Below are 55,499 nucleotides of genomic sequence, written 5' to 3'. Positions count from 1 at the left end.
CGGGGTGAATGTGTGGCGATCAGCGGTGGCCTGGCAGGTGACCCTGTTCATGGTGTTGCAGGCCATGATGTCGTTCAGCGTGTTCGCGTGGATGGCGCCTATCCTGCGCGACCGGGGGATCGACGGGAGCACGGCCGGGTTGATCGTCTCGGTGTCGATTGTGCTTCAGATGCTGGGCTCACTGTTTGCCCCTGCGCTGGCCACGCGATTCAAGGACCAGAGGATCATCAACATGGTGGTGGCGCTGATGACCGGAGGCGGTTTCGCGCTCACGATCTTTGGCCCCACGGAGCTCATCTGGGTGTGGACCGGGCTCAACGGCCTGGGGCAGGGATCGCTCACCGCGGTGGCCCTGACAATGATCATGGTCCGCACACGCGACGCCCACACTGCCGCGCACTTGTCCGGGATGATGCAGGGCGTCGGCTACGGGGTGGGTTCGCTGGGCACCTTGATGGTAGGGCAGCTGCACCAAGCCACGGGCGGTTTCGCAGCGGCTGGAGTCCTGTTTTTGGTGGTCGGTTCGCTGGCGGCGTTCTTCGGATACCGGGCAGGCCGCGACCGCTTCGTTTAACCCAAGTAGGTCGCAGCAGTGCGCGTTTTGAGCGTTCAAAACGGCATCTGCTGCGACCTAGTTGGGGCAGGAGAGGCTAGACGGTGAGGTCTTTGCCCTTGGTCTCCGGGATGGAGAAGGCGAACGCGATGCCTACCAGCAGCAGGATCACTGCGTACACATTGAACAGTTGAGCTTGCCCGATGGTGCCGAGCCAGGTTTGCAGGTACGGGGCCGTGCCACCGAACACAGCTACGCAGATGGAGTATGGAACGCCGACGCCGATGGTGCGGATGTGGGTGGGGAACAGTTCGGCGTAGACGGCCGGGACGATCGCGGCGCTGCCGGCGATGAAGAAGAGCATCACGGACATGGACACGGCGAGCTGCCACGGCGAGTCCTTGAGCAGCCACGTCATGGGGAAGTGCAGCAGGGCGGCGCCTGCGGCTGACACGATGATCACAGGTTTGCGGCCGATGCGGTCCGACAGTTTGCCCCAGAACGGCAGGGCGGCGATGAACACCACGTTGGCCACCACACCTGCCCAGAGTGCCTCACCGCGGTCCATTTTCAGCGAGGTAGCGGCGTAGCTCGGAGCCACGACACCCCAGATGTAATACACAACGGTCAGGCCAACAGTGAGGCCGATAACCTGCAGTGCCTGCTTGCGGTACTTCACAATCTGCGGCCAGATGGGCAGGCGCTTCTCGTTGGGTGCCTCGGCCTCAAAAGCTTCGGTTTCCTTCATCTTGGCCCGCATGAACAGTGCGTAGATACCCAGTGCGCCACCGATCAGGAACGGGATGCGCCAACCCCAGGCGCTCATATCGTCCTTGCTGAGGGTTGCGGTGAGGATGGCGCCCAACAGCGTTCCGGCCAGAATGCCGGCTGTGCCGGAGGTGTAAATGAGGGTGGCCCAGAAGCCGCGGTGTTCCTTGGGTGCCATCTCGGACAAATACGTTTGCGACGACGGCAACTCACCACCGTGCGCCAGGCCCTGGATGAGCCGGGCCACCAGAAGCATCACCGAAGCGAAGGCGCCAACAGCAGCGAACGTCGGAGCGATGCCGATGAGGAGGCTGCCCACCGCGCCCAAGGCCACAGCCACGGTCATGGACGTCTTGCGGCCAATCCTGTCGCCGATCCAGCCGAACACGAAACCACCGAACGGACGGGCAACGAACCCGACGGCGAAGATCGCCAAGGTGGACAGCACGGCTGAGGTGGGGTCGGCCTGGCTGAACAGGGCACTCGCGATGAACGGCGAGAACGTGGCGTAGATGGCCCAGTCGTACCATTCAACGGCGTTACCGATGCCGGTACCAACCAGCGTTCGCAGATGCGATTTGTGGACCTTGACGTCGGGGGACGTTCCTACGGTGGCGGTCATGTGGTTCTCCAAAGTGGGGAGGGGCTGGGGTTGGTGAGTCAGTTGCCGGCGAGGGCAGCTATGCGGGATACGGCAAGTTCGGCATACAGCGCGGCGCCGTCGGTGAGGACGCCGTCGTCGAACAGTGCGTACGGCGAGTGGTTGAACGGCGACGTCGTGTGGTCGGCGCCGGGGGCAACGGCGCTGAGTCCCACAAAGGTGCCGGGAACTTCGGCGAGGACGCGGGAGAAGTCCTCGGAACCGCTCAGGGGAGTTGCCATGCGGGTGTGGCGGGATTCGCCGAACATTCCGGCGATGACTTTCTCCGCGGTGGTGGTTTCGTCGTCGTCGTTGATGGTGAGGGGGTATTCCTCCTGGTAATGCACGTCCGCCTCCAAACCGTGGGCTGCCGCGATGCCATGCAGAAGCCGGGGTACTGCTTCCATCATCTTCCGGCGGGACTCTTCGGAGAAGGTCCTGATGGTGGCTTCGATGCGGGCCGTCTCGGGGATGACGTTGCGCTTGGTTCCTGCGTGCAGGACACCGACGGTCAGGACTACGGGATCGAACATGTTGAACTGGCGGGTGACCATGACCTGGAGTGCGGTGACCATCTCGGCAGCAGCGGTGACGGGGTCCTTTGCCGAGTAAGGAGCGGAGCCGTGGCCGCCCGCGCCCAGCACGGTGACAACGAGTCCGTCCGAGGAACTGAGCATGACGCCGGGCTTGGTGACGAACTGCCCGTGCGGTTCAAGGGAAGAGAACACGTGCATCCCGTAGGCGGTGTCGGCGCGACGACCGGCAGCATCCAGGACGCCTTCCTTGATCATGTAGCTCGCTCCGTCGAAGCCTTCCTCTCCGGGCTGGAACATGAGGATGACATCGCCGGCCAGCTGATCGCGACGCTCTGCCAGGAGGGTGGCGGCACCGGCGAGCATGGAGGTGTGGAGGTCGTGACCGCAGGCGTGCATTGCCCCGTCCACGCGGGAGGTGTAGTCCACGCCTGTAGTTTCCTGCACCGGAAGTCCATCCATGTCGGCACGCAGCAAAACCACGGGCTTCTCGGCCGAAGCGTGATTCGCGCCGCCCCGCAGAACCGCAGTGACCGACGTCGTTTCCTTGCCAAGAGTGATCTCGTACGGCAGTCCGTCCAGCGCCTTGAGTACCTTCTCCTGTGTCCGGGGAAGCTGCAGTCCGATTTCGGGTTCACGGTGGAGGTCGTGACGGAGGCGGACGATGTCGTCCCGCAGTTCCTTGGCGTCGGCCGCGATGGTCATATGTTCTCCTGTGGTGCTCGGGGATGGATTCCTTATTGCCATTCTGGGGTGATGTGGTTCACATGCTCTAAAACATCTGGAAATATGCATGGTCACGGCTCTAAGAGCAGAATTCATGCAGAGTCCTGAGAGAATAAGCTCATGGAGCTCAGTGAAGAAGATCTGCGGCTAATCAACGCGTTGCAGATATCGCCACGGATAAGTTGGTCCGACGCCGGCGAAGTCCTCGGCGTCCACGCCACCACCCTCGCGTCCAGATGGGAGCGCATGCGGGCGGCGGGCGCATCGTGGACCACCGCGCACCTCATGGGCGATCCCAAGGACATGTGCCTGGCGATGGTGGACATCGACTGCGAAATGCACCTCAGACCGGACGTTACCTCTGCGGTTGCGCAGCTTCCCGAAGTCATTACCGTGGAAGAGGCTGCCAGCAACCGTGATCTCACGCTGACGGTAATCACCCAAGACCTGGGGCAATTCAGCACCCAGGTGTTGCCCAGGCTCAAGGAAATTCGGGGGCTCACCAAATACCACACAGCCCTCTGCACACGAATCCACACCAGCGGTTATGCGTGGCGGCTCAACGTGCTCAGCAAAGCGGAGCAGCAGGCACTCCGGGCGCTCGCGGGACCCGAGTCGGCCAATCCCCCAGCACCCGACGCAATCGTGGTCCCGCTCCCGGAAAGCCACTTGGCGCTCATCCCGTTCCTTGCCCGCGACGGCCGGGCCACCGCGGCCGAGATTGCCAGAGCCCTGGGCCGGAATCCAGCAACGGTTCAACGGCAACTCGGGCGGGTGCTGGCCAGCAGGATGTTGTCCTTCCGCTGCGAAATTGCCCAGCAGTTCTCCGGATTCCCCATCACCGTGCAATGGTTCGCGAACGTGCCCCCCGGCCAGCATGAGGCCGCTGCCACGGAACTCAGGGCCATCCGCAACATCCGGTTCTCCGCCTCCACCACGGGACGCACCAACTTCACCATGATCATGTGGCTGCGGTCCCTGGCAGACGTCATGGAAATGGAGCTCACCATCCAGCAGCGGATACCGGGCATCGAGCTGGTGGAGAGCGTGGTTATGTTGAACACGGCAAAACGCGTCGGGTGGATGCTGAACCCGGACTCGACCGCCACCGGAACAGTGGTGCCGCCTTACGGGGAGCTACTGCCTGCCGGTGTTTAGTCCTGCCGGTGTTTAGGCGCGGCGGTGTTTAGGCGCGTTTTGTGGCTCTCAGGACCGTGTCGAGGGTGGTGCCGGACTCGCCGTTCGGTCCGGTGACGGTCCGCGCCCTGTCCGTGAGGACCTCAACAAACCACGGCGCGCGATCCAACCGGAGCTCACCGGCCAACTGCTCCGGCGTGAAAAACATGCCGGACTCGTGATGATGGCTCCACGACGGGAGTCCGTGCGGGTGATGACCCACAATCAACAAGGTGCCACCGGGTGCGACGGCGGCAGCGGCTTTCGACGCAGAGTCCCGCCACGGCAACAAAGGGGAGTGGAGGAACTGGGCCGACACCAGATCGAACACCGGCTCCGGCTCCCACTCCGTGAGGTCCTGTTGCTGCCACGTGATCCGGTCCGCGTGATCGGTTTCCGCTGCATGGGCTGCTGCACGTTCAAGCGCGACGGCGGACACGTCCAATGCGGTGACGGTCCACCCCTGTTGTGCTAACCAAATAGCGTCACCACCTTCCCCGGAGCCCAGGTCCAGCGCCTTTCCCGGCTTCAGCCCAGTGACCTCGGCAACCAGTTGCGGGTTCGGGTTCCCACTCCAAATTTTGGCGCGCTCCCGGTACATGCCGTCCCACATGTCCACGGCATTGTCCGCGTCCTCATGGAGGTTCAGGCCGCCCTGCTGGGCGCCCTCATGGGTGTGCTGTGCGCCATCATGGGTGTGCTGACCGTGCTGGTGAGTGCCGGCGTCGTGCGTGTGTTCAGTCATATGCCAAGCGTGCCGTGGGCCGCCCGCAGAAGGCAATGCTTGTTGCTGTTCCGGCAATTCCTACAAATAGGAGCCAGCTATGGTTTTTCCCTTCGATGGTGGGTAGCCTGTGTCGCACACGCGCCTTTCGCGAATCGCTGGCGCCTGAAATTGGGGGATTCATGGTGTTTCCGGCGCGAAAATTTCGTTTACGGACAGTAGGGGTCGGCGTCCTCGCGGTAGGACTGATGCTCAGCGGGTCGCCGGCCTTTGGCATGGCCGGAGGCCTTCGAACGGCGGGGCCGGGCCAGGTTCCCGTCATTGCGCCCATGGCTGACTTCGGGACACCAACCAAGATCCCAGTGATGGGCCCGTCGTACGTTAGCGCCAGCCCGGATGGTTCGAAGGTCTTTGCCGCTTCCACGGGCGGGGATCTCTCCGTGATCGATACCGCTACTGATCACGTCACGCTGACGGCCGACTTGGACTATATCTCGGCCATGAAAGTCAGTCCCGACGGATCGAAAGTCTTCTTGGGGACCCACCTTTTCGAACATCACGTAACGATCGTTGACGCGGCAACGGCCACCCCCAGCGCGAAAATCGCTGTGGACGGACCAGTCCAGGATCTGGCGGTGTCTCCTGATGGTTCCACGCTGTACGTCACCACGCAGGCGACTGAAGGTCCTTCGGATAGCCCCGGGGCAGTCCATGTCATCAACGTGGCCTCAGCTTCAGTTCTGAAGGTCATTCCCGTCGGTCGTGCCCCCGGCAAAATACTGCTAACCCCGGACGGTGCCAAAGCCTTCGTCTCCCATGGGGCGGAGCCGTCGGTCTCGGTCATCAACACGGCAACAAAAACAGTTTCAAGCACCATTCCACTCGGCGTAGCATCGCTCGGCGGTTCGATGTCCCCTGACGGATCCAGGATCTACTACCCCAAATTATTTGGCGGGATTGCAATAGTCGCGGTTGCCTCCAACACTGTGATCGGCGAAATTGCGACGCAGAGCGACACGTGGGCCGCGCCACCTGTCTTTACGCCCGATGGGCGTCGGGCATTCTTTGTGGACAAAACGCCGGACAGGCAAGAAGGCCGCGAAACCATCAGGGGGGATTCCTTCCTCACTGAAATAGATCTGGACCTGAACACTTTGTCCTCGCCAATCAGCCTTACTAACGGTGGCCCCAGCATGTACTCCGGGCCGCTCAACCTGACCATGAGCGCCGACGGCACCAGGCTTTTCGTTGTGGGAACAGGCATTACCGTCCTGAACCTTCCATCGCTCAAGGCAGCGGGAGCTATCGATCTTGACTTTGACGTGGCGCCAGGCACATTGACCATGCTTCCGGATGGTTCCAAGGGCTACTTCAGCCCGGGGACCCAACGAAATTACCTGTGGGCGCTCCCCACCCCTCGCGACAGCAACGCTTGGAAGGATTACAACTCCGATGGCGCGACGGACGTTCTGGCAAGGGATTCCTCCGGCTCTCTATGGCTTTACCCCGGCGACGCCAACGAGGGCTGGCTGCCGCGGACGCAGGTGGGCAGTGGATGGAACGTGATGAACCTGATCGTGGCCGCGGGCGATTTCAACGGTGACGGCAATTCGGACGCCTTGGCCCGTGACGCCGCCGGTGATCTGTGGCTCTATCCAGGTGACGGTGACTCCGACTGGCTGCCGCGCTCCAAAGTGGGCGTGGGCTGGAACGCGATGACCGCCGTCGTGGCCCCGGGTGACTTCGACGCGGATGGTAAAGCCGATGTTCTGGCGCGTGACGCTGCCGGGGACCTCTGGCTCTACCCGGGCAACGGCACCGGTGGTTGGCTTCCCCGCGCCAAGATCGGCAGCGGCTGGAATGAGATGACGGCCATCATGGGCCCGGGCAACAACGTCCGGCCGGGAAATGACGTCCTGGCCCGCGATGCGGAGGGCATCCTGTGGCTGTATGAACGGGACCAGTCAAACGAGTGGCTCCCGCGCGTGTTGGTGGGCGTGGGGTGGAATGTCATGTCGGCCATCGTCACCCCCGGGGACTTCGACGGCGACGATGTACCTGACGTCCTGGCGCGCGATTCATCCGGTGTCCTGTGGCTCTACCCGGGGAGCGGGAGCGGCGGCTACGCTCCCAGAGTCCAGGTGGGCGCTGGTTGGAACGTCATGACCGCCATCCTCTAGTACTGCTATTCCGGTAGTATTGCTGTTCCGGAAGTACTGCTATTTCGGCAGCGTCCAGCGCTGGGCGCCCGCGCCGGAGGCCCCGAGCTCGTCCGACGGGTTCTGCAGCGTGCACGACTTCAGGCTCAGGCAGCCGCAGCCGATGCACCCATCCAGGTCATTGCGGAGGTGCTGGAGCGCGGCGATGCGCTCGTCCAGCTCCTTGCGCCATCGCAACGACAACCTGGCCCAGTCGCGCTTGGTGGGGGTCCGGCCGTCAGGCAAAGAGTCCAGCGCCTCGCGGATGTCCTTCAGCGGCAAGCCCACCCGCTGGGATGTCTTGATGAAGGCCACCCGCCGCAGCGTGTCCCGCCGGTACCGCCGCTGGTTGCCGGCCGTTCGCTCCGCTTCGATCAGCCCGTTGCGTTCGTAGAAATGAAGGGCCGACGCCGACACTCCACTCCGTTCGGACAGCTCACCGATACTGAGTGGCCGGTGCGTTTCGACTGGCGGCATGAGGTCGCTTCCGGTGGGGCGAGTGATGGATTGACCTCAACATTAGTTGAGGTTCTAGGCTGACGTCCATGACCTCTGACACCTCAACGGCCGGAATACTCCGCCGTCCATACCTGCTTGCCACCGTGGGGGCGTGCGCACTCGTGTTCCTGAGCGCGTTCGAGTCCCTCGCGGTGACCACCATCATGCCGCTCGTCAGCCGCGACCTGGACGGAGCCAGCCTCTACGCGCTGGCCTTCGCAGGCCCGCTGGCAACCGGAGTGATGGGCATGGTGGCGGCGGGTAACTGGTCGGATCGTCGTGGTCCTGCGGCGCCGCTGTACTCCTCGGTTGCGTTGTTCGTTGTTGGCCTCCTGATCGCGGGGACGGCCGGAACCATGGAGATGCTGGTGCTGGGCCGTCTGGTGCAGGGACTTGGTGGAGGTGCGATGACCGTGGCCCTGTACGTCCTGGTTGCCCGCGTATACCCGCCGGCACTGCACCCTAAAATCTTTGCCGCCTTCGCCGCGTCCTGGGTGGTTCCGTCCTTGGTGGGACCGTTCGCCGCGGGTGTGGTTGCCCAGCTGAGCAGTTGGCACTGGGTGTTCCTCGGCGTTGTGGGCTTGGTGGTTCCAGCCTTGCTGATGGTGGTCCCGGCTGTGCGGGGGATGAATTCCGAACCCGCTGCTGAGCCTGTTCCCTGGGCTTTCGGCCGGATGGGGTGGGCGGCGCTCGCAGCCGCCGCCGTCCTCGGACTGAACCTGTCCGCAGAGGTTCCGGGCGTGGGTGGGGCGATTGCCGTCGTCGCGCTTGTCATTGCGTTGGTGGCGGTCCGCCCGCTGGTACCGCGGGGGACCCTCACCGCACGCCGAGGCCTGCCCAGCGTGATCCTGGTGCGCGGCCTGGCGTCGGCGGCGTTCTTCGGGGCCGAGGTGTACCTGCCATACCTGCTGACTGAGCGGTACGCGTTCACGCCCACCTTCGCCGGACTGACGCTGACTGGTGCCGCGCTGGCGTGGGCCGGAGCGTCAGCCATCCAAGGGCGGCTCGGTGCCCGGCTGGCGGACGATCTCGCAGTGAAGATTGGCGCTCTCTTGGTGCTGATAGCCGTGATCTCCACCTTGGTGACCGCAGCGTTCGCCCTGCCCGCATCCGTGGCCATTGCCGGCTGGATCCTGGCTGGCGGCGGCATGGGGCTCATGTACCCGCGGCTTTCCGTCATGACGTTGGCGCTCTCCACAGAGGAAAACCAGGGCTTCAACAGCGCGGCCATGTCCATCTCCGATTCCCTCGGTGGCGCACTGTCACTGGCTGCCACAGGACTGGTTTTCGCGGCATTTACGACGACGAACTCGTTTGCGGGGGTCTTCGCGCTGACGGCGGTCATCGCCGTCGTCGGGGTTGTCATTGCGCCCAGGGTCGCCGCCCGCGTGGCGTCGCCCGAATCCCGGGACGCCGAACCGGAGCTCTCACTGACTCAGCCCAAGTAGGTCGCAGATCAGGTCGTTCCCAACGCTGGGAGCGACCTGATCTGCTACCTACTTGGGTGCCCGCAACGCACCCTCGAGCTGCCCCGATGCGGGTCCATCGTGGAAACACTGCTAAGCTAGGAACACTTGATGTGCGGTGACGCCCTGAAGCAGGTGGCCTGACAGGCTGCGCGGCGGGGCATTTTTCATGTGAGAGGCACATCCTGCGTCGATGAACGCGTTCTATTTGGTCCCGGCCACCGCTGCTGAAGCGAACCGGTAGATCACCTGACTTTTCCTCGGCGAACCCCTGGCCCAACCGGCGTCGGGGGCCGATGTCCGCACTTGGACACCGCCCGAAAGACATGAAGTTTATGACTACTTTTGCTGCCCTTGGCACGCCCAAGCCCATTGCTGAATCCCTCGCCGCAGACGGCATCGAAGAGGCATTCCCCATCCAGGTCAAGACCCTCCCGGACACCCTCGCAGGCCGCGACGTCCTGGGCCGTGGCCGCACCGGTTCCGGTAAGACCATCGCTTTCGCCATCCCGCTCGTGGCCCGCTTGGCCGAGCGCGAAGCAAAGCATTTCCGCAAGCCGGGCCGCCCCATGGGCCTGGTCCTTGCACCCACCCGTGAACTGGCAACCCAGATCAACGCCACCATCGAGCCGCTGGCCAAGGCCATGGGCCTGAACACCACGGTCATCTACGGCGGCATCTCCCAGGCACGCCAGGAAAAGGCGCTGCGCGCCGGTGTCGACATCGTCATCGCCTGCCCGGGCCGCCTCGAAGACCTGATCCGCCAGCGCATCCTGACCCTCGAAGCCGTCGAGGTCACCGTGCTGGACGAGGCAGACCACATGGCTGACCTCGGCTTCCTCCCGGTCGTCAAGAAGCTCATGGACATGACCCCCACCCAGGGTCAGCGCCTGCTCTTCTCCGCGACTCTGGACAACGGTGTTGACAAGCTGGTCAACCGTTACCTGTCCAACCCGCTGACGCACTCAGTGGACGATCCCCAAGCCGCTGTCACCACCATGGAACACCACGTCCTGGTGGTCAACGACCAGACCGTCAAGAAGCAGCTCATTGTTGAATTGGCTTCCGGCGCCGGCCGCCGCGTCCTCTTCATGCGGACCAAGCACCACGCCCGCAAGCTTGCCAAGACCCTCACGGACGCCGGTATCCCCGCCGTCGACCTCCACGGCAACCTGTCGCAGAACGCCCGCGACCGCAACCTTGCCGAGTTCTCCAACGGTGACGTCCGCGTCCTGGTGGCCACCGACGTCGCAGCCCGCGGCGTGCACGTTGACGACGTCGAACTCGTCATCCACGTGGACCCGCCCACAGAGCACAAGGCATACCTGCACCGCTCAGGCCGTACGGCCCGTGCCGGTTCCGATGGCACCGTGGTCACCCTGACGCTCCCCGAGCAGCAGAGCGACGTCAAGAAGCTCATGAAGGCTGCCGGCGTTGACGTTTCGTTTGAACGCGTGACGGCTAACTCCCCGTTGGTTGCTGACCTGGTTGGCGACATCGCGGACAAGGTTGATCCCCGCACCCGTGCAGCACTCCTCGCGGCGAAAGCCCCGCAGGGTGGCGGCACCTCCACCGGCGCCAACGCCCAGCGCAAGCGCGCACGCCGCTCCACTCAGGCGGCACCCACCGCTGGTGGTCGTGGCGGCCGCAACGGACGCGGCAAGGTTGCGGCTGAGCCGGTTCGTACGGACACCAACCGTGCCGATCGCCGCGCAGCAGCGAACGACGACGTCGCCCGCAGCTCACGCGGTCGCGGCAAGGCTGGCGCTACTCACCGCAATGACGTTCCCGGTTCGCAGGGCCAGAACGGCCGCAGCGGCCGTCCGGCTACCGGCCAGCGCTCAGCTTCGGCTCCGCGCACGGCATCCACCACGAGCACCCGCACCGGTGGAAACAAGGCCGTATGGTCTTCCGCAACGGGCGCTACGTCCGGCGGATCCTTCGGTTCAGGTGCCTCCGGCAACTCCGGTCGCGGTGGCTCCGGTGCAGGTCGTCCGGCCCGCAGCGGCCCGCGTCGTGCATCGGCTCCGGCATCGAACGAGCGTCGCGGCCGCTAACGTCACTCACGTTGTGAGGCCCGCTCTGCGCGTCATTCCTTGGGTTTGGCGCGCAGAGCAGGCCCCGCAACGAATGCTCTACCAGCCTCGGGCGCGCCACTCTTCAAGGTGTGGCCGCTCGGCGCCCAGGGTTGTGGGCAGTCCATGGCCCGGGTGCACGAGGGTTTCGTCCGGATAAGCGTCGAACAGTCGCTCCTGCACGTCGTTCAACAGAGAAGTGAAACGTGACGGATCGTTCTGTGTGTTGCCGACGCCTCCCGGAAACAACGAGTCTCCACTGAAAATGTGGGCCGGCCCGTCAGGATCCTGGTACACGAAGGCAATCGAACCCGGAGTATGTCCGCGCAGGTGGACCGCCGTCAGCTCGAAACCGTCGAAACGCTCGACGTCGCCGTGACCAAGCCGGACATCCACAGGAACCGGCAACGCATCGGCGTCGTCCGCTCCTGCTGACGTACTTGCACCGGTGACATCCACCAGCTCCGCCAGCGCCCGGACGTGGTCCCAGTGCTGATGGGTGGTGGCAATCCTGGCCAGTTTGGTCTCGACCGTCGCATCGGCGGCCGCGTCCTTGAGAAGTTGCTGAATGGCCGGAAGGTCGTCGGCGGCGTCGATCAGCAACTGCGCACCTGTGGACTTTGAGGTCGACAGGTACACGTTGTTGTTCATCTCGCTGACCGAAATGCTGCGGATAGTGACGTCACGCAATGAGTGAATAAGCGAATCCATCGCTTCAGTCTATGCAGTGGTCGGGTTGGCTTCGCGGCCCTGTGACACCCAGTTGGGGTCGGCGGATCGTGAACCCACGACGGCGGCTGCGGCTTGGTCGAGCATCTCAAGTTGTGCTGTCCCCAGTTGCAGGGACAGCGCCCCCAGGTTCTCGTCGATCCGGTGCGTTTTGCGCGTGCCGGGGATGGGGACCACAGAAATCCCGAGGCGCTGACCTTGGGTGAACAGCCAAGCCAGGGCTACCTGGGCCGGAGTTGCATCCAGCCCGCTGGCTACCTCGCGAACCGCAGCCACAACGGCTTGGTTCGCATCAAGTGCCTCGTCACCAAAACGGGGGATCTTATGGCGGAAGTCATTCTCCCCGAGATCGCCTGCGCTGACGGTTCCCGTAAGGAAGCCACGGCCCAGCGGCGAATAAGGCACAAACCCGACGCCAAGTTCCTTGGCTGCAGGAACGACGTTGAGTTCAACATCCCTGCTCCAGATTGACCATTCACTCTGGACAGCGGCAATGGGATGAACAGCGTTGGCCTGCCTGAGCTCCTCGGCGGTCACCTCAGACAATCCGAGGTGCTTGACCTTGCCCTCTCGGACCAGCTCCGCCATGGCCTCCACGGTTTCCACTATCGGAACGCGGAGGTCACGGCGGTGCATGTAGTAGAGGTCAATCACATCAGTGTCCAGGCGGCGGAGGCTCGCTTCCACCGCCTGCCTGATGTAGGGCGCATCCCCGCGGACTCCCGTGTACCCGTCCGCGGGGTTGCCCTCAATTCCAAACTTTGTGGCTACTTGGATCTCGTCGCGCCGCTCCTTCAAAAGCCTGCCCACGAGTTCCTCGTTACTGCCCGCGCCGTAAACATCTGCGGTGTCGATGAACGTGATGCCGGCGTCAACCGCGTGCCGCAGCGTCTTGAGCCCTTCTTCGGGATCGATTCCGCCATAGACCGGGGTCAGAGCCATTCCGCCGAAACCGAGCGGGCTTACAGTGAGGCCATCGCCAAGGTGTACTGCCGTCATGAACTTCTCCAATGCGCGTAGGTGTTCCAGAGTGCCCTCTGTTGGCGTGAACTCCACGGACGCGAAGGGTATTCCTGTAGGAGCCCGCGTGCGTCGGCTTGGGAGTGTGTCGGGCTTGGGGCTGTGTCTGGTTTGTGTGCCTGTGCCCAGCCCAGGGGTGTGTCTGACTGACGAGCCTGCGCCATCACCCTCCGTGCCCGGCCCGATTCGGGGGTTCCCTGCCAGGGATGCCGTGCGCGCGGCATGGTGTGCAGGGAACCATCGAAATGGAGGGCCTGCGGCGGTGGAGTGAGCCCGCGTGGCTTGGGAGTGTGTCGGGCTTGGGGGTGTGTCTGACTTGTGTGCCTGCGCCCAGCCCAGGGGTGTGTCTGACTGACGAGCCTGCGCCATCACCCTCCGTGCCCGGCCCGATTCGGGGGTTCCCTGCCAGGGATGCCGTGCGCGCGGCATGGTGCGCAGGGAACCATCGAAACGGAGGGCCCACGGCAACAAACAGCCGTGGCAAGAGAGGGCTGGGGCAAGAGGGAGCGTGCCCGCGGGCAAGGGCAGGGAACGCGGGGAGTGCTTGCTACTCGGCCTTGGCTACAGGTTTCTCAGCGGGCAGGGCCTTCAAACCGGCAGCACAGCCCACGATTCCGGCGATGAACAGCAGCTTCAACGGACTCGCGGATTCCACGCCAGTGAGCATGGCCCAACCAACGGTCAGCGCAGCTCCGATACCAACCCACACTGCGTAGGCTGTGCCGAGGGGGATTCGCTTCACCGCGATACCCAGGCCGAGCATGCTCAGCACGGCGGTGATGGCGAAAACCACTGTGGGCGTGAGTTGCGTAAAGCCGTTGGACAAGCCCAGGGCCGTGGCCCATACGGCTTCGAGCAGTGCTGAAGCCAGGAGGATGATCCAGTAGATGCCGTTGCCGGTGTTCTTGATGTTTCCAGTGTTCTCAGTCATGGCTACGCCACCACCTTCAGGCCAATGACACATGCGCCGATGCCCGCAAGCAAAAGCAGCCGGGCCGTCGTCGCGCGTTCAACTTTGGTGACCATGGCGTACGTCGCGGTCAGTACCACGCCGACGCCAACCCACACTGCATAGGCCGTGCCGGTAGGAATGGATTGCATCGCAATGGCGAGCCCGGCCATGCTGGCGACAACTGACACCAGGAAGACAACTGTGGGAACGGGTTTACGGAAGCCCTTGGAGCGATGGAGAGCTGCAGCCCAGACGGCTTCGAGTGCCCCGGAGAGAATAAGAATTAACCACGACATGACATTTTCCTTTGGCCAGTCTTGTCGCATGCCGGGTACTGAACCGTCGTCCGGAGGTTCCAGAGGGGAACCTTCGTTTCAGGCTAGCAACTCCCTTGCGGTGTGGCCACCTCTGGTGGCTAAAGTCACCAGCTCAGGAGTGCGACGGCTCTACATGGTCGATCGAGATCACTGCCACGAAGCCCCGGCCCGAGATCTCTGGGCTGCGGGTATCTGAGCCCACCACGGCGTCGTATCGCGACAACTCGACAGGTTCACCGACGCTAGGAGCCGGGGAGTCGCCGTCAGACTGGTCATCAGCAGAATCCCCGAGCGCGACCGTCGCCTTACCCTCAAGCAGAACGGCTAGCTGGCCCTCGAAGACCGGGTGCGCGCGCTTCTTGGAGATTTCGACAATGGAGGTGTAAGCCTTGAAAGCCCCGGCGCGTGCGATGACGTTCAAATCCCGGATGTCGCCGGTAGGAAGGGTGGCCGAGGACGCAGCCTCGCCCGAGAACCGGAACGGACGGTACTTCTCCAGCGGGTGTTCCGCGCCATCCACCGTGAGGAGCAGTAGTTCGCCGTCGATGATGGTGATGACCCGTTCCATGCCGGGGAAAGTGGAGAATTCGCCCGCTTTGGCAACGTCCGCGATGCTGACCCGCCAATCCCAGGCGCCGTCCTGTGCGGAGGCGGCCTTCGGATGGCTGGCGAGTTCGCGCGTCACCCCACCCCCGTTGCGCCACGGTTCGGGGCGGACGTCGGCAAAGCGGATAATCTCCATTCGACCAGCCTAGTGGTGGACGAGGCTTCTGCGTTGGCATTGCGGCTTGCTAACGTCATATGTGGAAAACGTTCTGATTACGGCTGGAGGCACGGGAATGTTCGTCAAAGTGTGCGGCTTGAGCACGCCCGAATCCGTGCGTGAAGCGGTCGACGCCGGTGCGGACGCGGTTGGCTTTGTTCTCACCGCCAGCCCACGCGAAGTCAGCCCGGATCAGGTACGCATTTTGCTGCCGCTGGTGCCGGAGGGTGTTCATGCTGTGGGTGTTTTCCGGCATGAGGACGCCGCTGATGCGGTGGCCACGGCCCGTGCCGCCGGCCTCGAATGGGTGCAATTGCACGGTCACCGGACAGTCAGCGACGTCACAAAAGTGCACGACGCCGGGATGCGGCTCATCCGGGCCGTCACCATGGGTGCCCCGCAGGATGAGTTCGCTGATCTGGGCGAGGACATGTTCTTGATCGATGCCGCTGTTCCCGGCTCAGGGGAGTCCTGGGACTACGCCTCCGTGCGCGAGAAAGAACTTGACGGGCGGGAGTGGCTCCTTGCTGGAGGGCTCGAATCCGGCAATGTGGCCTTCGCCGCAACTGCGGCTGGCGCCTGGGGAGTGGACGTATCCTCCGGCGTCGAGGAATCCCGCGGCGTGAAGGACCTGGCCAAGATCCGAGCTTTCGTCGAAGCCGCCAAGGCTTAGATTCACTGATCGTGTCGGTGGGGCCAACTAGGCTCGATCATGACGACACGATTTAGCTTGACGCACCACTACTTGGACATCGAACATCACCGACACCAGGAGTTAAAGCCATGAGCACGGAACAGCACACCCTGACGATGAGCCGCGAATTCGATGCTCCACGCGAGAAGGTTTTTGAAGCCTGGATGGAGCCGGACAAACTCACCCAGTGGTTCGGACCCGTGGAGGTGGAGGCTCCACGCGATCAGATCATCGTTGAGCCCCGGGTTGGCGGCGTTTGGCAGGTAGTCATGGTGTGGTCGGATGAGAACGGCGAGCAGTCGGCGCCCATCGAGGCCACCATCACCGAGCTCAACAGCCCGGCTCTCTTGGTGGCGCAGGCCAAGGCCGCTCCCGACGCTGACCACGAGTACGAGGAAATGCACCTCGAATTCGAGGACCTCAACGGACGCACCCGGATGAATCTCACCCAAGGGCCGTTTGCGTCCGAGGAGTGGGTAGAAATGACCCGCGACGGCTGGGGTACCTCGTTCGACAAGTTGGACGGCCTCCTGGCTGGTTGAACCGCCGCCCTGCCAAGTGGCCTAGTGGAGCAGTACGTGCAGCTGGAAGTCAGGGAAGATTCAGGGCAGACCCCTAGGCTTTTTGTCAGGCCAACAGGGCAGAATGAAGACTATGAAAACGCTCCTTAACATCATCTGGCTTGTCTTCGGTGGGTTCTGGCTGGCCTTGGGTTACTTCGCGGCAGGCATCATTTGCTGCGTTCTCATCGTCACCATCCCGTGGGGCATCGCTTCGTTCCGGATCGGTGCTTACTGCCTGTGGCCTTTCGGTCAAATGGTGGTTGAGAAGCCGGGCGGATCCGGGGTGTTTGCGCTCCTTGGCAACGTGATTTGGCTTCTGGTTGCGGGCATCTGGATTGCGATCGGTCACGTGGTCACGGCGGTTGCCATGGCCATCACCATTGTCGGAATCCCTCTGGCCATCGCCAACCTGAAACTGATCCCGGTATCGCTCATGCCCCTCGGTAAGCAGATTGTGCCCACCAGCCAGCCGTTCGTCAGCACCTACCGCTGAGCGGCGCCGCCGCTAATACACACGGCCGCTAAGAAGCAACCACGGCGCCGGTGCGCAGGTTGAAACGGAACGTCCGCTCCAAACGCACCCTGCCGCCGTCGGCCTCTGCCGTGAAAACGAGGTCCAGCGTTTCGCGAGTCAGGTCCGTCTCGGTGACGGTGTAGGTCGGCGTGAAGTACAGCGCGTGCTCGCCGGGCAGCAGGTCCGCGGGCGGGAAACGGTCTGCGTTGTTGTGCGGTCCGAGAAGTACGACGCCGGTAGTCGGCTTGGTGCCGACGTTGCGGATGCGTCCGGTGAAAGCGAGGATATCCCCGGCTTTGTACCCCGGGATGATGGTTCCGTAGTTGAGATCCTGAGCCTCGCGAGTGCCCAGGACTTGGTCTTGCTCGGAGTAGCCTTGGCCGATTTCCTTCCAGGTCTGCACGTCCCATTCGCCGTCGCTGTTGGACGGAATGACGTGGAAGTCGCCGGCGTTTTGCCATACAGCGGGCCTGCCTGGAGTGATGGACCGCAGCTCCATGTCGAAGACCAAGCCAGTGGGCTCCAAAGAGCCCTGGGCCGCTGCGGGCACGCGGTGAAGTTGCCCCGTGAGCTGTTCGGCAGGGATCGAAGCGAACACGATCTCCCGGTAGCCGTGCCGCTCGTACAGAACTCCGATGTTCCCGTCCGGCAGCCGCGCAACCGTCGAGTAAGCCGAACTGCCCACGCACAGTAACAGCTTGGCCGGCCAGGTGGCGCCGTTGTCGGGTGAGAGGCTTAGGACGGTATTCCGTCGTAGCTGCGGGTCTTGATTGTTGCTGGCGATCAGCCACTCTGAGGTCTCAGGCGTCGCGTGGGCAGCAACACCGGGAAGGCCGTCGAAGCGCGCCACTGAACCGTTGTCACTGGGGTCGGGTAGCTCCGGGATGGGCCGCAGCGGGCTCCAGGTCTGCCCGCCATCCTCGGACACAGACGACAACCTGCACGGCGTTGCCCGCGAATGCAGGAGCAGCCGGCCATCGTCCAAACACACAACTTTGTTTTCGTTGGGCCCGATCCCTTGCGGACCCGCTCCGATCAGGTCACCCAGGCTCCATGTCTCGCCGTGGTCGTCGCTGAACGCGGAGGCGGCCATAATGGCACCGTCCACCAGCAGCACAAACTGCTGCACCAACCGGCCTTTGTGGGGGCCAACGTGTATTTGGATTCCCTGGCCAGCTGCGGCGAAAAGGCCCGTGATGGCACCGTGCTTGAGCTGTCCGGTGAGCCGGCGGTGCTGCCAGGTGCCGCCGTCGTCGTCGGAGAAGCTGACGTCAGCATGCTGCACGTCGTCATCGGGCGTCAATCCGGCAACGGCCTCGAAGAAGCCTGCGTGGGTGCCTGCCGCGTGGAACATGAAGATGCGCCCGGTTTCGGTGTCAACCAGAAGGCTTGGATCGCCGAAGCCGTGAAGACCTGAACCCGTGCGCACAAGCTGCTGAGGCTCCCAGGTAATTCCGTTGTCGTAGCTGCGGCGTAGGAGGAGATCTATGGGATTGGGGAGGTCGTCCAGGTTGGGCCGGCCGTCGTAAGCGGCCAACACGGTGCCCCGCGTGCTGACGGCGAGGGCGGGGATGCGGTACTGGCGGTAACCGCCGACGCCACGGACAGCCAGGACATGCTCGACGTCGGGTACGGCCAGCGGGACGTCAGGGGAAGCCAAGAGGTAGGAGGTCACACCTCTATGCTAGCTTGGCACCGTCCGCCTGGAACCTTGGCGAGTAATCTTGGCGAGTGACTAACAACGCCCAGCCCAGCGCCCAGCACAGAGCCGAAGCACTTAAGGAGCGCGTCTATGTGACGTTCACCGGGCTGGCGGTTGTTCTTGCCTTGCAGTCACACGCGGAGACGCTCTCTGCCGGGGAAGCCGCTTCAACGCTCGCCATCACAGTGGTGGGAACATTGCTGGCGGTGTTCGTGGCCGACCTCGTCTCACACCTGGCTGTCCACGCAAAGACTCCCACCCGTTCCGAGCTATCGCACATGGCGCGCACCAGTTTCGGCGCCTTCGGAGCGATTGTTCTGCCGCTGATCTTCATCGCCGTGGCTGCCCTGGGTCGATGGAGCGTTGAAGCCTCGTTGCGGGCCTCAACCATCGCTCTGATCACGGCTTTGGTCCTGATCGGCTATCTGGCGGTTCGCAGGGTCAAGATGGCCTGGTGGAAGAAACTGATTGCTTTGGGCGCGGAGTTCCTGTTGGGCCTAGCCGTCGTCGGGCTGGAACTCCTCGCACACGGCTGAAGGCCGACGGCTCCGCTCACGCGAGTTCGCTGGCGAGGTTCCGGCGGGCAGCCTCCAACCAGAGTGCCTTGGCGCGTTCGCCGTGGAACAGCGGGTCCAATCTCAGAAGATCGCGGACGACGGCGGCGCGCCCCTTCGCGAAGTCGTCGTCGCTGACGTGGGCGTAGTCTTCGCGGACGGCGGCACGATAGCGAGCATAGGACTGCTGGTCACCGCCGAGCACTGACAGATCGGCGTCGCACAACAGTGCACCCGCGTAGTCACCAGTCTTTGGACGGTGAGTGGAGGTGAGCCGGACCAGGCGCGCCACCTCTTCTACCTCGTGGGGAGCCAAACCAGTGGCTGTTAGACGGTCCTCTGCCAAACGTGCGGACTCTTCTTCGTCCTGCCCGGCGACTCCTTCATAGACGGCATCGTGAAACCACGCTGCCAGGGCGACGGTCCGCGCAGGCAGGGCAGGTTCGGCCAGCACATCCAAGGCCTCAAGGACTGCGAGGAGATGTGTCCGGCTGTGATACTTCCTGCGGTCCTCTCCCCAGCGTTCCAGCAACTCCAGACCCAGCTCCTCGTGGCCGGGATAGGTGCTGTTCCAGCGTTCCATCAGAGGCACTGTCAAGGCCTTGCTCCGTTCACGAGCGGGGATGCGGAGTCCGCTGGCAATGAGCTTGCGTACCAGGATGCGGGCCTCCACAGGGATGGCGCCCGCGGAAACGAGGTCGTCGTAGCGGCGTTCGGGGACGTCGTAGTGGTCTCCGTCGAAGGCTCGCTCGGGAACTCCGGCGGCGGCCGCGAACGTGTGTAACTCATCCAGCGACGAGTCCGAAACCAGGTGCGAAAACACGGTTCCATGCGCTGGCCACAAGGGTGGGTCGACGTAGATGGCCATTGCCAAAGTGTACCCATGTGATCCTTCCCAGTTGCCGGCCATCGGGACGTCTACCGCCGTGCTGCCGTCCCGGAAGTACAGGCTTCTCTGCCCGCGCTGATCACGGCAACTGGGAAGGAGTGCAGAAACTCAGTGCTCAGCCGGCAGGATGTTCTGGTTGCCGCGGAACACGTTGTCGGGATCGAACTGGCGTTTCACCAAGGACAGTCGCCGGTAATTTTGTTCGCCGTAGGCCGCCATGATCCGATCCTGCCCCTCGTCGCCGATGAAGTTCAACCACACGCCGCCCGTGGTGTGGGGTGCGATGTCCTGCCGAAACTGCTTGACCCAGGCTTTTGCCTCCTGCCCGCCCTCCCGGGTTTCGGACAGGCCGAACGGGTGGCTGACCCACGCGGCTCCGCGGTGCTGCAACGGCGTGTTCGCTGCAGCAGGTCCGTCCACGGCTCCGCCCCACCGTGCCACCAGCTGCTGCGAGTTCGGGCCGGGAAGGTGTTGCGCCGAGTCCACCAGAACGTCCAGTGCATCGTCGGTGAGCTCGTTATGGTAGTCGGCGCTCCAGTAGTTGTAGTGGTCCGGGGGGTCGTCGATCATGCACTGGAAGTCCGCGTATTCCATGGGCGAGACGAGGTCCACTGAGGGGCCGAGGTCCTTGAACGGCTTGGCGTGCTCCTCGCCGGCCTCAACACTGCCCGCGTAGATGTATGCCATCCCGACGGCGAGCTTGCCCACCATCTCTTCCGGGACGAATTCTTCCGGTGGGGCGGTGAGGTACACCAGGGCGGTTCCGACGGCGTCGGGTGCTTCCAAAGCAATCTGCCGGTAGGCGCGCGATAGACCCTGTGCGTCGTCCCCGGGGAACAGCATGAGGCCGGCCATGACAGTGGGGCCCACATCGTGGAGTTGGAACGTCAAGGACGTGGCCACGCCGAAGTTTCCGCCCCCGCCGTGGAGCGCCCAGAACAACTCGGGATTCTCGTCCCGGCTTGCGGTCACGCGATCTCCGGAGGCTGTGACCAGGTCTACGGAAAGGAGGTTATCGCACGCGAAACCGTACGACCGCTCCAGCCATCCGGAGCCCCCGCCCAACGTGAATCCAGAGACACCTGTGGTGGACGCCCGGCCGCCGGTGACCGCTAAACCGTGCTGTTGCGTGGCGCGATCGAATTCTCCCCAGGTGAGCCCGGCGCCGGCTGTGGCGGTTTTCGCCTCAGGGTCTACGCGGATTGATTTCATGGGGCGGACGTCAACCACCAGCCCGTCGTCGTTGGTGGACATGCCCGCCACTGAGTGCCCGCCGGAACGCACAGCTACGTCCAAATTGTGGTTGTGCGCGTAGCTCAGGGCCTCAGCAACTTCGCCGGGATCGGAGCATTTGGCAATGACGGCCGGCTTGCGGTCGATCATGGCATTGAAGAGTTTTCGGGCTTCGTCATAGTCCGGACTGTCCGGACGAATCCATTCCATGGGACGTTCCTTTGAAAGTGAAACTCTCCCCCAGATCAGGGTACGACTGCGGGTCCCCGGCGGCTAGAGCACGACGACGGCGGCGCACCACTTTCCGCCATGCGCACCAGAGCTTACGGGTGCGTCGTGCGCCACCGGGCGCGATGGGAACACCCAAGGGGTGCCTCAGGCGGGAAAGGGTGCGCCGCGGCTTCGAAGTCATATTTCGTTTGCGGAACATTCAAGGCTCCTGAACCGCAAACACGGAACTACACTCAATCCATGCCGCAAATACGAATTTCCGAAGCCGCCCGCTTCCTCGGCGTCAGCGACGATACCGTGAGGCGCTGGACGGAGAACGGGACGCTGACTGCCCAGAAGGACGGCGCAGGACGTCTGGCCGTGGATGGGCTGGAGCTCGCCACGTTGGCCCGGGATCAGTCACACCTCCCGGACGACCCCTCGCGTTCCGGAAGTTCTGCACGGAACCGCTTTGTGGGCCTGGTGACGGGAATTACCGCTGACAAGGTCATGGCCCAAGTGGAGCTTCAGTGTGGCCCCTTCCGGGTGGTGTCGCTCATGAGCAGCGAGGCCGTCCGTGAGCTCGGGCTGGAACTCGGATCCGTCGCCACGGCCGTGGTCAAAGCCACCACTGTCATCATCGAAACTCCGCAAGGAAAGAGCATCATATGAGGACCCTTCGCCTAAAGAAATGCATCGTGGGAATGTCGGTTGCGCTTGGATTGGCAGGCGCGCTCACGGCCTGCGGCGCCACGGCCCCTGCCGCGACGCCAACGAGCAACAGCGGCGCATCCCAACTGAGCGGAACAGTGACCGTCTTCGCGGCCGCGTCCCTCAAAGCCACGTTCACTCAACTGGCTAAGGACTTCGAGGCGAAGAACCCGGGCACCAAGGTGACACTGAGCTTCGCCGGTTCCTCGGACCTGGTCACGCAGATCAGCCAGGGCGCCCCCGCAGACGTCTTCGCTTCGGCGGACACCAAGAACATGACAAAGCTGGCCGACGCCAAACTGCTGGACGGTACCGCAACAAACTTCGCCACGAACGTCCTGGAGATCGCCGTCCCACCCAGCAACCCGGCGTCGATCTCGTCCCTCGCTGACCTCGCCAAGCCAGGCGTCAAAGTAGTGACGTGCGCCAGCCAGGTTCCCTGTGGCGCGGCAACGGAAACGGTGGAGAAGGCCAGCGGCATCACGTTGAGCCCTGTCAGTGAAGAATCGTCAGTCACCGATGTCCTCGGCAAGGTCACCTCGGGCGAGGCCGACGCCGGACTGGTTTACGTCACGGACGTGAAGGGAGCAGGCGACAAGGTCATGGGCGTTCCCTTCCCTGAGTCCGACGCGGCAGTGAATACCTATCCGATCGCCACGGTAAGTTCCAGCCAGAACAAGGAACTGGCGGTGGCGTTCATCGCTTCTGTCACCAGCGAAGCAGGCAAGAAGGTTCTGGGTGACGCCGGATTTGGCGCACCCTAGCGGGAACGCACCCTAGCGGGGCGCACCCTAGCGGGAACGCACCCTAGCGGGGCGCACCCTAGCGGGAACGCACCCTAGCGGGAACGCACCCTAGCGGGGCGCACCCTAGCGGGAACGCACCCTAGCGGGAACGCACCCTAGCCTGGCTGGGCCACAGAACGCACCACTGTAAGGAGATCATGAAAACCGCCACCGGCTACCAAGGGATCCCGCGCTGGATCTATGCCGTCGCAGCCGTGGGCGGGCTTCTGGTGGTCCTTCCTCTGGTTGCGATGCTGGCCAAGGTGAACTGGCCGCAGTTCGTTCCGCTGATCACGTCCGAGTCCTCGCTGGCTGCACTGGGGTTGAGCTTGCGAACCTCGGCTGCCAGCACGGTCCTTTGCATCGTGCTGGGCATTCCGTTGGCGTTGGTGCTGGCGCGTGGCGAGTTTCCGGGCCAGCGGTTACTGAGGGCGTTCGTCCTGTTGCCGCTGGTGTTGCCGCCCGTCGTCGGGGGCATCGCGCTCCTGTACACGTTCGGCCGGCAGGGCCTCCTGGGGAAGTCCCTGGAAGCGGCAGGTATCCAGATCGCGTTTTCAACCACTGCAGTGGTTTTGGCTCAGACGTTTGTGGCGTTGCCCTTCTTGGTGGTCAGTTTGGAGGGTGCCCTGCGGTCGGCCGGAAACAGGTATGAGGCCGTCGCGGCGACTCTCGGGGCGCGGCCCACCACCGTCCTTCGTCGCGTCACGCTTCCCTTGGTCTTGCCGGGGCTGGCATCCGGCGCGGTGTTGTCTTTCGCGCGCAGCCTGGGGGAGTTCGGCGCAACCTTGACCTTCGCCGGAAGCCTTGAAGGGGTGACGCGCACCTTGCCGTTGGAGATCTATCTGCAGCGGGAGACGGATGCCGACGCCGCCGTGGCCCTGTCCTTGGTGTTGGTGGCGGTGGCCGTTGCCGTTGTGGGGCTCAGCTACGGTGCCCGGCGGAGCAGCACACCCGCGGAGGTGCGGCCATGACGTTTGAGTTGCAGGCCAGCCTCCGTTCCAGAAATTTCGAGATGTCACTCAGCCTCAAAGATGGCGAAACCGTGGCCATCCTCGGTCCCAACGGTGCGGGCAAATCCACTCTGCTGGGTGTGATCGCAGGACTGCTGCGGCCGGATTCCGGGTCGGCACGAATCGGGGATAAAGAGCTCTTCAACCTCGACGGCGGCACCCACCTGTGGAGCCCGCCGCACCTGCGCGGGACTGCGCTCCTGGCCCAAGAAGCGTTGCTGTTCCCACACCTGAACGCCCTGGATAACGTGGCCTTCGGCCCGCGGAGTGCAGGTGCTTCCACTGCGGCGGCACGGGAAACCGCGCATCACTGGCTGGAGGAAGTTGACGCCGCGAACTTGGCCAAGCGAAAACCAGCCCAGCTCTCGGGTGGGCAGGCACAACGTGTCGCTGTAGCCCGGGCTTTGGCCGCCGAGCCTGAGCTTCTGCTGCTCGATGAACCCATGGCAGCTCTGGACATCCACGCAGCACCGTTGCTCCGCCGCGTGCTCAAACGGGTTTTGCAGGATCGGAAGGCCATCATCGTCACCCACGATGTCCTGGACGCTTACATGCTGGCCGACCGCGTGATTGTTGTGGAAAAGGGTCATATAACCGAAGTAGGAGCCACCCGTCAGGTCCTTGAGCGGCCCAGAAGCCACTTCGCGGCCGGACTCGCTGGGCTGAACCTTGTCACCGGGACCATCACCGAGGATGGAATTACGACGCCGGATGGCCGGGTTTTCGCCGGCCATCACGATTCCGGATGGTCACCTTCACCTGGCCAGGCAGGCGTGGCAGCGTTCCCGCCGTCGAGCGTTTCCGTCTTCCTGGGGGATGTTCACGGAAGCCCCCGCAATTCGTTTCCCGTCACCATCACGGACCTTGAACCGCACGGTGACCAGATACGGGTCCGTGCCGGAGATTCGGCCCAGGCTCTGTCCGCGGATATTACCCCGGCAGCGTCCGCCGATTTGGGGTTGGTTCCGGGCATGGACGTGCGGTTTGTGGTCAAGTCTGCGCTGGTGTCTGTCTACCCGGCCTGATGTTCAGGGCGGGTGTTACTCCCGGTACATCCGCTCGGCGTACGACGGTCCGTAATAAGTCTCGAGCTCTTCCAAGGGAGTTTCGGGCTGGGTGTAAGTCTTTGCGAGGGCCGCGATGCTCGGCAGGCCGTCGGCATCCCAGGTCTCGGGCTGCCACAGACCGCTGCGCATGAACGCCTTGCCGCAGTGGGTGAACACTTCCTCCACGGAAACTACGACGGCGGCGCGCGGCCGATGCCCTTTGACCACCATGAGATCGAAGAAGTCGGCGTCGCGGACAATTTGTGCGGTCCCGTTGATCCGGAGGGTGTCGGTGCGGCCGGGAACCACGGAAAGGATGCCGACGTTCGGGTTTTCCAGGATGTTGTGGAAGCCAAACACCAACTTGTTGCCAGGCCGTTCCGGGATGGCGATGGTGTGCTCGTCCAGGACCTGAATGAAGCCCGCGGGATCGCCCTTGGGTGAGGCGTCCACGCGACCCAGCGCGTCCGTCGTCGAGATCACGCAAAAAGGGCTGGCTGCCAGCCATTGGCGGTCGAAATCGCTGAGGGAGGTGCGCACCTTCTTCCTGGTGCGATCGAGGGGCAATCCAATGAGTTCTTCAAGTTCGGCCGCGGTTGAAATGGTGTCCATCGCCCCAGCCTACTTTCCCCAGAAACCGGTGGACTCTGGACACTGGTTTCGCCGTGGGCAAACATTGAACCCAGTGGACCCAAAAGCAAAGTTGAGCGTAGTAGACTCAACTTTGTAATCACAGGTATCACTCCAGAAAGGGAGCACTCTTTGGACGTCAAATTCACCACCAAAAGCCAGGAGGCCCTTTCTGCGGCCGCCATGAACGCCTCAACTGCCGGTAACCCGCAGCTTGAGCCCGCCCACCTGCTGAAGGCCCTCATGGACCAGCGCGAGGGCGTTGCTGTGGCGCTCTTGCGGGCCACGGGTGCAGACCCTGATGCGGTGAGCGTGCAGGCCAGCTCGGCCATCAAGGCGCTGCCGTCATCGTCAGGAAGCTCGGTCCAGCAGGCGCAGTTGTCCCGCCAGTCCATGCAAGCCATCCAAGCTGCCCAGAACGAGGCCGACAAACTCGGCGACTCCTTCGTGTCCACTGAGCACCTGCTGCTGGGCCTCTCCGCCGGAAGTGACGCCGTCGGAAAGTTAATGCGCGACGCCGGTGCCTCCCATGAGGCGCTGCTCGCCGCCCTGCCGGGTGTCCGGGGGGACAGGAACGTCAATTCGCCGGATCCGGAGAACACCTTCCAAGCCTTGGAGAAATTCGGCACGGACCTCACTGCCGTGGCCCGTTCCGGCAAACTGGATCCCGTGATCGGGCGTGACAGCGAAATCCGGCGCGTCGTCCAGGTCCTCAGCCGCCGCACCAAGAACAACCCCGTGCTGATCGGTGAACCCGGTGTTGGCAAGACCGCCGTCGTCGAAGGCCTTGCCCAGCGCATGGTGGCCGGAGACGTCCCGGAAAGCCTGCGGGGCAAAACCCTCATCGCCCTGGACCTGGCGTCCATGGTGGCCGGGGCCAAGTACCGTGGCGAGTTTGAGGAACGCCTGAAGGCTGTGCTTGAGGAAATCAAGAACTCCAACGGCCAGATCGTGACGTTTATTGATGAGATCCACACGGTAGTTGGTGCCGGGGCCACGGGTGAAAGTGCCATGGATGCCGGCAACATGCTCAAGCCCATGCTGGCCCGTGGGGAGCTGCGACTCATCGGTGCCACCACGTTGGACGAGTACCGCGAGAACATCGAGAAGGATCCTGCCTTGGAGCGCCGCTTCCAGCAGGTCTATGTTGGCGAGCCCAGCGTTGAGGACACCATCGGCATCCTCCGCGGTCTGAAGGAGCGCTACGAGGCCCACCACAAGGTGGCTATCGCTGACTCCGCCCTTGTAGCTGCGGCTACTCTGTCCAACCGGTACATCTCCGGCAGGCAGCTTCCGGACAAGGCAATTGACCTCGTTGATGAGGCCGCGTCCAGGCTTCGTATGGAGATCGACTCCGCGCCGGAAGAGATCGACCAGCTTCGCCGTGCCGTGGACCGTTTGACCATGGAAGAGCTGGCCCTCCAAGGCGAGACCGATCCTGCCTCGGTGGAACGGCTGGCAGCGCTCCGTGCGGACAAAGCCGATAAGAACGAAGAACTGAGTGCCTTGAATGCGCGTTGGGAAGCCGAGAAAGCCGGGCTCAACCGGGTGGGTGATCTCAAAGCGAAGATCGACGAACTGCGTTCCGTCGCGGACAAGGCCCAGCGCGAAGGCGACCTGGAATCGGCGTCGCGGATCCTTTACGGAGAGCTGCCCGCCCTCGAACGGGAGCTGAGTGCCGCCGCTGAGGAGGAGTCAGCCCGGAGCGATTCGAAGCCGGAACTGATGGTTGCCGAGGACGTGACCGCGGACGACATCGCGGAAGTCATTTCGGCCTGGACGGGAATTCCGGCCGGCCGCATGCTCCAAGGCGAATCGCAGAAGCTCCTCCACATGGAAGAGGAACTCGGCAAGCGGCTGATCGGGCAGTCCAAGGCTGTTCAGGCCGTGTCCGATGCCGTGCGTCGCGCCCGTGCCGGCATCAGCGATCCCAACCGCCCCACGGGTTCGTTCCTGTTCCTTGGCCCTACCGGGGTGGGTAAGACTGAGCTGGCCAAGGCTCTGGCGGACTTCCTCTTTGACGACGAACGCGCCATGATCCGGATCGACATGTCCGAGTACAGCGAGAAGCACTCGGTGGCGCGTCTGGTGGGTGCTCCTCCGGGATACGTGGGCTATGAAGAAGGTGGCCAGCTGACCGAGGCAGTCCGCCGCAGGCCGTACTCCGTGGTGCTGCTGGACGAGGTGGAGAAGGCCCACCCGGAGGTCTTCGACATCCTTCTGCAGGTTCTCGACGACGGACGCCTCACCGACGGCCAAGGCCGCACCGTGGACTTCCGCAACACCATCCTGGTGCTGACGTCCAACTCCGGCAGCCAGTTCCTGGTGGACCCAACCATGGATGCCAAGACGAAGCGTGAGGCTGTCATGGCAGTGGTTCAAGCATCGTTCAAGCCGGAGTTCCTGAACCGCCTGGATGAGATCGTGCTGTTTGATCCGCTGTCCGTGGAGGAACTGGCCCGGATTGTTGAGCTGCACGTGGCGGAGTTGGGTAACCGGCTCCGTGAGCGCCGCCTGAGCCTGGAAGTCTCTGATGGCGCACGTGCGTGGTTGGCCATGTCCGGATTCGATCCTGCCTACGGTGCACGGCCACTGCGCAGGCTGGTTCAACGGGAGATCGGCGACCGCCTCGCCAAGGAGATCCTTGCGGGCGAAATAAGCGACGGCGACACAGTGCTGGTGGACACCGCTGCTGACCTCGACGAACTCACTGTGGAGGGCTTCGAAGCACTGACAGGTCCCGACGGCGGCGCTCCCGCAGGTACGGGCCTCACGGTTCGCAGGAAGTAGTTTTTCAGGCTACTTTCTGAGGAGATCTTCCTTGATGGTGTTGCCTGAATCCACCACGATGAAGCAATCAACGCGGCGGTCGCCCCGGTCCCAACTAGTGGTGCTCGGGTAGACGTTCTGCTGGAGCAGTATGTAATTGTCGGCCGCCTCGTTGAGCCTCACGTCCTTGCACACCTCACGCCCCTTATCCCTCAGCGCGTTGGTTCCGGGGAAGGACTCGTCAGCCGGGTAGCTGAAAACGGCGCCCAGTTGGGCCGAGTGTTCGGTATCGCACGCCACGGCTCTGGCTTTTGAGGAATTCGCATCAAAGCTGGAGAAGCAGTCGCCCACCTGGAAGTCCGTGGCCTCCGCGTCGCGGGGGAGCGGTCCGGCTGTAGGAGCTGCGCTGGGAGAGGCTACGGATGCTTCAGGTCGGGTCCCCAGCAGGTTGAGCAGGACCCAGATGACAACGCCAATGAGTATCAGCACGCCAACCACAATTCCGCCGATGACCCATCGCTGCCGCTTGACGGGATCCCCCTGAGGTTCCTGTTGCTCATCCGGCCTCTGGGGCCACTCCTGACCAACATAAGGCTGCTGGCCTACATACGGTTGCTGGCCCGCGAAGGGCTGCTGTCCCGCGTACGGTTGTGTGCCTGCGTATATGGGCGCGTCCGCTTTATTGCTTGACTCCGCATCCCTGGGCGGCAATGCGGGATCGGGCTGTTCTGCCGGGTTGGGCACAAAGTCAGGGTCGAGATCGGGGGCTGGATCCGGTTGCAGGCCTGATGGCGGCGTCCAAGGAGCTGCCGGCGGTTGTTGGCCCGGTGATGGCGGAGTTTGGGGCGCGGAAGGTACTCCATCCTCGCCCTTATCGCGTGGTGAACCATCGCGTGGTGAAGTGTTGTCCTGGCTCATATTCCGGGGTGTGCCTTCCTGCTGTGGAGCCGCATTGAGGCCGACTCTACCCAATTTTCGCGTCGCTTGGAGGTGCAACGGCGTGGTTTCGGCTGTGGTCGGCCCGGACGCGGGGGTCAGGTGGCGCGCGGGCACCCCCGAAAGCATGTAATCTAGACATACGACAAATTGACCAAACATTCCGGGGCCTCACCGATAGCCAAGGTGACCACCTCCGGTCCAAGTACAAAAGGGGGTCACGCCATGGGGCGCGGCCGTCAAAAGGCAAAAGCTACCAAGCAGGCTCGGGACATTAAGTACTACTCCCCGAACACTGACTATTCGGCACTTGAGCGGGAGCTCACGGGTCCGTCCAGTCGTGTAAAGAGCCACTTCCCCGAAGATCCCCCGGAGCCGGACTATTCGGCTTACGAGGATAAGTACGCGGAAGATGAAGACGACGAGGTTGACACCCGCCGGATCGGATAGCTGTCGCAACCAACAGGTGCCTTGGGCACTGAGTTGCGGACCGCCGTCGTACATTACGGTCATCGCGCATTTTCGAATGCCGTATTTCTTTTGAAAAGGGCCCTCAGGCCACGCCGTTCATTGGCGTACCCTGGGGGTCCTTTTTTGCGTAGGCTGGAGGTCGAGCGCATCGAAAGGGTAATCCATGCCGGAGGTCGAGAGTTATCAGCAGGGAACACCATGTTGGGTGGACCTGTCTTCCACCGACATTGATGTTTCCAAGAAGTTTTACAGCGACCTCTTCGGATGGGAGCTGGACGCCATGGACGCCGGGAATGGCATGACCTATTACATGGCCAAACTCCAGGGACGCTACGTGGCCGGGATGATGCAGCAGCAGCCCGATGCTCCAGCGGGAATGCCCTCCTATTGGGCCAACTATCTAGCGGTGGACTCTGCCGACGAGGCCGCCCGGCGGGTGGAAGCTGCGGGTGGGACCCTTCTCTTTCCTCCCGACTCGGTCCCCAATGGCAGTGGACGTATGTTCTTCGCCACAGATCCCACCGGTGCTCAGATTGGTTTCTGGGAAGCCGGCAACCATCCCGGTTCGGGTCTGGTGAACGAGCCGGGAACCATGATTTGGAATGAACTGCAGACAAATGACGTCCCCAAAGCCGTAGCCTTCTATGAAGCTGTGACTGGGTGCAGCAGCGAAACCGAGCCGGCCGGTGACCTGCAGGAGTACACGAGCCTGCTGGTGAATGGAAGACGAATTGCGGGTGCGCTCACGTTGCCCATTGAAGGGCTGTCGCCGTTCTGGATGACGTACTTCAACGTGGTGGATATCGACGCCACGGTGGTGCAGGCCGTTGAATTGGGGAGCCACGTGATTGCTCCGGCTTTCGACGTACCGGGAGTTGGACGGATGGCAGTTCTGATGGACCCGGCAGGCGCTGCGTTCAGCATCATGACAGGCTTGGCAGCATGACTTCACGCAAGCATTACGCCAGTGGTGAGCCGTGCTGGGCTGACCTCCAGACGAGGGACGTCGAGGCCGCCAAAGCCTTCTATGGCCAGGTGTTCGGCTGGACCTTCAAGGACCTGCCCACGCCGGACGGCCGCAGCTATGCGCAGGCGTTCATCAAGGATCAGCTGGTGGCCGTCATTGCCCCGCAGAATTCCCTGCAGGAGGCCGCAGGAACGCAGGGGCAGTGGAACATCTACATCTCTGCCACAGATACAGACGAGATCGCTGAGGATGCGGTCCATGCGGGCGGGAAGCTCCAGTTTGGCCCTGAGGCCGTGGCGGACACGGGTGTCCTGGCGTTCATTGAACCTCCGGGCGGTGGAACCACCGGCGTGTGGCAGGCCGGAACTCACACGGGTAGTCACTTGTTCAACGAGCCCGGAGCATTGGCGTGGGCTGAACTGTTGACGCCTGAGCCACAGGCCGCCGTCGGGTTCTTCCAGCAGTTGTTCGGGCATGAGGTCACCGAATATCCCCAGGACGACGGCGGCAGCTACAGCACGCTGATGGTCAATGGTGACGAGGTGGCCGGCATTGTCCCTGCCGATGAAGGCGACGATGTCGGCTGGCAGATTTACTTCGGTGTAGCGGATCTGCGCAAAGCCGTGGAAGCAGCAGTGGCAGCGGGAGGAGAGCTTCTGGTGGAACCGGAGGACAAGCCCGAAACGGGGTCCCTCGCTACCATCCAGGATCCGCAGGGTGGCGTCTTGAGCCTGATCCAGGTCTAGGAACCCAACTGAGTCGCAGATCAGGTCGTTCTGAGCGCTGAGAACGACTTGATCTGCGACTTAGATGGGTAGGGGAGACGCAAAAGAGCGGCCGGGCAGTTTGTGACTGCCCGGCCGCTCCTATGAGGCGATAAACCGCTTAGGCGTAGGCGTTCACCAAGCGGACAGCGCCGCCGTCGACGCCCTTGGCGCCCTGGACGTAGTCCGGGCCGGTCTTGTCGATCGAGTCGCTGTCAGCAGATACGGTACCCATGACCCAGGACGGCAGGCCGCGGTCGTTGAGGCGGGCCACTGCGGCGTCGGCAGCTTCAGCGGAAACGATGGCAACCATGCCCACGCCGAGGTTCAGCGTGCGCTCCAGGTCGGCCAGCGGGACGTTGCCCAGCTCGGAGACCAGCTTGAAGATGGCCGGCAGTTCCCAGGTGTTGCGGTCAACCGTGGCCACCAGGCCCTGCGGGAGGACGCGTGCCAGGTTGGCTGCCAGGCCACCACCGGTGACGTGGCTGAAGCCGTGAACCGCGTTGGCCGAGTGCACCGGGAAGGTGCGGGCCAGGTCAAGGCAGTCGGCTGCGTAAACGCGGGTGGGCTCGAGGAGTTCTTCGCCCAGGGTGCGTCCGAGTTCGGAGACCTGGCGGTCCAGGGCCCAACCGGCGTGGTTGATCACGCGGCGGACCAAGGAGTAGCCATTGGAGTGCAGGCCAGAGGATGCCATGCCGATCACGACGTCGCCGGCGCGGACACGGTCCGGGCCGAGCAAGGCGTCGGCCTCGACGATGCCGGTAGCGGCACCTGCAACATCGTATTCGTGCTCACCCAGGAGGCCCGGGTGCTCAGCGGTTTCGCCACCCACCAGGGCGGTGCCGGCAACGGAGCAGGCAGCAGCGATACCGCGGACGATGTCAGCGATGCGCTCCGGGACAACCTTGCCGCAGGCGATGTAGTCGGTCATGTAGAGGGGCTCGGCACCCACCACCACGATGTCGTCCACCACCATGCCCACAAGGTCAAAACCAATGGTGTCGTGAATGTCCATGGCCTGCGCAATGGCAACCTTGGTACCAACACCGTCAGTGGACGTTGCCAGCAACGGCTTCTTGTAGGTGAGCAGCTGTGAGACGTCGTACAGGCCAGCGAAACCGCCGACGCCGCCAATCACCGACGAGTTGTGAGTCGCCTTAATGGCGCCCTTCATGAGTTCGACTGCGCGGTCTCCCGCTTCGACGTCGACACCCGCGGAGGCGTAGGTGATACCGGAGTTATTCTCAGCGGCGGATGGTGCGGAGCTCATACAGACTCTTTCTTGTCGGCGTCGGTCAAACGATCAGCGTCGGTAAGGAGGTTTTCGAATTCGGCGTCAGGTCCGGGATCGCACCCCGTGGCCCCCGGCTTGTCGGCAGGGTCCTCGGAATCATCCACAGACTCGGCCTGAGCGGCCGGTTCAAGGCCGCCGAGGTCGGTGCGCTCCAGCAGGTTCTTGCCCAACTTATCCGCGTGCGGCAGCTCGATGGGGTACTGGCCGGTGAAGCATGCGGTGCAGAGGCGTTCGCGCGGTTGCTGGGTGGCGCCGATCATGCCGTCTTCAGAGATGTAAGCCAGCGAGTCCGCACCGATTGCCGTGGAGATTTCCTCGATGGTGGCACCGTTGGCAATCAGTTCCGCGCGGGAGGCGAAGTCGATGCCGTAGAAGCAAGGCCACTGAACCGGGGGAGAGGAAATCTTGACGTGCACTGCGGCGGCACCGGCTTCGCGGAGCATCCGGACGATGGCACGCTGCGTGTTGCCGCGGACGATCGAGTCATCCACCACAACAATGCGCTTGCCACGGATCACAGATTCCAGGGCGTTGAGCTTGAGCCTGATACCCAGCTGGCGCAGGGTCTGCGAGGGCTGGATGAACGTGCGTCCCACGTAGGCGTTCTTGACGAAGCCATGGGCGAACGGGATGCCGGACTGCTCCGCATAGCCAACGGCCGCGGGTGTGCCGGACTCGGGAACGGGAATGACGAGGTCTGCCTCGTGCGTGTTTTCGCGGGCCAACTGGCGGCCCATCTCCACGCGGGCCTCGTACACGGAGCGGCCGGCAATGGCTGCGTCCGGGCGGGCGAGGTAGACATATTCGAAGACACAGCCGGCGGGGGTTGCCTCGGCGAAGCGCTGCGAACGGACGCCATCCTCGTCAATGGCGATGAACTCGCCCGGCTCGATTTCGCGAATGAAGCTCGCGCCAACGGTGGCCAAGCCAGCCTGTTCGGAAGCGACAACCCAGCCGCGCTCCAGACGGCCCAGACACAGCGGACGGATGCCGTACGTATCGCGGGCTGCGTAGAGGGTTCCTTCATCCATGAAGACGAAGCAGAAGCCACCCTTGATCTTGGGCAGCAGCTCCAGGGCGGTCTGCTCCAGAGTCTTGCCTTCTTCACCCTCAAGGAGAGCGGTCACCAGGGCGGTGTCCGAGGTGTTGCCCTGCTTCATCTCACCGGTCAGCTGGCCATCGTTGCGCTCAAGGATCATTTCCCGGAGTTCAGCGGTATTGGTCAGGTTGCCGTTGTGGGCCAAAGCGACCGTGCCGGTTGCTGTTGCACCCAGTGTTGGCTGCGCGTTGGCCCAGTGGCTTGCACCGGTGGTGGAATACCGGCAGTGGCCAACGGCCAAGTGCCCGGTAAGGGTGTTCAGGGTTGTCTCATCGAAGACCTGGGACACAAGGCCCATGTCCTTATAGACATTGATGCGCTTGCCGTCACTGGTAGCTATACCAGCCGATTCTTGTCCGCGGTGCTGCAGCGCATACAGCCCGTAATAGGTGAGTTTTGCTACTTCTTCACCGGGAGCCCAAACCCCAAAGACGCCACAAGCGTCCTGAGGGCCTTTTTCGCCGGGGAGAAGATCATGAGAAAGTTTTCCGTCGCCACGTGCCACTGGTCGATTGTCTCATGATGTAGGCGTGGTACGTTCCCCCGCAGGCTATGTGACCCCGTGAACTGGCGTGTTCCCGCGAAAATGCGGTGTGTCTCACATCTGCCGGGCCTCCGAAGAGGCGGGTCGGGCGCCCGACTTAGCGGACGTCGTCGTGCTCTGGTCCTTCGTCCGGAACCGAATCCGGAACGGGCTCAACCATGGCGCGCTGGGTGCGCTTGACGCTGATGCGGTCCAGGATCAGGGCGAGAATCGAGAAGAGTATGACGCCGCCGCCAGCGCAGACGATCAGGAAGAAGCCGAAAACGGTGCCGGCATCAAAGGCGGGATCGGCTTGGCGGCCGTAGGCGATGATTGCGGCCACGATTGCACCAACCACGGCTCCCAAAATCATGAAGGGTACAAACTTGGGTGCCCGGCGAACCGTGATCTCGCGGCGGGCGGAGTTGGGGGTGGTGTCCTCTGAAGCCATGCCTTCAAGCGTACCGTTCCGCGTTTGTGTACAGATAATGCCCCTAAGGAGTCACCTTAAGGGCATTATCTGTACACAAAGTCCTGGAGTTAGCTGCCGCGGTACGTGGAGAACGCGAACGGGCTCAGCAGCAGGGGCACGTGGTAGTGCTCGCCGGCGTCGGAAACTGTGAAGTTCAGGTCCACTTCCGGGAAGAACGTTTCGGTTCCGAGGCCCTCGTAGTAGGCGCCGGTGGCGAAATTCAGCCGGTAGGCGCCACCAGGAATGCGTTCCGGACCGAGCGTCTTGATGCGGCCGTCGGCGTCGGTCTCACCCTTCGCCACCAGCGTCCAGTCCTCGCCTTCGCGGACGTAAAGTACGACGGCGACACCCGCCGCCGGGCGGCCGGAACCGGTATCCAGGATGTGGGTTGTTACCTGTGAAACGCTCATGCGTTGACTCCTTCGCTGATCAGTCCGGAGAGGCGCAGCAGTGCGATCTCCCGCAGCTGGCCAGCCACGATCGTGTCTTCTTCTTCGGGGGTGTGGGTGATGCGTTCCTGCAGGGTACTGAGGATTTCCTCGGCGCTGCGACCGGCAGCGCGAATCAGGAAGACCCTGCCGAACTTTTCCTCGTATGCCCGGTTTCCCTCGGCGAGTGCGGCTGTTGTGTGGTTGTCGCCGGGGTCCACTCCTGCCTGCTCCGAACGCGACATGGCCGCCTCGGTGGTTTGGGCCTTGGGTCGTTCGCCGATCCGGGGGTGGTGCGCCATGGCGGACTCCACCTCTGCCGCAGTGAACGGCTCGGCGGCACGCTGGGCTTGCCCCAGCAGTTCGTCGACGCTGGCGTAGGGGCGCGCGTCCACGATGGTCTCAACCCAGCGGCTGATGTCCAGGCAAGGGGTGAGAGTCCTGATGGCCTCGTCCCGATCAACACTGTTGAATACTGCAAGCTCCATGCTTGTCATCCTCATGCAAAATGCTGGCATCCATGGTGTGGGCTATGCGGAACCCCTGCTGGTGCAGGAGGAAGCCCGTGCTTCAAGCTTCCGCATCATGGAACTGTTATTTCAGCATACGTAATTCAGTTAAGCCGAGTGAGCGGGCTGGTGTCAAGAGATTATCGCGCCGTGACGCCGTGTTCTCACCGTCAGGTACAGGCGATGCGCCGTGATGACCAGCGCCAGCCAGGCGATGCCGATGGCCCAGGCTGCCAGGACGTCCGTCAGCCAGTGGTGGCCCAGATAAACCCGGCTCAGGCCCATGGTGAAGGCGAATGCTGCCGCCACCACCACCGTGATGACCCTCGCCTTGGTGGTCTTGAGCCTGAGGATGATCAGGTAAGCGACGATTCCCGCGATCACTATCGAGTTGAGCGAATGGCCGCTGGGGAACGATGCCGAGTGTTCGTAGGGCGGAATGGCGTCGGCCATGTCCGGGCGGCTGCGGCCGAAAATCGGCTTGCCCAGGATGGTGATGATCAGGGATCCCAATCCGGCTGAGAGCATCAGGATCACAGGAGTCCATGACCTCCGCCGCGTGGCGAGGAAGATCATGATGCCCACGGCGATGATGGGCATTCCAACTGTGCCACCAATATTTGTGTACGCCGTGGTGGCCATGTCCAAGGCGGGGGAGCGCACTGACTTGGCTGCCGCCAGCACGGGATCGTCAAGCCCGGCAACGCCGTCCGCCTCTGTCACGGACTCGTAGACCTCGCCGAACACCAGGGCCAGCGATAAGGCGATGGCAAGTCCCACAACCAGAGTGATGATCAGGGCTGCGTACGGGCCGAGCAGGGAGGTGACTTTCTCAGCGCCTCCGGCCAGCACTCGGCCAACCGGCGATTTCCAGCGCGTCAGGTCCTGGCCGGCGACGAACCGGTCCTGGCTCACTTCGCCGGTGACGCCCTGCTCGGGCGTACCTTTTCCGGCAGTTTTACCTTCGGCTTTTCCTTCAGTCGTCACTCTCGTCCCCTATCCGTGGCGGCCTCAGTATTGGTGAGTAACCTTAGCAGTTTGGGCTTGGGGGATCCCTTGTTGGCTCTACGAAAGGGATTCGCCAACCTTGACCAGCTGTGTCTGTTCCGGCGCGAGCTCCGCACCGTTTTCGCGGAGCGGGCGCAGTTGGGGGACCGGCTTACCTGTCGCGGGGTCCACGAGGGTGGAGTGACCTTCGTTGGCGCTGAAGGCGTTGCGTTCGCCCCATTGCCGGAGGCTGAGGATCAGTGTGAAGAGCTCGCGCCCCGCGTTGGTGAGCTCGTATTCGCTCCGAGTGCCGCGGTCATTGGGGATTCTGATCAGGATCCCCCGGTCCACGAGGAGGCGAAGGCGGTCCGAGAGGATGTTCTTCGCCACTCCCAATGACCTCTCGAATTCCGAGAAGCGACGTTTCCCGTCCAGTGAGTCGCGAATGATTAGCAGAATCCATTTGTCGCCCACCAGATCGGCTGCCCTGGCCACGGGGCATTCGGGATCGGTCCACTCGACTCCGCTTGGTTGCAACATGAAACCATTCTGCCATAGGCTCAAATGGTTGCATATCGAAACCAAATTCCGGAGGCCCTCGCCATGAGCAATGACCACATCACCACATCCACTCATGGAATGAGCCGTGCCCTTCTGCTGCTGCTCGCCGTCGTAGCTGGGTTCATGGTGTCCAACATCTACTACGGGCAGCCTCTTCTGGAACGCATGGGGGCCGGCTTGGGTATCTCCGTGGCCAGCATCGGCTGGATTGTGGCGTCATCCCAAGCCGGATACCTCCTCGGACTGGTCCTCCTGGTGCCACTGGGAGACCTGGTGGACCGCCGGATTCTCATCAGCATCCAGGTGGCGGCCAGTGCCGTGGGTGCAGGTGCCGTGACCCTTGCCTCGTCCCAGGCAACCTTGCTGCTTGCTTTCGCAGTTCTGGGGTTGGCGTCATCCGTGGTGCAGACCATCGTGGCGTACACGGCCGCATCCAGTACCCCGGACCAAAGGGGCGGAAACATCGGTACCGTCACTGCCGGCGTCGTGAGTGGCCTTATCCTTGCGCGGACCGTGGCGGGTGGTATGACCGAGCTGTGGGGGTGGAGGTCGGTGTATGTTTTCGCTGCAGTGGCTGCCGTGATTTTGTCGCTGACGGTCCTCCGCGCCCTTCCCCGGGATCATGCCGTAAGAGGGCGGGCGAACTATTGGCGGGCCGTTTCGTCGGTGGCAATCCTGACGCGGCGCAACCCCGTCTTCCGGACTCGTGCCCTCATCACCATGTTGCTGTTCGCGTCCTTCGGGGTGCTGTGGAGCGGCATGTCGCTTCTGCTCAGCGGTCCCGCGTGGAACCTTCCGCCGGGAGTGATCGGGCTCTTCGGGCTGGCCGGCCTGGTGGGCATCTTGGCTGCGTCCAAGGCTGGTGCTGCGGCGGACCGTGGATGGGGACAACAGGTCACCGGCATAAGTTTGGCGGCGCTCCTGGGCTCATGGCTCGCTTTGTCCCTGGGAAACTGGTCGCTGCTCTGGTTCATCGCCGGCATCGTGGTGCTCGACGCCGCGGTGCAGGCCGTCCACGTGAGCAGTCAGACCATGATCGTGGCGGGCGCTGAGGAGTCGGCCAGCAGCATCATCGGCAGCTACATGGTGTTCTACTCGGTGGGAAGTGCCGTGGGAGCAGCGGCCGTTGCACCGGTCTTCGATGCCTGGGGCTGGACCGGTGCCAGCGTGCTGGGTGCAGTCTTCGCGCTCCTCGCCCTTGCCGTCTGGTGGATGGATCGGCGCCGGGGCCTCAACGAGCTTGCCGGGGCGCGTCTGGTTCGCTCCACACAGCCCGCTGGGGCAGAATGACCTCAACCAGCTGAAGGAGTTCGCACATGCAGCACATTCTGACGTCCAGGTTCCTGTTCGGTCCTGGCCCGAGCAATTGCTACCCCGAAGCCATGGCCGCCCTGGCCTACCCCGTGCTCGGCCACCTTGATCCTGTGTTCATCGAGCGGCTGGACCACACCTGCGAGGGCCTCCGGACTGTGTGGGGTACGTCCAACGCGCGGACACTTCCGTTGAGCGCCACCGGTTCAGGCGGCATGGAAGCGGCCTTCGTTAACACGGTGTCCGACGGCGACGTGGCAGTCATCGCTGTTAACGGACTCTTCGGCGTGCGAATGTGTGAGGTGGCCCGGCGCTGTGGAGCAACGGTGGTCCGGGTGGATCACGAATGGGGCCAGCCGGTAGACGCTGACCGGGTGCTCTCCGCGCATCCGAACCCCAAAGTCATCGCCGCCGTCCATGCAGAGACGTCGGTAGGCGTGCTCTCCGACATCGCGGCCCTCGGCGCAGGCAAGGGTGACGCGCTGTTGATAACCGACGCCGTCACCTCCATCGGCGGGCTGGAACTCCGGGCAGACGACTGGGGAATCGACGTCGGATACGCCGGAACACAGAAATGCCTGGGCGTACCGCCGGGACTTTCGCCCTTCACGGTGTCTGACCGCGCCTTTGAGCGTCGCATCAAAGACCCACGCTCCTGGTACCTCGATATCGGGTTGCTCGGCGGGTACGTCGGAGCGGCCAGTGGTGCCCGGACGTATCACCACACCGCGCCGGTCACCATGATCGCCGGCCTCGAAGCTGCCTTGGACCGCATCCTCGCCGAAGGGCTGGACGTTGTGCAGGCCCGGCACCGCGCAGCCGGCGCTGCGTTGCAGAACGGCCTGCAGGACATGGGACTGGAACTCTTCGCAGCCGAGGGCTCCCGACTGCCGAGCCTCACCACCGTCAAAGTGCCCGACGGCGTCAACTCGGCTGCCGTCCGCGCTTACCTTCTGGAGAACTTCAGTATGGAAATTGGCTCAGGTGTGGGGGAGTTCGCGGACACAGTGTGGCGCATCGGCATGATGGGCCCGAACGCCAACAGCGCCTCCGTGACCCTGGTGCTCGGCGCGCTGAAAGAGGCCATCGCCAAGGCCTGACCCTCTCTCACATCCCTCGTGCTTGAGTGGATCCCTCTCTCACGTCCCGCCGGCTTGGAGGCTATCCCCGGGGGGATAGGGGGAGCGCCTTGGCACCGAGATTCTTCAGTGATCCGGTTAATTCGTTGCTTCCCCTGATCTGTACAAGGCAGCTCAGCGTCTCCCCAGAATCTCTTGAGAGTACCTCGAGTTTTGCCTCGTAACGGCTGAAGGCATTTTGAGTGTAAGTGTCCGCGCGGGATCGGCAACTCCCTGATTCTGCCCCAGGGCCGGAGTACACGACTTCGGCCGTGTGAGCCTTATCGCAGCTGACATCTCGGTCCGAGAACTGATCCCAACATTGCCTGAGGGCAGCATGGTCCTGGTTGGAAAGGCCATTCTGGATAGTCGTGGCTAGCCCTGGCGGCAAAGTCACCACGCAGCCCACTCCATCAAGCGTTGTGGGAACAAGGTCAGGGCGCAGAGTGTCCTCGGGAATGTTACCTCCTGCAAACCGGGTAACGGCCTGCAGATCGCAGGGGCCCTCGGTGGAAATCAACTCTGCTGAGTGTGCCCTGTCGCACGAGGCCTTGTTCCAGGACTCGTCCAGGCAGAGCCCTTGAGCTGCGCTGGGCACAGAAGCCGGAGCATCCCGGCTGGTTCCGGAGGGCGGAGTGTCCCGGTTTTCCGCCACAACGCTCGCTGACGAGGAGCTTTGCGGGGTGATGTTGGCTCCGATTCCCCAGGACGGTCCGAAGAATTGCAGTACAAAAGTAGCAATGGCCACTATCAGCGCGCCAATGGTCGCTACGGCTGCGATGGTCCCCAAACTGACGCGCGACTCCTTTTTCTTGTTGCTGCTCGGGGAGCGCCCGGGTGGGGTGGGGATGTTCATTGCGGGTCTCAGTCGAGGGTGACGTCAGAAATTACAGCCGAGACTGACTTTGAATCCCGGTTGGGCGTTTCTTCCAGCGACAACTCGATCTTTAGCGCGTTGACATTTACTACCGGAACAGAGATTTCTTGAATGGTGTTGAAAGGGACCTTCCGGACATCCAACTGCTTGCCGTTTCCGACAACCCTGACCACGAGTACCTTGTCCGAAGATTTGGAATCATTGGCTTGGCCAACGTTAAAGGTTAATGTTGTGAAGTTATTGGCCAGCCGCAACTCAAGGGTGGGCCCGTCCCCATAGCCACTGATTGTGGTGGCCATACCGCTAACGCCGGATTTGTCAGCGACGTCATAGCGGTTCTCTGTCCAGTTGCTTTCAGGTTCGAAGAAGTTTGAAAGTGACAAGGTCGAGCCCGCTTTCTCCGTGGCAACGGGTCCGGACGAAGCAGTCGCACCAGATGAGCTGGTGGGAGTTGGCCGCGCAGAAGACGGGGTTTTGGACGGCGTTGGGCTAGGACTAACGGTGGAATCTGAAGAGTTCGTTGCGTCCGGGCTGGAAGATGTTGATTCGGCCTGGCTGGGCGCAGCAGGAGTGGCAGCCGGGGGTGCTGCACATGACGAGGCTGCGATCGCCGCGGCAACCACCAGTGCAGCTTTTAGGCCAAAAGTAATTTGTTTCAAAAGATCCCCGATTCTTCAAACGCACCACAAAATTATTTTGGTTCCGGCGAACTTGTCGCATTCCCCAAACTAATGCCATGATGCCACCCGCACGGGAAAACCTCCGTATTCTGCGAATTATGTCGCAGGTCGACGCACGGAACTGCCGCGCCAGCTGGTCCGCGCCGGCGGCCAGCGGTCAATCGGTGACGTGACCGGCGTCGTACGTCAGTGTGGCGGTGGCTGCCGTGCTGCCTTCGGCGGGCTGGATGGAGGTGACCGTCAGCAGGCCAGCACCCGGAAGGGTGATCGACTGGCCCTCGCGGAAGGCCTGCTTTCGCTGCTGCTCGGCGGTCCGGATCCAGAATTGGATGGCGGGAGCACCGTCGGCGATACCGATTTTGACCACGCCCACCTTGACGCCGTCGAAGGTGGGCTGCATGCCTTGCTTGACTGTTACGAGCTGTTCCACGGCCATCCTTACTTCACGTCCACGGAGTAGACAGAGTCAAAGTTTTCCTTGTACTCATCCTCGGTCAGTTCCAGCGTGCCGGACTTGAGGTCGTCGTCGCCTTCCATGTAACCGCCGGAGGGTCCCCACGGGTTGGCCAGGACGATGACTTTCTCGCCGTCGTCGTTGGTTTTCACATCAACCACAACGTACGCGTGGTTGGGCACGACGTCGGTGCGGTTGACTTCGTCGGACTCCCAGACCCAGTCGAAGTCGTCGTCTTTGACGTCTTCAGTTCCCACGGAGATGGCTTGGCCGTCCGAGAGTTTGTCCTCGATGTCATCAAAGTTCAGCTCGCCGTCCTTGTCAGCGGACTGCCCGGTCATCAGCTCCATGGCTTCGTTGCTGAAACCGCCGTCGATGTCGTCATAGGAGCCGCCGCGGTGCTCAGCTGCCGCGCGTTCGTAGATGGAAAGCCAGTTGGGTTCGCCGTCGGCGCCGCGGACTCCGCCGTCAACCGACTTGGCCTCCACAGTGACCTCCACGGGTTCGCCATCTTCGTAAAGAGTGACAACCCAGTGCGTTGGCGGGTCGCCCACGGGACGCATGTGCTCTTCCAAGAATTCGTCGAGTTTGCCTTCGCGCTCCAGCACCTGGGCCACCGAACCGATGCCGGCCAACAGCCAGCAGTCGCCAATCTGTCCCTGATTGATGTCGCTGGGGTCCCCGGCGTCGGGGTCGTCGCGGACATCGCCGGGCACATCGACGTCGGGCTTATCCGGATCCAGTGGCCCAGGGTCGCCGGGAGGGTTCGAGTCTCCCCGCCCGGAACGGTCAGAGCCGGAGGAACCTGAGCTGGATTTGTCCTGCTCGTCGGCATTGCGGATCAGCTCTTTGGCTTGGTTCTGCAGCTCGCTGGAGATCTTCTTCAGCATGGGACGGTGCTGGGAGTCCCACGAGGCGCGGAACATCACGGCGTCACGGCCATCCCACGGAGCGTTGTTGATGAGGTTGCCCAACTCCATGGACAGCGAGGTCATCCGTTCCGAATGCCGCGACATGGTCTTGGCGAGTGCCCGCAATTGGGCAATATCAGCTCCGTAGAATCCGGGCATTTATCTGTCCCCCTGAGGAATTTCGTTGGAATCGCACTTCTCGGACTGAACCGGAACAGTGACGCTGAGGTAGGCCGGGGATTTTGATTCGATGGTCACCGTGGCGCCCGCGGCATCCGTGCTGCGGGTGACCACCCATCCACCCGGCACGGGGTCGGTTCCGTCGAAGGCAGGGAAGCCGTGCTTTTCCAGCACTGGATCGGCTGCGGCGAAGACGTCCTCAAAGTTTTTGGAGGGCGCCACGATGTCTGCGCTGCTTTTCATGCTCCGTGGGGAGAGCAAGCATCTGCCGTCCTGAGCGCGGCTCAAGCGCGCCGGATCATCCACGGTCCAGGTGATGGCCGGCATCTTGGCTTCCAGGGCGGCAACAAGCTCGGTGGTGAGGGCGTTGTACTTGGCGGCGCTTTCGGCGACCTGGCCAGGCTCGGCAGTAATGGGCGGCGCTGTGCTGGGCTCCCGTTTGGGGTCGTCGGGGGTGTTGCTGCAGCCTGCAGCAACAGTCACCACGGCCAGGGCAGCGGCCAGCGCCCAAGCGTTACGGTGCATGCGGCGGTTCATGTGGTTCCCCAGTTTCATTAGGCGCCCGACGGCGGATCTCACCGAATGCTGTCACGCTCTGTTGCGCTTTGGCCATGGGCAGAACAACCCGTTGCACTTCACGTTCGGCTCAAGCGGGTGGGAGGTGACAGAGGGTTCGGTTCAAGCAGGTGGGAGGTGAGAGAGGGTCAGGTGTTGCGGGTGAGGATCCACGTGTTGGTGCCGTCCTGGCGTTCGAACGTCACGGTGGTCACCAAGGCCTCGATCAGCGCCAACCCACGACCGGACTCGGCATCCGAATCCGGCATTGAAGCCTGCATGTCGTTGGCGAACGGCTCGCGGGCGTTGTAAGCACTGACCCGCGCAATCAACCGGGTGGGGCGGACGCTGATGTCCACGTCGATTTCCACGGGCTTCTCTGCCACGGGAAGGGCGTGCTGGACGATGTTGGCGGCAGCCTCGATCACGGCCGTAGCGAAGGTCATCCGGTCCATGTCCGGCACAAAGGAGGCGTCGTCCCACAGGGCGTCCAGCTCGTTGTGGATAGCTTCGATTGCTTCCTCGTTGGACGGTCCGTGGAAGCCCCGGTGGGCTATTACCTCAGTCATCGCCGAACGCGGCTTCGGCGGTTGGGTAGGCCGTGAGTACCCTGTCCATGTTGGTCAGTTCCAGAACCATCTTGACCTGTGGCTGAACGCCTGCGATCCGGAGGTCCCCGCCTGCCTGACGTGCGGCTTTGAGGCAACCGATGAGTGCACCGAGCCCGGAGGAGTCCATGAAGTCGGTCTCTGCCAGGTTCACCACGACCCGGCTGGACCCACCCGCCACAACCTCATTCACTACTTCGCGCAGCTTGGGCGCGGCCACCATGTTCAGCCGGCCCACGCTCTTCACCTCCGCGTAGGAGTCGTTGACCTCATAGCTAAACTGCATTTGCATTCCTCTCCTCGGGGCGCTCCGGCCCAACAACTTCAGGCTCAAAACCCTTGTACAAAACTGCCTTGACCAGAACGCTCAGGACCACGAGGTCGAACGCAACCCATGCCACGTTCACCAGTGTGCCCAAAGGCTCGGACATTCCAGCCAGAAGCCGGATGAGACCAACAACCAACGCAACGGCAAGCAGCACCGCCACAATGATTTGGGGTCGGATCAGGCTCCAACTGGGTCCGCCGCTCTGCCGGGCCTTGGGGGTGACCGCAAACCCGAGGGGACGGCCGAACCAAACGTTCCGCGCCGCCGTCGTGCAGGCCTTGATCCAGGTGGGGAACAGCGCGAGGCTGTACTGCTGCCCGCGCCAGGTGGGTATCCCGTGGCCAGCCACCAGGAAGAGGAGTTGGTTCACCACCATGAACGGGATGAAACGGATGAAAAAGTCGAAGCTGATGCTGTTCACCGGGAGGATGCCCAGCGTCAGGTAGATGATGGGCGCAGCGAAATAGACCACGGCAGCGAAACCGCTCAGGTAGGTCCACATGGTGGAGAAGTACATGAGGCGCTGGCCCCAGGTGAGCCGACGCTGAACCAGCGGGTTCTCGCGGAGGAGGACCTGCATGGTGCCTTGGGCCCAGCGGAGGCGTTGGGTCAGCATGGTCTTGACGTCCTCAGGGGCCAGCCCGAGGGCGAGGATTTCGTGGTGGTACACGCTTTTCCACCCCAAGCCGTGCAGGCGCATGGCGGTGGCCATATCCTCCGTGACGGAGATGGTGGCCAGCGGCATGATCGGCTGGGCTTCGTCGGTGCGCTCCACGGAGATGGCGTCGAGGACGGCGTGAACCGATTCGAGCGCACCCAGCGGGGACCAGTCGCGACCGGACATGCGGTCGACGGCGTCACTCGCCACAGTGGTCACGCCCGACTCGCCGACGTGGGCGAGCTCCATGGCGGCGATCTCTTCGAGGTCCGATTGAAGGGCTGAGAAGTCGGCGGCCACGAGGGTGCGTACGGCGTCATCCACTTGGCGGCGGACGCGGTACGTGATTTCGCTGAGGGACGCGCCGGCTTCGAGTTCCTTTTGCGCGGATTCCGTGGCGGCCTCCACCTGGTTGAGCATCTGCTCCACCAACGGGTTCTCGGCCTCGGGTGAGCGCCGGGCCTTCTTGATGGCGGTGCGGGAGGCAGCGAGGGCGCGTCGGACGCTCTTCTCAGTGGCTTTGACGTAGCCCACCAAACCCAGTTGCATGAGGGCTTCCCGGCGGAGGATCGCGTTGGATCCGCAGAAGAAGGCGGCGTTCCAGCCGTCCTTGCCCTGCTGGATGGGGCCGTAGAACAGGGGGGCTTGGCTGCCCAGGGGATCGTCGGCGGGGACGTTGATGAAGTACTGCGGCGTCTGGACCAGCGCCACTTTGTCGTCGTTGAAGTAGCCCAGCGTCTTGTCCAGGATGTCAGGCTCGGGGATCTGATCGGCGTCGAGAATCAACAGGTACTCACCCGAGGTGACCATGAGGGCGTTGTTCAGGTTGCCCGCCTTGGCGTGCCGCGGCATGTCCGGCGTCCACTCCGCGCCTCGCGTCACGTAACCGATCCCGTTCGACTCGGCGAGTTCGCGCATCTCTGGCCGGTCGCCGTCGTCGAGGATCCAAGTGCTGTGCGGCCAAGTGATGTTCTTGGCGGCCAGGGCCGTGGTCATCACCAGATCCAGGGGCTCGTTGTACGTGGTGATGAAAACGTCCACGGTGGCATCGGCCGGGGCAGGGGGAGGAGGCTTGCGGAATTTGATGTTCCACACCGTCAGCCCGAAAAGCATGACGTCAATCAAGCTGTACGTCTCGGCGATCACCAACGGAACGGCGATCCACCATGCTTCCCAGTTCAGCGAGGCCATCCAGCGCCACGCCACATAATTGACGCCCAGAATGACCGTCAGCACAACGATCAGCCGAGTCCAGAAACGTGTCACAAAATCCCCCCTTTTTGCTGTTTACAGTGCTGCGTTTGGTTTTCGGCGAACGACGACGGCGGTCACGTCATCTTCAGCGGTTGATGCAGGCGCCAACTCGAGCAGGGCGGCGCAAACGTCGTCCGAGGTAGCCCCGTTGCGCGCCACCTTCTCCACGTTGCGTTGAAACTCTTCCAAGGAATTGTGGGCATCCAGCACGCCGTCGCTGACGATCACCAGGGAATCGCCGGGCTCAAGTTCCAGCTCGGAAGCAGGCCACTGTTGATCGTCCAGGATGCCAACTGGCGGGCCTGAGGAGACCAGCCTCCTCGCCGCCCCCTCAGCGGGAACATGCAGCGCAAGGCCATGACCGGCGTCGATGTAGCTCAGTGTCCCGGAGGCGCTGTCCAGCCTTGCATGGAACATGGTGACGAAGGATCCGGACTGGTCCAGGTCAGAGGTAATGGTGGCGCTGGCCGAGCCGAACGCGGCGTCGATTTCCGGGGTGTCCGCAACTGAACGCATCACGGCGCGGACCGTTGCTGCGATGAGTGCTGCGCCCATGCCCTTGCCCATGGCATCGGCGAAGGTCAGGTGCATGCCGTCGCGGGTCTGGTACCAGTCGTAGAAATCCCCGCCGACGCTGCGCGAAGGGCGGAAGGCGCCAGCGACGTCGTAACCGCTGAGGCGGACCGTTTCGCGCGGCAGGAGGCTCTGCTGCACCACCGCTGCGCGGGCGAGTTCGTCGCTCTGCCCGGTGTCCTCGGCAGGTGCTGCCGGCGTGCGGGCCGCGCGGCGGAACAGGGCGCGGATGCGGGCCTGGAGTTCCTTGGGGCTGAACGGTTTGTTGATGTAATCGTCCGCGCCAGTGTCCAGGCCGTTGAGCCTGTCGATCTCATCGGCCCGGGCCGTGAGCATGAGGATGTATGCGTCAGAGAATTCGCGGAGACGGCGGCAGACTTCCATGCCATCGATGTCCGGAAGGTTGATGTCCAGCGTCACTAATTCGGCGTTGGTTTTACGGACAGCCTCGACGCCGGAGTGACCGTCGGGCGCTTCGGTCACCACGAAGTCGAGCTGCTCGAGGACGAGAACAAGTAGTCCGCGGATGTCAGCGTCGTCTTCGACGACGACAGCGTGGCGTACGGGCGGGGGAGAGACCATGGCTCCATTAACTAATGCTGCTGGGTATTTGTCACGTTTAGTCACGACACATGAAACGCCCGCTCACAAATGTGGGCGGGCGTTACATATTTTGTGCAGTTATGTGAGAGAGGGATTCGCTCAAGCCCTAGGGAAGTGGAAGAGCGTTCGGCTCAAGCACGCGGGAGGTGAGAGAGGGTTAGACGCCCAGCTCTTCGCGCAGCGCCTGGACGTGGCCCTGAGCTGCAACCTGGTACTGGGTGAGCTTCACGGTGCCTTCGCCGTCGAGGACAACGGTGGAGCGGACCAGGCCTTCAACGATCTCGCCGTCAACCAGCTTCTCGCCCCATGCACCGTAGGAGAGGGCAACCTTGTGGTCTTCGTCGGAGAGCAGCGGGAAGGTCAGGGCGAACTCGCCCGTGAACTTGGACAGTGCCTCCGGGGCGTCCGGGGAGATCCCGATGACTTCGTAGCCCTTGCCCTGCAGGCTGGCGAGGTTGTCGCGGAAATCGCAAGCCTCGGTGGTGCAGCCGGGGGTGGCTGCCTTCGGGTAGAAGTACACAATGACGTTGCGTCCGCGGTAATCGGACAGCGAGACCTTGGTGCCGTCGGCGTCGAGAAGCGCGAAATCAGGTGCTTGCGTTCCGACGAGGAGTTTCTGGGTCATGGCGATCCTTTACGTTTCACCGGCAAACAGCCGGCCTTCATTTCAAACAACAGCGGTCATGCAAATTGCGGGGCGTTGATCTTTTACAACAGCGAACTTAGATGCTGTATTCCGCAGGTCCGCGCACTGTGGCATAGGGCCCTGGCACGAACTGGTAGCCGCCACCACGGACGGTGGCGACGGTGTGTCGGGCGGAGCCTAGCTTCCGCCGCACCCTTCCAACATAAACGTCGATCGAGCGAAATGCCGCGCCGGGGAGGTCAAATGACTCCAGAAAACGTTGCAATTCTTCACGACTGATGGCCCGGGAGCAGTTCACCACGAGGTAGCGGAGCAGCTTGTATTCCATGCCAGTAAAGGCAACCGGCTCGCCGTCCAGCAGCACTACTTCAGCGGCGAGGTCCACCGCAAGTTGGCTGCGGCGGCTCGCCAACGTTACGGGCTCGACGGCGGTGCTGCCGCCCGCTTCGGTGCGTCCCCCTCCGCCGGACATATCACCCTCGCGTGCGCTGGTGAATTGTCCGTTGGGGGAGGAATTTCCGTCAGCGAGGGCTTCGGAACGGGCCTCCGCGAGGGCATCGGCGAGCGTTACCGTTGCTGAATCCGGACGGTTGGTACCGGCGTCGGCGGCTTCCTGCGGAGTGCCGCCCCAGGAAGTGTCGCCGACGCCGGAGTGCTCTGCCCCGGTGGCGGGCCAGATGCGGACTTCCGCCTCCGGGGCAAGTTTCATGGCACGGGCCAGCACTAGGCGTGCCGCCCGTTCCCAAACTTCAGGATCGATCTCGTCGCCGTCGGCCGGGTTGACCCAAAGGGCCAGCCCGTGTGCGGCCATGCCGCGCGCGTTCACGCCAGGCCGCCGCGCGGAGGAGCCGCGGGCTGCGGGTCCTCGCGACGGTGGTGGCCCGTAGGCATTGACTGCCATGACGGTTGACCTAAACGTTGCCGCGGCGGAGCAGCTTGCCGCCGGGGTTCTGGCCGTCGATGGGGGTGCCGCGCAGGTAGGTTTTGCGGACGACGCCGGCCAGGGGACGGCCGTCGTACGGCGTGATCGGGTTCTTGTGCTTGAGCTTGGTGACGTCCACAACGAAGGCTTCGTCCGGGGCGAAGATGGAGAAGTCGGCGTCGTAGCCCAGGGCGAGCTGGCCCTTGTTGTGCAGGCGGGCAAGGGCAGCGGGCTTCTCGGCCATCCAGGAGACCACCTGTTCCAGCGGGATGCCGCGGTGGCGGGCTTCGGTCCAGATCAGGGACAGACCCAGCTGCAGGGACGAAACGCCGCCCCAAGCTACTGCGAAGTCGCCGTTCTCCAGGTCCTTCAGATCGAGTGTGGAGGGAGAGTGGTCCGAGACGATGCAGTCGATGGTGCCGTCCTGCAGGCCCTTCCAGAGGAGCTCGCGGTTGGAGGCCTCACGGATGGGCGGGCAGCACTTGTAAGCCGTGGCGCCGTCGGGGATTTCTTCGGCCATGAGCGTCAGGTAGTGCGGGCACGTCTCAACGGTGAGGTTTACGCCGTCGCGCTTTGCTGAGGCGATCATCGGCAGCGCGTCGGAGGAGGAGAGGTGCAAGATGTGGGCGCGGGCGCCGGTCCAGCGGGCGCGCTCGATGACCTCGGCGATTGCCTTGTTCTCGGCGCCGCGGGGGCGGGAGGCCAGGAAGGTCTCGTAGTGGTCGCCGCCGGGGTGCGGGGCGCGGTCAATGGCGTGGGAGTCCTCGGCGTGGACGATCATGAGGGAGTCGAAGGATTTGAGCTCAGCCATGTCCTCTTCCATCTCGTCCGCATCTAGGTGCGGGAACTCGTCCACGCCGGAGTGCAGGAGGAAGCACTTGAAGCCGAAAACGCCTTCGTCGTGCAGCGGGCGGAGGTCGCTCTTGTTGCCCGGGATGGCACCGCCCCAGAATCCGACGTCCACAAAAGCCTGGTCCTTGGCGACCACGCGCTTCTGCTCCAGGCCATCCACGCTGGTGGTGGGCGGGATGCTGTTCAGCGGCATGTCGATGATGGTGGTCACGCCACCGGCAGCTGCGGCGCGGGTGGCGGAGGCGAAGCCTTCCCACTCGGTGCGGCCGGGCTCGTTGACGTGGACGTGGGTGTCCACCAGGCCGGGGATGAGGGTTTCGTCGTCTGCGAGTTCAATGACCTCGTTGCCCGTCAGGCCGTTGCCCAGGGGTTCGATGGCGACGATGATGCCGTCGCGGATGCCAACTTCGCGGGCCGCGAGGCCGGCGGTGGTCAGGATGCGCTGGCCCCGGATAACGAGGTCATAGGCGCCGATTGCTTCAGACATTGAGGTACTCCTTGTTTTCGGTCCGTTCCGCCAGGTACACGCCTATGTGCTTACCTAATTGTTCAAGCAACGGACCTGCTTCAGCGATACATTTTTGGACATCTTTTTCCAGATCGGTCAGTGCGTGGACCGTGTGGAAGCCGGCGTCCGTGAGTTGTTCACGGCTCAGGGTACTCCGGCCGCACACTGCGATCACGGGAACCCCGTTCCTCTGCGCTGCACGGGAGACGCCCATGGGGGTCTTTCCGAGCAGGCTTTGCTCGTCCAGGCTGCCCTCTCCGGTGATCACCAGATCGGCGCCCTTCAGGCGTTCTTCCAGCTCAGTGAATTCAAGCACGACGTCGATGCCGGGCCGCCGCTCTGCCTTCAGTGCCGCGATGGCAATGTAGCCAACGCCGCCTGCCGCTCCAGCACCTTCTGCCTTGGCTGCGTACTTGGCATGTTGCCCGGTCGTGGCTGCGAGGACGTCGACGAAGTGGCTTGCTGCTTTGTCGAGCTCGGCGACGTCGTCCGGCGTCGCGCCCTTCTGCGGACCGAAGATGGCTGGAGCTCCGCTGGCCCCCAAAAGGGGATTGTCGACGTCGGACGCCAACACGAACTCGGTAGCCTCAACGCGGACGTCGAAGTTGGAGAAGTCGATGCTGTTCAGCTGAGCCAAGGCGGCACCGCCGCCGGGAAGCTCGTTGCCGTTCTCGTCCAGGAAGACGGCGCCGAGGCCCTGGAGGACTCCTGCGCCGGCGTCGGTGTTGGCGCTGCCGCCCACGCCCAGGATGATCTTGCGGCAGCCGAGGTCCAGCGCGGCGCGGATGAGTTCGCCCGTTCCGATGCTGGTTGCGGTTTTGGCCGTCTGGGACGTGGGGCCGTCCGGGAGGAGGGCGAGACCGGAAGCTGCCGCCATTTCGATGACAGCTTCCTGGTCCCGCACTGCAAAGTCGGCCTTCACCGGCTCGCCGAGCGGGCCGGTGACGGTGGTGGTCCGGCGGGTGAAGCCGGAGCCGATGGCGGCGTCGATGGTTCCTTCGCCGCCGTCGGCCACCGGAATGCGTGTTGCTTGAATACCGTGGCCGAACCCCGCCAGCAGTCCTGTTGCCAGGTGCTCGGCGACGTCGGGCGCGGACAGCGAGCCCTTGAATTTGTCCGGGGCGATGACAACACGCATTCCGGTGCCTCCTTCCTTTACTTACTTACGCTTTGGTCAGGATCGCGGTGGGTGCGTCCGCCGCGGTTTCTGCCAACTCTTCGAACTCGTTCACGCCGCTGATTTCAACGCCCATGGAGATGTTGGTGATCTTTTCCAGGATCACTTCAACAACCACGGGAACCTTGAACTCGCCCATCAGTGCCTTGGCCTTGTCGAAAGCGGCAGGCAGATCGTTGGGGTCCTCAACGCGGATGGCCTTGACGCCCAGACCTTCGGCAACCTTGATGTGGTCCACGCCGTAGCCGTTGGTCTCCGGGCTGTTGATGTTCTCGAAGGCCAGGGAAACGTTCTGTTCCATGTTGAAGCCGCGCTGGCTCTGACGGATCAGGCCCAGGTAGCTGTTGTTCACCACAACGTGGATGTACGGCAGGTTGAACTGTGCGCCAACGGCCAGTTCTTCGATCATGAACTGGAAGTCGTAGTCACCGGACAGGGCAACAACAGTGGCGTCCGGGGTTCCACGGACCACGCCCAGTGCGGCGGGACCGGTCCAACCCAGCGGGCCGGCCTGGCCTGCGTTGATCCACTTGCGGGCACCGAACACGTGCAGCATCTGTGCACCGGCGATCTGCGAGAGACCAATGGTGGACACGTAGGTGGTGTCGCGGCCGAAGGCCTTGTTCATCTCCTGGTACACGCGCTGCGGCTTGATGGGCACGTTGTCGAAGTTGGTCTTGCGGTGCAGGGAGCCCTTACGCTCCTGGCACTCGGCAACCCAACCCGAGTAGTCCGGCAGGGTCTTTGCTGCCTGGCGTTCGCGAGCCAGCTCCAACAGACCGTCCAGCGCCGCACCGGCGTCGGACGCAATGCCCAGGTCCGGCGAGAAAACGCGACCGATCTGCGTCGGCTCAATGTCGATGTGAACGAACTTGCGGCCGGCCGTGTAGGTGTCCAGGCCGCCGGTGTGGCGGTTGGCCCAACGGTTGCCGATGCCGATAACGAAGTCGCTCTGCAGGAACGTCTCGTTGCCGTAGCGGTGCGAGGTCTGCAGGCCAACCATGCCGGCCATCAACTGGTGGTCGTCCGGGATGGCGCCCCAACCCATCAGCGTGGGGATAACAGGAACGTTCAGGATCTCAGCCAGCTCAACCAGCTGGGCCGAAGCGCCGGCGTTGATGATGCCGCCACCGGCAACGATCAGCGGGTGCTGGGCTGCGGTCAGCAGGTCCAAAGCCTTTTCCAGCTGCTTGCGGGAAGCCTTGGGCTTCTCCACCGGCAGGGGCTCGTAGGCGTCGATGTCGAACTCGATCTCGGCCATTTGAACGTCGATGGGCAGGTCCAGCAAGACCGGGCCCGGGCGACCCGAACGCATCAGCTGGAACGCCTTCTGGAACGCGCCGGGAACCTGGCCCGGCTCCAGGATGGTCATGGCGAACTTGGTCAACGGCTTGGCGATGGACTCGATGTCCACTGCCTGGAAGTCTTCCTTGTGCAGCTTGGCAACGGGTGCCTGGCCGGTGATGCAGAGCATGGGGATGGAATCCGCCCATGCTGCGTACAGGCCGGTGATCATGTCCGTGCCAGCAGGGCCCGACGTGCCGACGCAGATGCCGATGTTGCCATCAGCTGCGCGGCTGTAACCGTCAGCCATGTGGCTGGCGCCTTCAACGTGGCGGGCCAGCGTGTGGCGGATGCCGCCGTGGGCACGCATTGCTGAATAGAAGGGGTTGATCGCTGCGCCGGGCAGACCGAAAGCTTCGGTTGCGCCTTCCTTTTCCAGGATGGCTACGGCCGCATCAACGGTGCGCATCTTTGCCATGGTGTACTCCTTGTTTTTTGCCCTTTCGGGCGAAGTCTGTGGTGTTTTTGGGTGTGGTGAGGGAGCCGCCGTCGTTTAAGTACGACGGCGGGTTCCCTGCTTTGTGTTGCTAGGTGCCTTTGGGCTTACTTACGGCCGCTGAGCTGGAGGACCTGCTTGAAGAGGCCCGAGTGGTCGAGGCCGCCGTCGCCCTGGTTGACGGTTGCGGCGACGAGCTGGGCGACGACTGCGCCGAGCGGGACAGCGACGTTGGCTTCGCGGGCTGCGGAGGTGACGATGCCGAGGTCCTTGTGGTGGAGGGCCAGGCGGAAGCCGGGGTCGAAGTTGCGGTCGAGCATCTTCTGACCCTTCTGCTCGAGGACCTTGGAGCCGGCCAAGCCGCCGCCCAGGACCTTCAGTGCTGCGTCGGTGTCTACGCCGTAGGCCTCAAGGAAGGCGATGGCCTCGCCGAGGACCTGGATGTTGACGGCCACGATCAGCTGGTTTGCAGCCTTGACGGTCTGGCCTGAGCCGGACGGGCCGACGTGGACGATGGTTTTGCCTACTGCGTTGAGGACATCCTGTGCTGCCTCGAAGTCAGCAGCTTCGCCGCCGACCATGATGGACAGGACGGCGTCGATTGCGCCCTGTTCGCCACCTGATACCGGTGCATCGAGCGGGCGGATGCCGGCTGCTACTGCGTCATCTGAGAGGCGCTTGGCGACGTCCGGGCGGATGCTGGATGCATCGATCCAGATGGTGCCCTTCTTCGCGTTGGCGAAGACGCCGTCCTTGCCGCTGACAACACCCTCAACATCGGGGGAGTCCGGGACCATGGTGATGACGACGTCGGCGTCCTTGACTGCGTCCGCGATGCTGGTGGCACCCTGGCCGCCCTCGGAGACGAGCTTGTCGATCTTGTCCTGGCTGCGGTTGAAACCGGTGACCGTGTGGCCGGCCTTGACGAGGTTGATGGCCATGGGGAGGCCCATGATTCCGAGGCCGATGACTGCAACGTTGCTCATTGTGGTTCTCTTTCTGGGGGAGTCTGTGTGTGTTTTAACCCGGGTGTGCTTACCCAACTAGGTCGCATTAGTGCGCGTTTTGAGCGTTCTAAACGCGCACTGCTGCTACTTAGTTGGGCGCACGGTGCTTAGTTGGCGTTGGCGCGCTGGCGGATGGCCCAGCTGAAAGCCGATTCCTGCGGTTCCTTGTACTCGAGGCCGATGTAGCCGTCGTAGCCGAGTTCGCGGCTGCGGGCGATCCATTCGCCGAGGGGGAGCGTGCCGGTTCCGGGAGCGCCGCGGCCGGGGTTGTCGGCGATCTGGATGTGGCCGAAGTCCTTGGCGTGGTTCTCGATGACGGATTCGACGTCGTCGCCGTTGACTGCCAGGTGGTAGAAGTCGGCGAGGAGCTTGATGTTCTGTGCGCCGGATTCTGCCTTGACGCGGGCGATGACCTTGAGTGCGTCTTCGGCGGTGAGGAGCGGGTACTTGGGTGCGCCGCTGACCGGCTCGAGGAGAACGGTGCCGCCGATGCGGGCGACGCCTTCAGCTGCTGCGGCGAGGTTCTTTGCCGCGAGTTCGTCCTGCTCTTCAGGGGTGAACTCGTCCTGGCGGTTGCCGTAGAGGGCGTTGAAGGCCTTGCAGCCCAGGCGCTCACCGATGCCGGCTACGACGTCGATGTTGTCCTTGAACTCGGAGCAACGTCCCTTCCAGGAAACCAGGCCGCGATCGCCACCGGGCATGTTACCGGCGTTGAAGTTCAGGCCCGTGAGCTGAACGCCGGCGTCCTTGATGGCGGTTTCAAACTCTGTTGTCTCTTTGTCGGTGGGAACCGAAGTGGCGAAGGGCCACCAGAACTCGACGGCGTCAAAACCGGCTGCCTTCGCGGCGGCGGGGCGCTCGAGCAAGGGCAGTTCAGTCAGGAGGATGGAGCAGTTCACTGTGTACGTCATCGTAGGTCCTTCCGAGGAGGGGCTTTGATCTATCTTCCGGTTTGCTTGACTGCTGCCTTCGTGCTTGGCCTTAGTTTCCGCTTTGTGGAATTTAGATTCTGCTTTATGAAAAGTTTAGGGAAGGTGT

Annotated in this window: 56 protein-coding genes and 1 riboswitch (1 of these 57 running past the window's edge); of the genes, 20 read left to right on the top strand and 36 right to left on the bottom strand. The window is 63.1% G+C overall.

What is annotated here, in order from left to right; translation table 11 throughout:
• Positions 1-574: the end of an MFS transporter gene (locus CQ020_RS12245; protein WP_105692099.1), read on the top strand. The gene continues 704 nt to the left of window position 1, outside the view; 574 of the gene's 1,278 nt are visible here — the last part of the coding sequence; its start codon lies off the left edge, out of view; its stop codon occupies positions 572-574.
• A 76-nt stretch (positions 575-650) separates the two neighbouring features.
• Here CQ020_RS12245 and CQ020_RS12240 read toward each other — a convergent pair whose 3' ends face one another.
• Positions 651-1,943: an MFS transporter gene (locus tag CQ020_RS12240; RefSeq protein ID WP_105692098.1), complete on the bottom strand. Its 1,293-nt coding sequence runs from the start codon at positions 1,941-1,943 to the stop codon at positions 651-653.
• Between the two features lie 38 nt (positions 1,944-1,981).
• On the bottom strand, positions 1,982-3,199 hold the full coding sequence (locus CQ020_RS12235) for a M20 family metallopeptidase (RefSeq protein ID WP_105692097.1): 1,218 nt from the start codon (positions 3,197-3,199) through the stop codon (positions 1,982-1,984).
• Between the two features lie 141 nt (positions 3,200-3,340).
• Between CQ020_RS12235 and CQ020_RS12230 the strand changes: the two genes are divergently transcribed.
• The gene (locus CQ020_RS12230) at positions 3,341-4,378 is read left to right on the top strand and encodes an Lrp/AsnC family transcriptional regulator (RefSeq protein ID WP_105692096.1); all 1,038 of its coding nucleotides are present in this window, start codon (positions 3,341-3,343) and stop codon (positions 4,376-4,378) included.
• A 28-nt stretch (positions 4,379-4,406) separates the two neighbouring features.
• Here the strand turns inward: CQ020_RS12230 and CQ020_RS12225 are convergent, their stop codons facing one another.
• Positions 4,407-5,141 carry a cyclopropane-fatty-acyl-phospholipid synthase family protein gene (locus CQ020_RS12225; protein WP_105692095.1) on the bottom strand — a complete coding sequence of 245 codons (735 nt, stop codon included), beginning with the start codon at positions 5,139-5,141 and terminating at the stop codon, positions 4,407-4,409.
• A gap of 227 nt (positions 5,142-5,368) precedes the next feature.
• Here CQ020_RS12225 and CQ020_RS12220 point away from each other — a divergent pair, with 227 nt between their 5' ends.
• Positions 5,369-7,300: an FG-GAP-like repeat-containing protein gene (locus tag CQ020_RS12220; protein ID WP_181151865.1), complete on the top strand. Its 1,932-nt coding sequence runs from the start codon at positions 5,369-5,371 to the stop codon at positions 7,298-7,300.
• 39 nt (positions 7,301-7,339) lie between these two features.
• On the opposite strand, the gene soxR is transcribed toward CQ020_RS12220, so the two are convergent.
• Positions 7,340-7,735: a redox-sensitive transcriptional activator SoxR gene (soxR, locus tag CQ020_RS12215; RefSeq protein ID WP_308727312.1), complete on the bottom strand. Its 396-nt coding sequence runs from the start codon at positions 7,733-7,735 to the stop codon at positions 7,340-7,342.
• Between the two features lie 128 nt (positions 7,736-7,863).
• Here soxR and CQ020_RS12210 point away from each other — a divergent pair, with 128 nt between their 5' ends.
• Positions 7,864-9,264, top strand: a complete 1,401-nt coding sequence (locus tag CQ020_RS12210; protein WP_105692092.1) for an MFS transporter — start codon at positions 7,864-7,866, stop codon at positions 9,262-9,264.
• A gap of 353 nt (positions 9,265-9,617) precedes the next feature.
• Entirely contained in the window at positions 9,618-11,339 is a 1,722-nt protein-coding gene (locus tag CQ020_RS12205) for a DEAD/DEAH box helicase (RefSeq protein ID WP_181151864.1), read from the top strand.
• A gap of 78 nt (positions 11,340-11,417) precedes the next feature.
• On the opposite strand, the gene CQ020_RS12200 is transcribed toward CQ020_RS12205, so the two are convergent.
• The 5 genes from CQ020_RS12200 to CQ020_RS12180 all read right to left on the bottom strand — a co-directional run bounded on the left by CQ020_RS12200 (position 11,418) and on the right by CQ020_RS12180 (position 15,117).
• A complete protein-coding gene (locus CQ020_RS12200; RefSeq protein WP_105692090.1) occupies positions 11,418-12,068 on the bottom strand; it encodes an MBL fold metallo-hydrolase in 651 nt (216 codons plus the stop codon).
• Between the two features lie 9 nt (positions 12,069-12,077).
• A complete protein-coding gene (locus CQ020_RS12195; protein WP_105692159.1) occupies positions 12,078-13,085 on the bottom strand; it encodes an aldo/keto reductase in 1,008 nt (335 codons plus the stop codon).
• Between the two features lie 568 nt (positions 13,086-13,653).
• Positions 13,654-14,037 carry a multidrug efflux SMR transporter gene (locus tag CQ020_RS12190; protein ID WP_105692089.1) on the bottom strand — a complete coding sequence of 128 codons (384 nt, stop codon included), beginning with the start codon at positions 14,035-14,037 and terminating at the stop codon, positions 13,654-13,656.
• A gap of 2 nt (positions 14,038-14,039) precedes the next feature.
• A complete protein-coding gene (locus CQ020_RS12185; RefSeq protein WP_024818198.1) occupies positions 14,040-14,354 on the bottom strand; it encodes a multidrug efflux SMR transporter in 315 nt (104 codons plus the stop codon).
• 10 nt (positions 14,355-14,364) lie between these two features.
• A riboswitch (guanidine-III (ykkC-III) riboswitch) is annotated at positions 14,365-14,430 on the bottom strand.
• A gap of 57 nt (positions 14,431-14,487) precedes the next feature.
• Positions 14,488-15,117 carry a HutD family protein gene (locus CQ020_RS12180; RefSeq protein WP_105692088.1) on the bottom strand — a complete coding sequence of 210 codons (630 nt, stop codon included), beginning with the start codon at positions 15,115-15,117 and terminating at the stop codon, positions 14,488-14,490.
• A 97-nt stretch (positions 15,118-15,214) separates the two neighbouring features.
• On the opposite strand from CQ020_RS12180, the gene CQ020_RS12175 reads away from it, so the two are divergent.
• From CQ020_RS12175 to CQ020_RS12165, 3 genes are all read left to right on the top strand, one after another.
• On the top strand, positions 15,215-15,811 hold the full coding sequence (locus CQ020_RS12175) for a phosphoribosylanthranilate isomerase (protein WP_105692087.1): 597 nt from the start codon (positions 15,215-15,217) through the stop codon (positions 15,809-15,811).
• A 110-nt stretch (positions 15,812-15,921) separates the two neighbouring features.
• Positions 15,922-16,374 (top strand): SRPBCC domain-containing protein, encoded by a 453-nt coding sequence (locus CQ020_RS12170; protein WP_105692086.1) that lies wholly within the window; start codon positions 15,922-15,924, stop codon positions 16,372-16,374.
• A gap of 112 nt (positions 16,375-16,486) precedes the next feature.
• Positions 16,487-16,888 carry a YccF domain-containing protein gene (locus CQ020_RS12165; protein ID WP_024818194.1) on the top strand — a complete coding sequence of 134 codons (402 nt, stop codon included), beginning with the start codon at positions 16,487-16,489 and terminating at the stop codon, positions 16,886-16,888.
• Between the two features lie 28 nt (positions 16,889-16,916).
• Here the strand turns inward: CQ020_RS12165 and CQ020_RS12160 are convergent, their stop codons facing one another.
• Complete coding sequence (locus CQ020_RS12160; protein WP_105692085.1) at positions 16,917-18,584, bottom strand: exo-alpha-sialidase; 1,668 nt, start codon at positions 18,582-18,584, stop codon at positions 16,917-16,919.
• Between the two features lie 56 nt (positions 18,585-18,640).
• Between CQ020_RS12160 and CQ020_RS12155 the strand changes: the two genes are divergently transcribed.
• Positions 18,641-19,147, top strand: a complete 507-nt coding sequence (locus CQ020_RS12155) for a hypothetical protein (RefSeq protein WP_105692084.1) — start codon at positions 18,641-18,643, stop codon at positions 19,145-19,147.
• A 16-nt stretch (positions 19,148-19,163) separates the two neighbouring features.
• Here CQ020_RS12155 and CQ020_RS12150 read toward each other — a convergent pair whose 3' ends face one another.
• Positions 19,164-20,033, bottom strand: coding sequence for a DUF4031 domain-containing protein (locus tag CQ020_RS12150; protein WP_105692083.1), 870 nt, complete (start codon positions 20,031-20,033; stop codon positions 19,164-19,166).
• A 129-nt stretch (positions 20,034-20,162) separates the two neighbouring features.
• On the bottom strand, positions 20,163-21,497 hold the full coding sequence (locus CQ020_RS12145; RefSeq protein WP_105692082.1) for an FAD-binding oxidoreductase: 1,335 nt from the start codon (positions 21,495-21,497) through the stop codon (positions 20,163-20,165).
• 261 nt (positions 21,498-21,758) lie between these two features.
• On the opposite strand from CQ020_RS12145, the gene CQ020_RS12140 reads away from it, so the two are divergent.
• The 4 genes from CQ020_RS12140 (at position 21,759) to CQ020_RS12125 (ending at position 25,028) form a co-directional block, all read left to right on the top strand.
• The gene (locus tag CQ020_RS12140) at positions 21,759-22,169 is read left to right on the top strand and encodes a molybdopterin-binding protein (protein WP_090823153.1); all 411 of its coding nucleotides are present in this window, start codon (positions 21,759-21,761) and stop codon (positions 22,167-22,169) included.
• A 32-nt stretch (positions 22,170-22,201) separates the two neighbouring features.
• Positions 22,202-22,972, top strand: a complete 771-nt coding sequence (gene modA, locus CQ020_RS12135; RefSeq protein ID WP_258141869.1) for a molybdate ABC transporter substrate-binding protein — start codon at positions 22,202-22,204, stop codon at positions 22,970-22,972.
• A 179-nt stretch (positions 22,973-23,151) separates the two neighbouring features.
• Positions 23,152-23,964: an ABC transporter permease gene (locus tag CQ020_RS12130; protein ID WP_105692080.1), complete on the top strand. Its 813-nt coding sequence runs from the start codon at positions 23,152-23,154 to the stop codon at positions 23,962-23,964.
• Positions 23,961-25,028: a sulfate/molybdate ABC transporter ATP-binding protein gene (locus CQ020_RS12125; RefSeq protein ID WP_105692079.1), complete on the top strand. Its 1,068-nt coding sequence runs from the start codon at positions 23,961-23,963 to the stop codon at positions 25,026-25,028. The genes CQ020_RS12130 and CQ020_RS12125 overlap by 4 nt, the downstream gene beginning before the upstream one ends.
• Positions 25,029-25,043: 15 nt before the next feature.
• Here CQ020_RS12125 and CQ020_RS12120 read toward each other — a convergent pair whose 3' ends face one another.
• Positions 25,044-25,661: an MSMEG_1061 family FMN-dependent PPOX-type flavoprotein gene (locus CQ020_RS12120; protein ID WP_105692078.1), complete on the bottom strand. Its 618-nt coding sequence runs from the start codon at positions 25,659-25,661 to the stop codon at positions 25,044-25,046.
• A gap of 150 nt (positions 25,662-25,811) precedes the next feature.
• On the opposite strand from CQ020_RS12120, the gene clpB reads away from it, so the two are divergent.
• Positions 25,812-28,469 (top strand): ATP-dependent chaperone ClpB, encoded by a 2,658-nt coding sequence (gene clpB, locus CQ020_RS12115; protein ID WP_024818184.1) that lies wholly within the window; start codon positions 25,812-25,814, stop codon positions 28,467-28,469.
• Positions 28,470-28,478: 9 nt separating this feature from the next.
• Here the strand turns inward: clpB and CQ020_RS12110 are convergent, their stop codons facing one another.
• Positions 28,479-29,192 carry a septum formation family protein gene (locus tag CQ020_RS12110; RefSeq protein ID WP_258141861.1) on the bottom strand — a complete coding sequence of 238 codons (714 nt, stop codon included), beginning with the start codon at positions 29,190-29,192 and terminating at the stop codon, positions 28,479-28,481.
• 417 nt (positions 29,193-29,609) lie between these two features.
• On the opposite strand from CQ020_RS12110, the gene CQ020_RS12105 reads away from it, so the two are divergent.
• The 3 genes from CQ020_RS12105 (at position 29,610) to CQ020_RS12095 (ending at position 31,568) form a co-directional block, all read left to right on the top strand.
• A complete protein-coding gene (locus CQ020_RS12105; protein ID WP_105692076.1) occupies positions 29,610-29,834 on the top strand; it encodes a DUF3073 domain-containing protein in 225 nt (74 codons plus the stop codon).
• A 184-nt stretch (positions 29,835-30,018) separates the two neighbouring features.
• A complete protein-coding gene (locus CQ020_RS12100) occupies positions 30,019-30,801 on the top strand; it encodes a VOC family protein (RefSeq protein ID WP_181151863.1) in 783 nt (260 codons plus the stop codon).
• Positions 30,798-31,568: a VOC family protein gene (locus CQ020_RS12095; protein ID WP_105692074.1), complete on the top strand. Its 771-nt coding sequence runs from the start codon at positions 30,798-30,800 to the stop codon at positions 31,566-31,568. The genes CQ020_RS12100 and CQ020_RS12095 overlap by 4 nt, the downstream gene beginning before the upstream one ends.
• 139 nt (positions 31,569-31,707) lie before the next feature.
• On the opposite strand, the gene purM is transcribed toward CQ020_RS12095, so the two are convergent.
• The 5 genes from purM to uraD all read right to left on the bottom strand — a co-directional run bounded on the left by purM (position 31,708) and on the right by uraD (position 35,890).
• Positions 31,708-32,856 (bottom strand): phosphoribosylformylglycinamidine cyclo-ligase, encoded by a 1,149-nt coding sequence (gene purM / locus CQ020_RS12090; RefSeq protein ID WP_105692073.1) that lies wholly within the window; start codon positions 32,854-32,856, stop codon positions 31,708-31,710.
• Positions 32,853-34,484 carry an amidophosphoribosyltransferase gene (gene purF, locus CQ020_RS12085; RefSeq protein ID WP_105692072.1) on the bottom strand — a complete coding sequence of 544 codons (1,632 nt, stop codon included), beginning with the start codon at positions 34,482-34,484 and terminating at the stop codon, positions 32,853-32,855. The genes purM and purF overlap by 4 nt, the downstream gene beginning before the upstream one ends.
• A gap of 136 nt (positions 34,485-34,620) precedes the next feature.
• Positions 34,621-34,953 (bottom strand): hypothetical protein, encoded by a 333-nt coding sequence (locus CQ020_RS12080; RefSeq protein WP_024818177.1) that lies wholly within the window; start codon positions 34,951-34,953, stop codon positions 34,621-34,623.
• 89 nt (positions 34,954-35,042) lie between these two features.
• A complete protein-coding gene (gene uraH / locus CQ020_RS12075) occupies positions 35,043-35,384 on the bottom strand; it encodes a hydroxyisourate hydrolase (RefSeq protein ID WP_062068086.1) in 342 nt (113 codons plus the stop codon).
• Positions 35,381-35,890 (bottom strand): 2-oxo-4-hydroxy-4-carboxy-5-ureidoimidazoline decarboxylase, encoded by a 510-nt coding sequence (gene uraD / locus CQ020_RS12070; protein ID WP_024818175.1) that lies wholly within the window; start codon positions 35,888-35,890, stop codon positions 35,381-35,383. Before uraD ends, uraH begins: the two co-directional genes overlap by 4 nt.
• Here uraD and CQ020_RS24480 point away from each other — a divergent pair.
• Positions 35,889-36,014: a hypothetical protein gene (locus CQ020_RS24480; protein ID WP_258141860.1), complete on the top strand. Its 126-nt coding sequence runs from the start codon at positions 35,889-35,891 to the stop codon at positions 36,012-36,014. The two genes, uraD and CQ020_RS24480, sit on opposite strands and share 2 nt — an antisense overlap.
• Positions 36,015-36,043: 29 nt before the next feature.
• Here CQ020_RS24480 and CQ020_RS12065 read toward each other — a convergent pair whose 3' ends face one another.
• Positions 36,044-36,898, bottom strand: coding sequence for a phosphatase PAP2 family protein (locus CQ020_RS12065; RefSeq protein WP_105692071.1), 855 nt, complete (start codon positions 36,896-36,898; stop codon positions 36,044-36,046).
• A gap of 78 nt (positions 36,899-36,976) precedes the next feature.
• Positions 36,977-37,438, bottom strand: coding sequence for a helix-turn-helix domain-containing protein (locus CQ020_RS12060; RefSeq protein WP_105692070.1), 462 nt, complete (start codon positions 37,436-37,438; stop codon positions 36,977-36,979).
• A 63-nt stretch (positions 37,439-37,501) separates the two neighbouring features.
• On the opposite strand from CQ020_RS12060, the gene CQ020_RS12055 reads away from it, so the two are divergent.
• Together CQ020_RS12055 and CQ020_RS12050 are read left to right on the top strand one after the other, a co-directional pair.
• Positions 37,502-38,749, top strand: a complete 1,248-nt coding sequence (locus tag CQ020_RS12055) for an MFS transporter (protein WP_105692158.1) — start codon at positions 37,502-37,504, stop codon at positions 38,747-38,749.
• 26 nt (positions 38,750-38,775) lie between these two features.
• Entirely contained in the window at positions 38,776-39,870 is a 1,095-nt protein-coding gene (locus tag CQ020_RS12050) for an alanine--glyoxylate aminotransferase family protein (protein ID WP_105692069.1), read from the top strand.
• Positions 39,871-40,752: 882 nt separating this feature from the next.
• Here CQ020_RS12050 and CQ020_RS12040 read toward each other — a convergent pair.
• The 15 genes from CQ020_RS12040 to CQ020_RS11965 form a co-directional block, all read right to left on the bottom strand.
• Positions 40,753-41,148 (bottom strand): hypothetical protein, encoded by a 396-nt coding sequence (locus CQ020_RS12040; RefSeq protein WP_105692067.1) that lies wholly within the window; start codon positions 41,146-41,148, stop codon positions 40,753-40,755.
• Between the two features lie 454 nt (positions 41,149-41,602).
• A complete protein-coding gene (locus CQ020_RS12030) occupies positions 41,603-41,875 on the bottom strand; it encodes a hypothetical protein (RefSeq protein ID WP_146116656.1) in 273 nt (90 codons plus the stop codon).
• An 8-nt stretch (positions 41,876-41,883) separates the two neighbouring features.
• Positions 41,884-42,969, bottom strand: a complete 1,086-nt coding sequence (locus CQ020_RS12025; RefSeq protein ID WP_105692064.1) for a C2 family cysteine protease — start codon at positions 42,967-42,969, stop codon at positions 41,884-41,886.
• A complete protein-coding gene (locus tag CQ020_RS12020; protein WP_105692063.1) occupies positions 42,970-43,527 on the bottom strand; it encodes a hypothetical protein in 558 nt (185 codons plus the stop codon).
• 167 nt (positions 43,528-43,694) lie between these two features.
• Entirely contained in the window at positions 43,695-44,114 is a 420-nt protein-coding gene (locus CQ020_RS12015; protein ID WP_105692062.1) for an ATP-binding protein, read from the bottom strand.
• Positions 44,107-44,439: an STAS domain-containing protein gene (locus CQ020_RS12010; RefSeq protein ID WP_105692061.1), complete on the bottom strand. Its 333-nt coding sequence runs from the start codon at positions 44,437-44,439 to the stop codon at positions 44,107-44,109. Before CQ020_RS12010 ends, CQ020_RS12015 begins: the two co-directional genes overlap by 8 nt.
• The gene (locus tag CQ020_RS12005) at positions 44,429-46,405 is read right to left on the bottom strand and encodes a glycosyltransferase family 2 protein (RefSeq protein ID WP_105692060.1); all 1,977 of its coding nucleotides are present in this window, start codon (positions 46,403-46,405) and stop codon (positions 44,429-44,431) included. The genes CQ020_RS12010 and CQ020_RS12005 overlap by 11 nt, the downstream gene beginning before the upstream one ends.
• Positions 46,406-46,426: 21 nt before the next feature.
• Positions 46,427-47,548 (bottom strand): PP2C family protein-serine/threonine phosphatase, encoded by a 1,122-nt coding sequence (locus tag CQ020_RS12000; protein ID WP_105692059.1) that lies wholly within the window; start codon positions 47,546-47,548, stop codon positions 46,427-46,429.
• 178 nt (positions 47,549-47,726) lie between these two features.
• Positions 47,727-48,194, bottom strand: coding sequence for a thioredoxin-dependent thiol peroxidase (gene bcp, locus CQ020_RS11995; protein WP_105568092.1), 468 nt, complete (start codon positions 48,192-48,194; stop codon positions 47,727-47,729).
• A 97-nt stretch (positions 48,195-48,291) separates the two neighbouring features.
• Positions 48,292-49,116: a winged helix-turn-helix domain-containing protein gene (locus CQ020_RS11990; RefSeq protein ID WP_105568091.1), complete on the bottom strand. Its 825-nt coding sequence runs from the start codon at positions 49,114-49,116 to the stop codon at positions 48,292-48,294.
• Positions 49,117-49,126: 10 nt separating this feature from the next.
• Positions 49,127-50,476, bottom strand: a complete 1,350-nt coding sequence (allB, locus tag CQ020_RS11985) for an allantoinase AllB (RefSeq protein ID WP_026547015.1) — start codon at positions 50,474-50,476, stop codon at positions 49,127-49,129.
• On the bottom strand, positions 50,469-51,635 hold the full coding sequence (locus CQ020_RS11980) for a glycerate kinase (protein WP_105692058.1): 1,167 nt from the start codon (positions 51,633-51,635) through the stop codon (positions 50,469-50,471). Before CQ020_RS11980 ends, allB begins: the two co-directional genes overlap by 8 nt.
• Positions 51,636-51,660: 25 nt before the next feature.
• A complete protein-coding gene (gene gcl / locus CQ020_RS11975) occupies positions 51,661-53,436 on the bottom strand; it encodes a glyoxylate carboligase (protein WP_105692057.1) in 1,776 nt (591 codons plus the stop codon).
• A gap of 125 nt (positions 53,437-53,561) precedes the next feature.
• Positions 53,562-54,497 carry a 2-hydroxy-3-oxopropionate reductase gene (locus CQ020_RS11970; RefSeq protein ID WP_258141859.1) on the bottom strand — a complete coding sequence of 312 codons (936 nt, stop codon included), beginning with the start codon at positions 54,495-54,497 and terminating at the stop codon, positions 53,562-53,564.
• A gap of 71 nt (positions 54,498-54,568) precedes the next feature.
• A complete protein-coding gene (locus CQ020_RS11965; protein ID WP_105692055.1) occupies positions 54,569-55,372 on the bottom strand; it encodes a hydroxypyruvate isomerase family protein in 804 nt (267 codons plus the stop codon).
• Between the last annotated feature and the right edge of the window lie 127 nt (positions 55,373-55,499).

This window comes from Arthrobacter sp. MYb23, from assembly GCF_002979775.1.
Lineage (GTDB): Bacteria > Actinomycetota > Actinomycetes > Actinomycetales > Micrococcaceae > Arthrobacter.
The sequence above is the reverse complement of the archived record's forward strand: the minus strand, read 5'-3'. Positions and strand labels throughout refer to the sequence as shown.

Bases quoted from the DNA above. Each gene is read 5' to 3' on its own strand.
- CQ020_RS12165 (WP_024818194.1), top strand. From the start codon at position 16,487: ATGAAAACGCTCCTTAACATCATCTGGCTTGTCTTCGGTGGGTTCTGG.
- CQ020_RS11980 (WP_105692058.1), bottom strand. From the start codon at position 51,635: ATGCGTGTTGTCATCGCCCCGGACAAATTCAAGGGCTCGCTGTCCGCG.
- CQ020_RS24480 (WP_258141860.1), top strand. From the start codon at position 35,889: ATGCTTGTCATCCTCATGCAAAATGCTGGCATCCATGGTGTGGGCTAT.
- CQ020_RS12060 (WP_105692070.1), bottom strand. From the start codon at position 37,438: ATGTTGCAACCAAGCGGAGTCGAGTGGACCGATCCCGAATGCCCCGTG.
- CQ020_RS12220 (WP_181151865.1), top strand. From the start codon at position 5,369: ATGCTCAGCGGGTCGCCGGCCTTTGGCATGGCCGGAGGCCTTCGAACG.
- CQ020_RS12000 (WP_105692059.1), bottom strand. From the start codon at position 47,548: ATGGTCTCTCCCCCGCCCGTACGCCACGCTGTCGTCGTCGAAGACGAC.
- CQ020_RS12140 (WP_090823153.1), top strand. From the start codon at position 21,759: ATGCCGCAAATACGAATTTCCGAAGCCGCCCGCTTCCTCGGCGTCAGC.
- CQ020_RS12100 (WP_181151863.1), top strand. From the start codon at position 30,019: ATGCCGGAGGTCGAGAGTTATCAGCAGGGAACACCATGTTGGGTGGAC.
- CQ020_RS12150 (WP_105692083.1), bottom strand. From the start codon at position 20,033: ATGGCCATCTACGTCGACCCACCCTTGTGGCCAGCGCATGGAACCGTG.
- CQ020_RS12080 (WP_024818177.1), bottom strand. From the start codon at position 34,953: ATGGCTTCAGAGGACACCACCCCCAACTCCGCCCGCCGCGAGATCACG.
- uraH (WP_062068086.1), bottom strand. From the start codon at position 35,384: ATGAGCGTTTCACAGGTAACAACCCACATCCTGGATACCGGTTCCGGC.
- CQ020_RS12105 (WP_105692076.1), top strand. From the start codon at position 29,610: ATGGGGCGCGGCCGTCAAAAGGCAAAAGCTACCAAGCAGGCTCGGGAC.
- CQ020_RS12195 (WP_105692159.1), bottom strand. From the start codon at position 13,085: ATGACGGCAGTACACCTTGGCGATGGCCTCACTGTAAGCCCGCTCGGT.
- CQ020_RS12180 (WP_105692088.1), bottom strand. From the start codon at position 15,117: ATGGAGATTATCCGCTTTGCCGACGTCCGCCCCGAACCGTGGCGCAAC.
- CQ020_RS12210 (WP_105692092.1), top strand. From the start codon at position 7,864: ATGACCTCTGACACCTCAACGGCCGGAATACTCCGCCGTCCATACCTG.
- CQ020_RS12235 (WP_105692097.1), bottom strand. From the start codon at position 3,199: ATGACCATCGCGGCCGACGCCAAGGAACTGCGGGACGACATCGTCCGC.
- CQ020_RS12120 (WP_105692078.1), bottom strand. From the start codon at position 25,661: ATGGACACCATTTCAACCGCGGCCGAACTTGAAGAACTCATTGGATTG.
- CQ020_RS12205 (WP_181151864.1), top strand. From the start codon at position 9,618: ATGACTACTTTTGCTGCCCTTGGCACGCCCAAGCCCATTGCTGAATCC.
- CQ020_RS12020 (WP_105692063.1), bottom strand. From the start codon at position 43,527: ATGAACCGCCGCATGCACCGTAACGCTTGGGCGCTGGCCGCTGCCCTG.
- CQ020_RS12145 (WP_105692082.1), bottom strand. From the start codon at position 21,497: ATGGAATGGATTCGTCCGGACAGTCCGGACTATGACGAAGCCCGAAAA.
- CQ020_RS12190 (WP_105692089.1), bottom strand. From the start codon at position 14,037: ATGACTGAGAACACTGGAAACATCAAGAACACCGGCAACGGCATCTAC.
- CQ020_RS11965 (WP_105692055.1), bottom strand. From the start codon at position 55,372: ATGACGTACACAGTGAACTGCTCCATCCTCCTGACTGAACTGCCCTTG.
- CQ020_RS12230 (WP_105692096.1), top strand. From the start codon at position 3,341: ATGGAGCTCAGTGAAGAAGATCTGCGGCTAATCAACGCGTTGCAGATA.
- CQ020_RS12055 (WP_105692158.1), top strand. From the start codon at position 37,502: ATGAGCAATGACCACATCACCACATCCACTCATGGAATGAGCCGTGCC.
- gcl (WP_105692057.1), bottom strand. From the start codon at position 53,436: ATGGCAAAGATGCGCACCGTTGATGCGGCCGTAGCCATCCTGGAAAAG.
- CQ020_RS12170 (WP_105692086.1), top strand. From the start codon at position 15,922: ATGAGCACGGAACAGCACACCCTGACGATGAGCCGCGAATTCGATGCT.
- uraD (WP_024818175.1), bottom strand. From the start codon at position 35,890: ATGGAGCTTGCAGTATTCAACAGTGTTGATCGGGACGAGGCCATCAGG.
- CQ020_RS12125 (WP_105692079.1), top strand. From the start codon at position 23,961: ATGACGTTTGAGTTGCAGGCCAGCCTCCGTTCCAGAAATTTCGAGATG.
- allB (WP_026547015.1), bottom strand. From the start codon at position 50,476: ATGTCTGAAGCAATCGGCGCCTATGACCTCGTTATCCGGGGCCAGCGC.
- CQ020_RS12240 (WP_105692098.1), bottom strand. From the start codon at position 1,943: ATGACCGCCACCGTAGGAACGTCCCCCGACGTCAAGGTCCACAAATCG.
- CQ020_RS12185 (WP_024818198.1), bottom strand. From the start codon at position 14,354: ATGTCGTGGTTAATTCTTATTCTCTCCGGGGCACTCGAAGCCGTCTGG.
- CQ020_RS12175 (WP_105692087.1), top strand. From the start codon at position 15,215: ATGTTCGTCAAAGTGTGCGGCTTGAGCACGCCCGAATCCGTGCGTGAA.
- bcp (WP_105568092.1), bottom strand. From the start codon at position 48,194: ATGACCCAGAAACTCCTCGTCGGAACGCAAGCACCTGATTTCGCGCTT.
- CQ020_RS12050 (WP_105692069.1), top strand. From the start codon at position 38,776: ATGCAGCACATTCTGACGTCCAGGTTCCTGTTCGGTCCTGGCCCGAGC.
- CQ020_RS12130 (WP_105692080.1), top strand. From the start codon at position 23,152: ATGAAAACCGCCACCGGCTACCAAGGGATCCCGCGCTGGATCTATGCC.
- modA (WP_258141869.1), top strand. From the start codon at position 22,202: ATGTCGGTTGCGCTTGGATTGGCAGGCGCGCTCACGGCCTGCGGCGCC.
- CQ020_RS12095 (WP_105692074.1), top strand. From the start codon at position 30,798: ATGACTTCACGCAAGCATTACGCCAGTGGTGAGCCGTGCTGGGCTGAC.
- CQ020_RS12025 (WP_105692064.1), bottom strand. From the start codon at position 42,969: ATGCCCGGATTCTACGGAGCTGATATTGCCCAATTGCGGGCACTCGCC.
- CQ020_RS12015 (WP_105692062.1), bottom strand. From the start codon at position 44,114: ATGACTGAGGTAATAGCCCACCGGGGCTTCCACGGACCGTCCAACGAG.
- CQ020_RS12200 (WP_105692090.1), bottom strand. From the start codon at position 12,068: ATGGATTCGCTTATTCACTCATTGCGTGACGTCACTATCCGCAGCATT.
- CQ020_RS12225 (WP_105692095.1), bottom strand. From the start codon at position 5,141: ATGACTGAACACACGCACGACGCCGGCACTCACCAGCACGGTCAGCAC.
- CQ020_RS11990 (WP_105568091.1), bottom strand. From the start codon at position 49,116: ATGGCAGTCAATGCCTACGGGCCACCACCGTCGCGAGGACCCGCAGCC.
- purM (WP_105692073.1), bottom strand. From the start codon at position 32,856: ATGAGCTCCGCACCATCCGCCGCTGAGAATAACTCCGGTATCACCTAC.
- CQ020_RS12010 (WP_105692061.1), bottom strand. From the start codon at position 44,439: ATGCAGTTTAGCTATGAGGTCAACGACTCCTACGCGGAGGTGAAGAGC.